Genomic DNA, 56,752 nt, shown 5'->3' with positions numbered 1-56,752 from the left:
TGAGTTGGTTAGAAAACTTCAACCCAATGCGGTGCTTTTTAGTGATGCCGGTCCTGATATTCGATGGGTTGGAAATGAGCATGGCTTTGCTTACGAAACTACTTGGTCAAATCTCTACCGTGATTCGGTATATGCAGGGATGCCGGAGTATTCCGAAAAATGGGCAGCTGGACAAGAAAATGGAACGCAATGGGTTCCTGCAGAATCAGATGTCAGCATTCGGCCGGGTTGGTACTATCATGCCTATGAGGATCATAAGGTCAAAACCTTGCCGGAACTGATGGAGATTTATTACAAAAGCATTGGCCGAAACTCTTCTCTATTAATCAATTTTCCTGTGGATAGAAGGGGTTTGATACACGAAAATGACGAGGAGGCTATTTTGCGATTTGCTGAAAAAATCCGGGAAGATTTTAAAAGAAATTTGGCTTTAGGGGCTAGCGTCACTGGAAGTGCAGAACGGGGAGATGGCTTCGAAGCTAGTTTGGCTGCTGATGGAGATTATTCCACCTATTGGACTGTTCCAGATGGGCAGATTCAGGCAGATTTAGAGCTGGAATTTAATGATGAAACTACATTCAACCGTCTCCTGATTCAGGAATATACGCCATTGGGACAGCGCGTAAAATCTTTTGTGTTAGAAAAGGAAGTGAATGGAGTTTGGGAAATTATAGCGGATGGAACTACAGTGGGCTATAAGCGCATACTTCGTTTTGAAGACCAAACAGCCGAGAAAATCCGAGTGCGATTTACTGATGGAAAAGATATCCCGGTGATATCCGAAGTTAAGATTTATCATGCTCCCAAATTGTTGGAAGCTCCCAAAATCCAACGAGAAAAGTCAGGAATGGTCACCCTGATTTCACCAGATCAAGGGCTCGATTTATTGTATTCTGTGGATGGTTCGGAACCGAGTACTACCTATAATCAACCTTTTCTGGTAGAAAATGCAATTACGCTAACAGTTCGGTCTTATGATCCGACAACAGAAGAATCAAGCGAAGTGTTAACAGAAAATCTGGGCCCCTCAAAGGCTTTGTGGAAGGCGGATCAGGAAGAAGGAATTGATGAAAAGGCTTCAACATTTGTGACCTTGGATCAAAATGTATTCAGCGTGGATTTGGGAGAGGTAAAAGCAATTAAAGGCTTCAGTTATTTGCCAATGCAGGCCAGATATCCCAGCGGTCATATTACCAACTTTTCTTTTTCAATCAGTGCTGATGGGAAAAATTGGAAAGAAGTCAGCTCCGGAGAATTTTCCAATGTCGTCAATAGTCCAGTTGAACAGCTCAAAAGGTTCAATCCAGTTAACGCCAGGTATATTCAACTAAAAGCCTTGAAAACGGCAGATGGTAAGGCTGCGACTCTTGCGGAGTTGGGCATTTTAACCCGCTGATCAAAAAGGAATTCCAGTATCCTATCTTATCTGGGATATTGGATGAAAATTCCCTACTTTCTGCTTCGATTAGCATAAAACCCAAAATTTAAACCTATGAATAGACGTCATGCTTTGCGGCATATTGCGCTGATTTCAGGCGGGCTGGCTTTGATCCCTTCCTGTGATTTCAGTAGTGACGATATCTTGGCCGCCTATCAAAAACTGAAAGTGAAGAGTTCTGAAAAAGAACTTCTAGGTGCCATTTCCAATACTATAATTCCGGCAGGTGAAATCAAAGGAGCACTTGAATTGGCTGTTCCCGATTTCATTTTAGTCATGGTCAATGATTGTATGGAGGAAGAGTCTCAGTCCAGATTTATGAAAGGATTAAGAGCGTTTCCTGAATTTACAGGAAAGGAATTTGATCAACTTTCTCCCAAAGAAAAAGAAGCCAAGGTCAAAGAAGGCTTGATGCTAGAGGGCGACGACACCGAGGAAGGAAAAGTGAAACAAGATATTCAGTATTTTCTCAATACAACCAAGCGCCTGACCATACAAGGGTACATGGCATCCGAATACATTCAAACAGAAATCATCCCTTATTCTCTGATTCCCGGAGAGTACAATGGAGCCGTGCTAATTTCTGATTTTCAAAAACCAAGAATCAATGGCTAATCTGAATATTAAAAGCAAGCAGGAAAGAACCTATCAAGCCATTGTAATCGGCTCGGGTATCAGTGGAGGCTGGGCTGCTAAGGAACTATGTGATTTAGGCGTGAAGACTTTGATGCTGGAGCGTGGTAGAAATGTGGAGCATATCAAGGATTACCCCACTACCAACATGCTTCCATATGAATTTGAGCATAGGGGGCAGGTTCCTGAGGATATCAAAAAAGAAAATCCCGTGGTCAGCAGATGTTATGCATTCCGGGAAGACGCCATGCATTTTTTCGTAAAGGACACGGAGCACCCTTATGTACAGGAAAAGCCTTTTGATTGGATTCGTGGCTATCAGGTGGGAGGGAAATCATTGCTTTGGGCTAGGCAAGTGCAGCGCTGGTCAGATTTTGATTTTGAAGGTCCTGCAAGGGATGGTTTTGCGGTGGACTGGCCAATTCGCTATAAGGATCTAGCGCCATGGTATAGCCATGTGGAAAAGTTTGCCGGGGTTTCTGGAAATAGAGATGGACTGGATACCTTGCCTGATGGGGAATTTTTGCCAGGCTATGAGTTGAATGTGATGGAGAAATATTTTCAGGAGCAACTCAAAAAGCATTATGGAGGAGATCGACATATGATTTCCGCCCGTTGTGCGCATATTCATGGAAATGCAGATTTCTTTGCGCAGCAGGGAAGAGCTCTGTGTCAAAACAGGAATCTCTGTCAACGTGGCTGCCCATTTGGAGGGTATTTCAGCTCCAATTCATCCACGATTCCTTGGGCTTTGAAAACAGGAAACCTGACTTTAAGACCAGACGCTGTGGTTCATTCTATCATTTATGATGAAGAAAAGGGGAAAGCAAGTGGGGTTCGAATTATTGACCGACTGACCAAAGAAATGGAAGAATTCTACGCGGATGTGATTTTCCTAAATGCCGCAGCACTGAATTCCAATTTGATCCTGATGAATTCCACTTCCAGCCGATTCCCAAATGGTTTGGGTAATGACAATGGACTCTTGGGCAAATATGTAGCTTTCCACAACTATAGAGCAGGAGTGTCTGGGGAATTCGAAGGCTTGGAGGAGTATACTACCACAGGAGGAAGACCTACTAGTGGCTATTTTCCAAGGTTTAGGAATGTCTATAAGCAGGAAACAGACTTTTTGCGGGGATATGCAGCAGGCTTTTCTGCCGGACGTGGAGTACGCCCCAATACAGAAGGTTTGGGAATGGATTTGAAAAACAGTCTTCTCAATCCAGACCAATATGGCCCATGGTATGTAGGATCCCATATGATGGGTGAGACCATTCCTAAAGAAAGCAACTATGTGGCTTTGGACCCGAATCTGAAGGATGAGTGGGGCATGCCCCAGTTGAAAATCTCAGTGGAATACGATGATAACGATGAAAAAATGGTCAAAGATTATCTGGAGCAAATGACGGAGATGTTTGAGAAAGCCGGGGTAACTAATATCCGCACTAGGGATGACCATAGGGCTCCAGGCTTGGACATCCATGAAATGGGTGGTGTAAGAATGGGTAAAGACCCCAAAACCTCCCTTCTCAATGCCCATCATCAGCTGCATGCAGTTCCCAATGTCTATGTGACAGATGGAGCCTCTATGACTTCAACATCCACACAAAATCCATCATTGACTTACATGGCCTTTGCGGCGAGAGCAGCGCATCATGCTGTGGCTGAAAGTAAGAAATAAGTCAGAAAGCTAAAGTGAGAAATCTGAAAATCCCAAGTCGTTAGGCTTGGGATTTTTGTTTCAAAATAGAAGGTTGAACCCAAGCCTTATGTTATCTGCGAAAGCAAAATTCCATGATTTGGACTTGGGGTCCATCCCATAATTATAACCATTGAGAACACTAGAAAAGGATAATATTGGAATATTAAGCTCTACTCCTAGCTTAGGAAATATTTGATAGTTAACTCCAAGGCCAGTCTGAGCAGTATAAGTATGGGGTAAAATGTTAGCTTCTTGCGAACTACTATTATTAATTTTTTGCCTGGTAGAACCCCAATTATGTTTTGCACTTAATTCGGCAAACAAGGAAAATTTATCAGTCCAAACCCAGTATTTTCTCATGAAGACTCCGAGACTAGCTGTATTTGTTTTCCCAACTGATTCTTCGACTACTGAAGACGGAGAGTATTTGATCAATCCCTTGCCAAAACCTATTCCTCCAGAAAGTCCAATGGCCCAAAGATCCGACACAAAATACCCTAGCGTTGGATTTATTTCAAATGAAGTTTCTCTTACGAAAATTGGATAAATTATAGTCGAGTTTGAACCTGCAATCTGATTGTTATCATACCTCAATTTTTCATTTGTCAAATCAAGAGATCCAATTACCAAAAATTTACCTTTATCAAATTGAGCAAAGCTTAAAGTTTGAAAGGTAAATAAGCTAATAATGAAAAGAAAAAGAACTTTTTTCATAATGAGTTGATTGGTATCCAAGATTGATTTAGAGCTGGATTAAAGCCTTAATTCTTCTTTATTTTTTATTTAAAAAAAAGTTAATTCCCAAGAAAATAGAACTTGTATTTAAATCGAAGCTAAAGATATTAGAGTTAGTAGAGGAATTATTCTGTACGCTCTCTTCTATTTGATAGACATAGGATAAGGGTTGAGCAGATAATTCAATTCCCAACCATTTTTTTGGAAAATAAGTAAGACCAACATCGATATGAGTAAAGAAATTTCTGCCTTTAGAAAATAACTCTAAGACACCTGCTGTATTTTGATCTCTCTTTGACCTTGAGTTTCCATAAGCTGCATTCAGCCCTCCGAAGAATGCCAATTTTTCTTCAATTGGAAAATATCTTCTGACAAATGGTCCGATCAGAACTCGATTAGATTGGCTTTGTATTTCTCTACCTGAGTTAAAAGAATCCTTGATCCTGGAGGAACTCAGGTTTGTTTGAACTCCTAGTAGCCAGTTATCGGAAATAAAGAGACCTGTAGAAGGTCTAAAAGAGAAATTATTTGATTTTAATGTAGCATTGTTATTTTCTATTGTCTGACTAGAGATATTGAGTTGCCCGCTTAAAAAAACAGAACCTTTTTCTGTTTGGGCAATTGTATTGAAGTAGCTGAAAAATAAGGAAAAGAATAGAAATAGTTTTTTCATGATAGGATAGAGTTAAATTCTTGGGTGAAAAAACGTATTATGAAAAACTCTGGTTGTATTTCAACTAAAAAACTACTATGGACCTAGGTAGCCATATGAAAACCAGTTGTAAAAAGTAAATATTCCAATTTGATGCTTTCAGTTGTCGATTGAAATTTTTACGGCAAGCTTCAAACTTTGTAATTGGCTTGGAGTTTGCCCAAGGTTCAGTATATACCAACATTTATTTACTATGAAAAAAATAACAGTACTATGCCTATTCTTTTTTGGCATGATATCCATGGCTAAAGCACAGGTAAGTGTCGGGATAAATATCCAAAACTCACGAAATTTTATCACAGTTGGCACGGACACAGACAAGGAGTTATTTGGGGAAGCTCGCCTCGGTTTGGGGAGAAGAACCGGTTTGGAATTGATGGGAGGGTATAATTTTGTCAGAAAATCAGATGTCAATGTGTACGTTGGCGCCGCTTTGGGGCTTTTTGACCACTACCACCCCAGAAGAGACAGATATTATGATGACACTTATCTAGCTATTCCTTTTGGGGTGTTTTTGAAACCATTCAATGATAAAAAGTTTGGTTTCGTGATTGAAGCCGCCCCTGTTTTCTACGGAGAGTACGGAAGCTACCTTCGTGGCGGAGTAGGGTTCAAGTATACCATCAGGTAGAATTTGAAAAAGAAAATTAGGCTATAATCTCAGAGGTTATAGCCTTTTTTGGTTAAGATGGATTTGTTTATTCTAGAAATTAAAAACACGCCTTAATTGTAGCATGAAGGATTGAAATCCGGAGGCTTCGCTTGCCAGCCGAGGCTGGGTCTTCGGTCTCCCATCTTCAATTCTTTTACTTAAAACTAAACTACCGAAGTATTCTCTTCTAACCTGAAAGAGATCACGGTTCTTCATGCTGAAAGAGATTCATATTACTCATTTAATAGCTGAAATTAATTTGTTTCCTTAATTTTGCGCCCTATGGCAAAGACAGCGACACCGGCGGAAAACGCCCAATTGAAAGATATTATTTCCCATGCTAAAGAGTATGGTTTTGTATACCCTAGTTCTGAAATCTACGATGGCTTGCAAGCTGTCTATGATTACGGGGCTTACGGAGTGGAATTGAAGAATAATCTCAAGCGCCTCTGGTGGGAAACTATGACGCGAGTGCATGAGAATATAGTGGGTATTGATGCGGCCATTTTTATGCATCCTACCACTTGGAAAGCCTCCGGTCACGTGGATTCCTTCAATGATCCCATGATTGATAATAAGGACAGCAAAAAAAGATACCGTGCGGATGTCTTGGTAGAGGAGCATGCTGCTAAAATGGAGAATGAGGGAAAAGTTGAAGAAGCGAGGCAACTCACAGCTGCTCTAGCTCGCTTGCTGGAAGCAGAGGACTTGGCCGGTGTGCGTGACTTGATCGTGAATACGGGTATAACTTGTCCTATTAGTGGTACTACCAACTGGACGGATGTACGTCAGTTCAACTTAATGTTTTCTACGCAAGTGGGTTCTGTGGCTGAAGATGCTTCTACCATTTACCTGCGTCCGGAAACAGCTCAGGGGATTTTCGTGAATTTCTTGAATGTTCAGAAGACTGCAAGGATGAAGGTTCCTTTCGGGATTGCACAGATAGGAAAGGCTTTCCGAAATGAGATTGTAGCACGTCAGTTTATTTTCCGAATGCGTGAGTTTGAGCAGATGGAAATGCAATTTTTCGTTCGCCCTGGTACCGAATTGGATTGGTATAAGCAGTGGTCAGAAACTCGAATGAACTGGCACCTGGCCTTGGGTACTCCTGCGGAAAAGCTCAGAAAGCATGACCATGAGAAATTGGCGCATTATGCTAATGCGGCCATGGATATAGAATATGAATTCCCTTTTGGGTTCAAAGAAGTGGAAGGGATACATTCCAGAACTGATTTTGATTTGAAATCCCATCAAGAATTCTCCAAGAAGAAGCAGCAATATTTTGATCCTGAAGTCAATCAAAATTACATTCCTTATGTCATAGAAACTTCGATTGGGGCAGATCGCTTATTCTTGTTGACTTTGTGCAATGCGTATACAGAAGAGAAGTCTGAGGAGAAAAGCAGAACCTATTTGAAGTTCCATCCTGCCATTGCTCCTGTGAAAGCAGCGATTTTACCTTTGACCAAAAAGGATGGCTTGCCTGAAAAAGCACAAGAAATCGTGGATTTATTGAAATACGATTTCAATATTATCTATGAAGACGCTGCTTCCATCGGGAAACGTTATGCAAGGCAGGACTTAATTGGTACACCTTTCTGTATTGCAGTTGATCATCAGACTTTAGAGGATAATACAGTTACTATCCGTCATCGAGATACCACTGAACAGGAGCGTGTAACGATCTCAGAACTTCATGGTAGAATCGCCGAAGCTACGAGTTTTAGAAGAATATTTGAGAAGATATAATGTTGAGTGCTTGATGCCCGATGATTGATGAAAAAAGCCTTGAGATTAAATTTTTCAAGGCTTTTATGTTTAGTCAAATTTTATACTAACAATCTGACTAGATTTTTAAGAGGATAAAACCTATAAAATTGAAGCTAAACCTGTAACTAGATATTATTGATAGAATGAATTTTTTCAAATAATTAAATTGTTATAAGAAGTGTCTTCTATCGATCTTTAATTCTCATCAAAACAATGATGGGGTTATCCTCAATTTTTATTTTTCCCAAGCTTTTTGTTTTGATTTCTTTTTCATCGTCCAATGAAAATGCAGGAAGAATAATGTCGACTAAATGGTCTTTGTATACCACTTCATGTCTAATCCCAGAGTAGTATGAACTGATAAAAATTTCTTTTGGAAAATCAGTTAAATCATTTATGATTTTCCTAGTGTGGATTGTAGTTTTCTCCTTCTTAAAATCAAGGTATTGAATAGTGTGGTTGAAATTTTTCTCTTTAAAATAATATGAGAAAGCGAGTAAATTAGGAGTGCTAGCATTCAAAACTGGAAATGTTACTTTCCCTTCTGATTCATTTTGAAGAATTTGCAATTGTTCTTGAATACTTAAATTTCTGATATTAGGATCTAATTTAAAATCTCCAAAATCCAATCTCAAATAAGGAAAAGCCTCTTTATTTTGCAATCGATAAATGGTATCCTGATACATCAATGAAATCAACAAAGTATCATTTCCTGTGTATGCAAAACTTTCTGTAAAGGGAGAAAAGCCTGAATTTCCAGGAGGTATATTTTTATCAAACAAAACTTTCTTCGTTCCTTTTTTGTCCACTGCAATAATATCCCCGTTAGTTGGGGAGTCATTTACAGTATTTTCTATTTGCTGTGTGGCGAAGTAATATATTCCGTTCTTCCTTCTGACTGAATTAGCCAATGCTATTTTGATAGGTTCCGATTTTATGAACTCAAGGTCAGGGAGAGAGTAAGAAATAATTCTTGTATTATCGGAAGCAAAATCAATTATCTCAAGACTTTTTTCTGATTCATCAACGAAAAAAGGACCTAATTGTCTATACCTGTCTGGCCCATCTCCCTGATTGGATAACTTTTTAAAGAATTCACCTTTTAAATTGAAAATAAAAATAGACTGTTGTGAACGGTCTGCAACATAAATAAAGTTGTCTTTAATTTTTATTTCAGTGATTTGCCCAAGAAATGACTTCTCATTTGTTTCTAGCTTAACATATGAAATGGAATCTACAAACTGCGAAAGATTGATTTCGTTTTTAGCCTCAGTAGGGCTTACTTGAATAGTTTTTAATTTTTCTACCTCAACTTGTTTTTCACTTTGAGTGCAAGATGACAAACCTAAACAAACTAAGATAAAAAGAAAATGGCTTAAAAATTTCATAGTTCTTCATTTAATTTGAATAACATCCGCAACCTCCTAAACCATTACATCTTGCTGTTTTCCATTTGGGGCAGCATGCCTCGCAAACCATAGATATGTTATTGCCATAAGTATATTCATAATACGAACAATAATTTCCATCGCATGATGCTTCACCTGCAAATCCTTGACTTGAAGCTTTTCCTATTGGAAGAATGCTTAAAATAATTGCAGTTATAACTAGGCTTAAAATTTTTAGTTGATTTTTTAGTTTGTTCATATTCTTTTTAATCTGAGTTGCAAACACATCCGAATGAGGAACAGTTTGGAGATTTACCTGCAGGACAACAAGCTTCACATGAATTGTAGGGTTTACCTTGAGCATAATAAGTGTAGTTACATGATCCTCCAGGACATGCCTCAACACCACCTAACGTCTGGGCGCCAATTTGAAATGATGATGAACCTAAAAGTCCTACCAAACATGCAGAAAATAAAATCATCAAAATAGTGAAGCCTCTCTTGAAAACAACTGAGTGAAAGTTTGAATTTCTCATAACTATTTATTTTTAAACAAGAAAAAAAAAAAAAATAGTCTAAGTCCAAATATTAGTTTTTAGCAATACTTCATTTTACATAGGCGGTTTGAATAAATTGCGAGTGGCGTGACAAGTTAAAGGAAACCAACACGTTTTAAGTTTTTTTATAATGTGGCCATCTGGATATAATTCTAAACGAGCGTTTAACGATCTCAGAACTTCATGGAAGAATCGCCGAGGCAACTAGCTTCAGGAGGATATTTGAGAAGATATAATATTGGGTGCTTGATGCCCGATGATTGATGAAAAAAGCCTTGAGATTAAATTTTTCAAGGCTTTTTTATGCTTAATAAATAAGTACTAAGCCTAACGCAGTTTTATCTTTTCTGCTGCCTTTTTTCTAAAACCCATTTAAAGTATTCTCAATCCAGAATACCTTGTGATTCATTTTTGGTGTATATTTACATCAAATGAAATTAAAATGACCAGACAAAGTATTACACTAACCAAACCAAATGATGAATGGCTCAAGTCCCAAGTGGATAAAGAGGAGTATTCTAGCAAAAGTGAATTGGTGAATGATTTGATAAGACAGGCGAGAAAGAAGCAAATAGAAGTCGACTGGATCCGAGAAAAACTTGAAAAAGCTGAATCCAGCGGATTTACTTCTGAAAGCAAGGAAGAAATTTTAGCTCAATCAAAGAATTTGTTAAATGGCTGAATATCGCTTGAGTCAAGCAGCTAAGATGGACTTGATTCGAATACACCATTTCGGAGTTCAGCGATTTGGAATGGCTCAGGCAGACAAGTATTTTAATTCGTTTTTTCAGTATTTCGAAATTATTGCCAAAGGCCTTATTCGTTAGAACCTGTAGATTTTATTAAAGAAGGATACCGACGTTGTGTTTGTGGGTCCGATAGCATTTATTTTCGAATTGAAAACGGGACAGTAGAAATTATGGCAAGTGTTGGGAGGCAGGATTTGAATTCCGTTTTGTAGAAACTTTACTGCTTTCTAATTTTTTTAATTCTTCAGTGAGAATACCCACGCACAGGTAAGTTCCGTCAAGACTTGACTCGAAAAAGAGATTTTTGCCAGCTTGTGATATAAAATCTTTTATTTCCTAGAAAATAGCTTCTGGATGATCAAAGTAAGGCGAATTGGATGGTTACCTGAAAAAGCACAAGAAATCGTGGATTTATTGAAATACGATTTCAATATTATCTATGAAGATGCAGCTTCTATTGGGAAACGTTTTAAAGCTTTTCATAACAGGAAGGAGTATGAATAAAAATACATAAAAAATGAATTGATTGTATTTTAAATCATTAAAAAAGTTTATGATTATCAGTTATTTGTAGTTTATATTTTTCTGAAATCATACTCAATTTTTAAGCTCATGAAAGTGCTTTTTTGAAAGAGTTTTTGAAATGATTATAACTCCAAGTTGATTTTTGTAGTTTGCTTTTTGATTAAGGTTATGTCTAAAAAAGCAATCATCATAGGTTCTGGAATAGCGGGACTGGCTTCATCTGTGCGTTTGGCAGCGAAAGGCTTCGAAGTGGAAGTCTTTGAGGCGAACTCATACCCTGGAGGAAAACTTTCAGAAATTCAATTAGGCGCTTACCGTTTTGATGCAGGGCCATCTCTTTTTACTCTTCCTGAGCAAGTTGAAGAACTGTTTAGGCTTGCGGGAAAGGACCCCAAGGACCACTTTGAATACCAAAAGCTGGATATAGCCTGCCATTATTTCTGGGAAGATGGCAAGCAAATCAAAGCATTCGCGGATATCAATCAATTTGCGGAGGAAGTGGAGACGAAATTAGGAGAACCTGCTTCTCATGTGAGAAAGGCTTTAAAAAACTCAGCCTTCATCTATGAGAATTTGTCTCCTCTTTTTATGCATAGGTCTTTGCATCAATTCAGTACCTGGACCAATGCTCAAGCGCTCAAATCTTATTTAAAAATGGGTCAGCTGGGTATTTTTTCAACTATGAATCAGGCCAATGAGGCCTTATTCGAAAACCCAAAAATGGTTCAGCTTTTCAATCGATACGCTACTTACAATGGTTCAGATCCTTATCAGACTCCTGCGACCTTAAATATTATTCCACACTTAGAATTCAATCGGGGAGCATATTTTCCAAAAAAAGGGATGCACGACATCACCCAGAGTATTTTCAAACTCGCGAAGTCTATGGGTGTACAATTTCACTTCAATTCAAAAGTGGATGAGATCCTGGTTGATAAAGGCAAGGCAGTGGGAATAATCGTTTCTGGGAAGGAAAAAAAGGCTGATCTAGTGATCAATAATATGGACATGGTAAATGCCTATAAGAGCCTTTTGAAAAAGCAAAAGCAACCCAAAAAGCTATTGAATCAGCCCAAGTCCAGCTCTGCCTTGATTTTTTATTGGGGAATCAAGAAGCAGTTTAAGCAACTAGGGCTACACAATATCTTATTTTCTGAAAACTATAAAGCTGAGTTCGAGCATATTTTTGAAAAGGGCAGTATATACCAGGATCCGACTGTCTATATCAACATTACCTCAGTCTGTAAACCCGATGATGCCCCTGAAGGTAGTATGAACTGGTTTACCATGATCAATGTGCCGAATAATCAAGGGCAAGATTGGGATCAATTGATTCAAGTGGCCAAGAAAAATATCATTTCCAAAGTGAATAGGGTGCTTCAAACTGATATAGAATCATTGATTGAGGTAGAAGAGATTTTGGATCCAAGAACCATTGAATCCAAAACTTCCAGTGCCCAAGGAGCACTTTATGGAAACAGCTCCAATAATAAGTTTGCTGCTTTTCTCCGGCATGCAAATTATTCATCCTTTATCAAAAATTTGTATTTCTGTGGAGGCTCTGTTCATCCTGGAGGAGGAATTCCTTTATCCCTTCTTTCAGCGAAAATTATGATTGGTTTTATAAAATAGCCAATAATTTAAATTTATCGTAAATTGAAGTATGAACTGGAGAGAACACATCACATTTGATAATCGTGTTTTGTTAGGAAAACCTACCATCAAAGGAACCAGGATTTCTATTGAGCATATTTTAGATCTTTTGGCTTCTGGATGGTCTGAGAAGGACTTATTGGAGAATTACCCAAGATTAACGCCCAATTCAATTCGTGCAGTTTTTGCCTACATTCAGGAAATGATGAAGGATGGGTTTCTTTTCTCAGAAGCTGCTGAAAGTGGTAAATGAAGTTTTTAGCTAATGAAATTATTCCTCAAGCCAGTGTGAAATACCTTCTAAGTAAGGGCTGGGATATAATTTCTGTTGGCTTGGATTTTTCAGGGATAAGTGATGAAGAAGTAATAAAAATCTCAAATGAACAATACCGGACAATTCTTACCCATGATAGTGATTATGGAGAATTGATCTTTAAATATGGCTTTAGGCCTAAGGTTGGTGTGATCTTTATACGTCAGAAACCAGAAAATCCTGAATTTACTGGAAGGCTATTGGAAAAAGTGGTGAACTCTAAAAATATTTCATTTGAAGTTGCTTTGACTGTGATTGATCAAAATTCAATTAGGCAGAAAAGATTTTGAACTGATTGAGATTTCTCACTTAAGACTTTCCAAGGCTTCTTGAATCAGATCTTGCTCAAATCCTTTTTGCATCAGATAACCAATGACCTTGTACCGCTTTTTATATGGATCGGACTCATTCGTTTTGGCCCATTTTTTTTCTGTTTCTGTCAATAAAGTATCGTAATATTCTTCCGGGTCAATTTCCAAAAGGCCTTTTCTGATTAATTCTTCAGGAATCTGACGCATTTTCAATTCCATTTTGATCCTGTTCTTTCCCCATCGCTTCAATCTGAACTTCCCTCTGCAAAAGGCTCTAGCAAAACGCTCCTCGTCTAAAAAATTTTCCTTGACCAAATAGCTAATAAGCTCTTCTGCCCTTTCGTCTGTGATTCCTTTCTCAAACAATTTCCTTCGAACTTCCCAAGAACAGCGCTCCTGATATGCACAGTAGGTGGAAAGCTTTTCCTGGGCTTCAGTAAAAGTCCAGGACTTTTTTCCAGACTGATTCAGGTTATTTTTTCCCCAACCGGACATTTTCCTTAATTTTATTCGAGATTATGACGATTTGAATATCCCAAACCTAATAAAATTTTAATTCTATCATGCGCAAAAAGATAATAGCCGGTAACTGGAAAATGAATATGACTTTTGATGAAGGCCAAAAATTGACCTCTGAGATCATAAACATGTTCAAGGACGAAAATATCCAGGATGTACACATAGTGCTGAATCCACCCTTTCCTCACCTTTTTCCAGTAAAAAAACTGATTGGGGATACCCCGGGAGTTTATTTGGGAGCACAAAACTGTTCGGACAAAGAATCAGGTGCATTTACTGGTGAAGTTTCTGCAAAAATTTTGGCTTCCTTCGGCGCGCAATATGTCATTATTGGACATTCGGAGCGAAGAGAATATTTTAAAGAAAACAATGAGCTGCTCTCTGTAAAAGTAAAACAGGCTTTAGAGCATGGACTGACTCCAATTTTCTGCTGTGGCGAATCTTTAGAAATCAGAGAAGCCGGTACTCACGAGCCTAATGTTAAGTTTCAGCTGACAGACTCTCTTTTTGATTTGAGCGCAGATGAGATCAAAAAAGTAGTAATTGCTTATGAGCCAATTTGGGCGATCGGAACAGGTAAAACCGCAACCTCTGACCAAGCTCAGGAAATGCATTTTGCTTTGAGAAGACATTTAGGTTCCAAATATGGCAAAGATGTAGCTGCAGAAATCTCAATCCTTTATGGAGGTAGTATGAATGCCGGAAATGCCGCTGATTTACTTTCCAAGCCAGATGTGGACGGAGGCTTGATTGGCGGGGCTTCATTGAAGTCAAGAGACTTTATCGAAATCGTAAAATCTTATTGATTCTATGGATTACCTGGAGTTTAAAATCAGTTGCCGGGAAGAATTCCGGGAAATCCTCATAGCTGAATTATCCGAAATAGGTTTTGATTCCTTCCTCGAGACAGAGGAAGGAATTGATGTATATGCCCCATCGGATTCTTTTGACAGGGAAAGTTTTGAAGGTGTATTGTCCCAATACCAAGATGCGGCGAGCATTTCGGTGAAAGAAGGGAAAGTTGCAAAAGTCAACTGGAACGAAGAATGGGAAAAAAACTATGATCCCATATCGGTAGGAGACCTAGTTTATGTCAGGGCCTCTTTTCACCCATCCCAAGCAGGATTTCAACATGAGATAGTGATCAATCCCAAAATGTCTTTTGGTACAGGTCATCATGCCACTACTTACCAAATGCTGAAACTTCAGGGCGAGGTAGATCATCAGGGGAAAAGAGTCTTGGACGTGGGTTCCGGAACAGGCATATTAGCCATCATGGCGCATTTGTTGGGAGCAAAGGAAGTTCAGGCATTTGATATCGATGATTGGTGTTTGGACAATGGCAATGAGAATTTCGCCCTGAACGGGATGGATATTCAAATGGGTTTGGGAACTATCAGAGATGTAAATCCTTCAGGTCTATTTGATATCGTATTGGCCAATATCAATAAGAACGTGTTGCTGAATGAGATTCCTATATATGCCGGCTTATTAAAGCCCGATGGCTTTTTGTTTTTGAGTGGATTTTACACTCCGGATGTGGATGACCTGATGGAGATAGCAAGTCCCTTGGGGTTAAAACTGGAAAAGCAGTCCGAGCGAAATCAATGGGCAGCTTTAGTATTGAGGAATAGTTGATATGCAAGAATTACTCATTTATGCGTTGATTTTTTTGGCACTGATTGGTCATTGTCTGCTTGCAGGAAAAATGTACCGAACTGTGCATTCAGATAAAAGTCTGACGATTACTGAGAAGAATGAATGGAAACTGAAATCCCTGATCTTTCCCGCGTATTTTTGGTTTGAGTACAAAAAACTAAAAAAAGCTCAGGACTGAACTATTTCGGTTTTCAAGGGCTTGAAATGCTACGATCTATTCAATTTGAAGAGATTTTCATCTTAAATACTTTTGTAATTTAGTCACATGGAGTACGTCTGGAAACAAAAACCCAAAGCCTCACAAAGCACAATTGAAAAACTGGGGAAAGAGATTAATGTCAATCCCATTTTATCAAATATGCTGATCAATAGAGGGGTGGAGTCTTTTGATCAGGCAAAAGATTACTTCCGCCCCAGCTTGAGCCAGCTGCATGATCCATTTTTGATGCAGGATATGCATCAGGCAGTTACCCGAATTGAAAAAGCGATTGCCAATCAGGAAAAGATTCTGGTGTATGGGGATTACGATGTGGACGGGACTACGGCAGTGGCTTTGGTTTACAGCTTTTTGAAAGGCTTTTATCCTTTGGTGGATTTTTACATTCCGGATAGATACAAAGAGGGCTATGGTATCAGTGAAAGAGGAGTCCGCTATGCCGCCGAGAATGACTTTGCTTTGGTAATTGCCTTGGATTGCGGGATCAAGGCCATAGACAAGGTCAATTTAGCTTCCCAGCTCGATGTGGACTTTATCATTTGCGATCATCATACTCCGGGCGAGGAGCTACCTAAAGCTATTGCTGTTCTTGATGCAAAAAGAGAGGACTGCAATTATCCATATAAAGAGCTCAGTGGCTGTGGCGTTGGCTTTAAACTGATTCAAGCCATTGCAAAAAGCAGGGGAATGGATGAGTCTAACCTGTATGCTTACTTGGATCTTTTGGTAGTAAGTATAGCAGCGGACATTGTGCCTATTACGGGAGAAAATAGAATTCTTGCCTATTACGGCCTAGATAGAATTAATAATACCCCAAGGGCTGGACTGAAAGCTTTGATTTTGCGAAGCAAAATCGAAAAGGAAATAGGGATCTCGGATATAGTCTTTAAAATCGGACCAAGAATCAATGCTTCTGGAAGATTAGAACATGCCAAAGCTTCAGTAGAATTGCTAATCTCTACTGATTTGGAGGAGGCAATTGAGCGAGCTAAAGTAGTGGATGAGGTCAATGCAACTAGAAGGAATTTTGATGAAAATATTACTCGGGAAGCCTTTGAAATGATCGCCGAAAGAGAAGAACAGGCGGAGTGGAATTCAACAGTTCTTTTCAAGGAAGATTGGCACAAAGGAGTTATCGGGATTGTAGCGAGTCGTTGCATTGAAAAATATTATCGGCCAACCATTATCCTGACCGAATCCAATGCCAAAGCTACAGGAAGCGCACGTTCGGTGGTGGATTTTGATATTTATGAAGCTATCGCTGAATGCTCGGATTTATTGGATCAATTTGGGGGACATAAATATGCGGCGGGATTGACCCTTTCTGTGGATAATGTACCAGCTTTTCAGGCGAAGTTCGAGCAGGTAGTCAAGAGCCGGATTGAAGAGGTTCATCGCAAGCCCGTAATTGAAGTAGACGATGAGCTTTTACTCGATCAGATCAATTATAAATTTCATAATATTCTAAAGCAAATGGCTCCTTTTGGCCCCGGAAACACCGAGCCAGTATTTAGAATATCCAATGTATATGCAGAAGATGTGGCGGTTCTAAAAGACAAACACCTTCGCTTTAAAATTGTCCAAGATGGCCAACTCACGACTCCCGTTTGTTTGGGTTTTGGAATGGCTGACCGAGCAAAAGATCCGGATTTAACCACAGTAAATATGCTTAGGGGAAGAATGCGGTTTGATATAGTTGCCGAGTTGAGAGAGAATTTTTTCAGAGATAAGAGTAGCTTGCAGCTTTATGTGAAGGATATCAAATTTGATTGAGAACTCAGCTAGCTTAAATTTGATACAATATCCTAAATAAAAAGAGCAGTGTGAATTAAGAGATTCCTCAAAAAATAAATTGTAATCTTATAAAACCGAGCATGATCAAAACCTCAAAAATTAGAGTGATAAGTACATCATCTGAAGGTTCCATTTGATTATTATAGACAATTATTAAGAGATGAAACTAAGGGCTGAACATTTGGTGAAAATCTACAAGGGAAGAAGAGTCGTGAATGACATTTCCGTAGAAGTAGAACAGGGAGAAATTGTTGGGCTTTTAGGTCCAAACGGAGCTGGAAAGACGACCTCTTTTTACATGATTGTTGGTTTGATTCAGCCCAACGAGGGAAAGATATTTTTAGAAAATGACAATATCACCAGCCTTCCCATGTATAAGCGAGCCCAATTGGGGATTGGTTATCTGGCTCAGGAGGCTTCAGTTTTCAGAAAACTATCTGTAGAGGAAAATATCATGGCGGTTTTGGAAATGACCAAAATGCCCAAGCAGCAGCAAAGGGAAAAAGTTGAAAGTTTATTGGAAGAATTTAGCTTGACCCATGTCAGAAAAAACTTGGGAATGGTCCTCTCAGGTGGTGAGCGAAGAAGAACTGAAATAGCCAGAGCTCTGGCAGTGGATCCGAAGTTTGTTTTGTTGGATGAGCCCTTCGCCGGAGTGGACCCTATTGCAGTTGAAGAAATTCAAACCATAGTAGCTAAGCTGAAAACCAAAAATATTGGTATTTTGATCACGGATCACAATGTTAATGAAACGCTATCTATCACAGATCGAGCTTATTTGATGTTTGAAGGGAGGCTTTTGAAAGCCGGAACAGCTGAGGAATTGGCTGCCGATGAGCAGGTTAGAAAGGTATATTTGGGAAGTCAATTTGAATTAAAACGGAAAATTTTTAACCAATAATGGAAGTACTGAATAGCTTCATGACCTGGATTTTCAAAAATCGATTAGGTCAAATTGAAAATTTTAAAGAAAATCCACTTGAAGTTCAGCACGAGATTTTTTTAGATCTGATAGAAGCAGGTAAGCGAACCAAATTCGGGAAAGAGTTTAATTTTTTAAGCATTCGAACTTATCAGGATTTTGCGAAAAATGTACCTGTACTCGATTATGATGGGATCAAACCCTATATCGATAAAATCATGAAAGGGGAGCAGTATGTGCTCTGGAATTCAGAAATAGAATGGTTTTCCAAGTCCTCCGGCACTACCTCTAGTAGAAGCAAATATATCCCTGTTTCGGAAGAGAGTTTAGAGGAATGTCATTATAAGGGGGGAAAAGACATGGTTTCTATCTATGTCAACAATTTTCCTGACTCCAAACTCTTTTCAGGCAAAAGTTTATCTATTGGAGGAACGCTCGAGAAAAATCCACTTAATCCTAATGGAACCGCTAAAGCTGGAGATATTTCGGCTGTCATTATGCAAAACCTTCCTATTTGGGCTCAGTTTGTCAGGACACCATCCCTTGAAACAGCACTCATGAGTGAGTGGGAGGAAAAAATCGAGAAAATGGCCAGAGAAACCATGGATGAAAATGTGGTTTCAATAGCAGGAGTTCCTACTTGGACTATTGTTCTTCTGAAGCGGATTATGGAGCTAAAGAAGGCTAAAAATATTTTAGAAGTTTGGCCAAACTTAGAAGTTTTTTTCCACGGTGCGGTGGCATTCGGCCCATATCGATCTCTTTTTAAAGAATTGATTCCTTCAGAGAAAATGAGGTACATGGAAACCTACAATGCTTCGGAGGGATTTTTTGGATTACAGGATAGGCCTGATTCAGACGAGTTATTGTTGCTTTTGGATTATGGGATTTTCTATGAGTTTATTCCGATGGAAGAATGGAGTAGCGAAAATCCAACCTTAATTCCATTAGGCGATGTGGAGGTTGGTAAAAACTACGCAGTTGTCATCACAACCAATGGCGGATTATGGAGATATAAAATCGGTGATACCATTCGATTTACCTCTACCTATCCTTATCGATTCAAAATATCCGGTCGAACCAAGCATTTTATCAATGCTTTTGGGGAAGAAGTGATTGTGGAAAATGCAGAAAATGCCATAGCCTTTGCAGCAGAAAAAACTCAGGCAACAATTTTAAATTTTACTGCAGCACCTGTTTATTTTGAAAGTAGCGGGTCTAAAGGTGCACATGAGTGGATCATTGAATTTAAAACTCCACCCAAAGACGGGGAGGAGTTTAAAAAGCTTTTAGATCAACATTTGAGAGAGATTAACTCTGATTATGATGCCAAAAGGTATAAAGACTTGGCATTAACCCAGCCATTGATCCATTTTGCCCAAGAAGGCCTTTTTGAAAGCTGGCTGGGAAAAAAAGGGAAATTAGGAGGCCAAAACAAAGTGCCTAGATTAGCAAATAATCGAGAATATCTAGAAGAGCTCCTTCCCTTATTGAAGGAGCAAGAGTAGAGGTTAAGGAATCAGCTTTTCCAAAAAAGCTCTGATATCCCTTGCGAGGGCATCAAAATCTTCTTGACGATTATACATCATGTGTCCAGCCTCGTAATACTTCATTTGAATTCTCTCCTGGGGGAAATTATGTCTAGCAAAAGTATATTCTGCATCAAAGAATGGAGTAATTAAATCATAATATCCATTTGCGACCATTACCTTGAGAGCAGTATTTCTGTGCATCACCTCGCTCAGTGATCTGGCAGTACTGACATAGCTTGGCTCCCAGTAAGCTCCGTCAGGTACTGGCCTCCATCTCCATGATGAGCCAATCGTACTATTTGAACTCAGATAAGGCTGATCTAGCTTTACTTGCAAATCGTCTAATAGATACTGGTTGAAAACTGCAGAATAGGCTGCTTCGGTCATGTAATCGCTGGGATCCCCTAACACCGGGCCTTCCGCAACTTGATCAGTCTCTACTGCCGCAAATCTTCCATCTAAAGTTCCGATGGCTTTTCCTTCCCGTCTCAATAATTCTTTTTTGAATCGGTGCATCAAGATTTGATTATCCGAGCGAAGGATATAATCTTTTTCCAGACCAGTGAAATAGGATAGCCTCTCTGCTATTTCCTCCTTTTCCGATGCAGATTGAAGCTCACCTTTAAATAAGGAGGGTAAATATTGCTCATAAGCAAATGTTCTAGCTTCCTGTGCAAATTCCTCAATAGATTTACCCTTTCCTGCTTTTCCATGGTAGCGAGCAGTGAGTGCCATCGAAGGGAGGTATGTAAAATTTGAAACCAGATTATCCTGCCAAGAAGAGGAGCCTTGATAATCTAAGGCCTGAGAAATCAGAATAATGCCATTAAGGGCTACATGTTGACCTCCTTCTTCCAGCACCTCCGCAACCTTAGCAGCCCGGGTTGTGCCAAAGCTTTCACCTGCTATGAACTTAGGGGCTTGCCATCTTTTATGTTCTTTAAGCCAAAGTCTGATGAATTGGGATATTGATTCGGCATCTTCTACTAAGCCCCAATAATCTTCATTTTTTCCCTTACCCATCACTTTACTGAATCCTGTACCGATTGGATCTATAAATACCAAATCTGTGATATCAAGCAATGCTTGTTTATTGTCGACAAATTTAAAAGGAGCAGCTCCATCATCTTGATTCGCTTCCGAGTCTACCTTGACTACTTTGGGGCCAAAAAATCCCATGTGTAACCAAATAGAGGCAGATCCAGGGCCGCCATTGAAAATAAAGGTGACAGGTCTTTTTTTATGATCCGAGTTCTCTTTTAAATAAGAGGTGCTCCACATCGATGCGGTGACCTCCCCTTTTTTGTTGGTTAAAAATGTTTCTTTGACCAAGGCTTTGTAAGAAATCTGCTTCCCGTTAAAAGTACCGCTGTGAATTGTTGCAAAAGCCTGAGGGCTTCGATTTACAGAAAGACTGTCTTGGGAAAACCCATTAATTAAAGTGCTTTGAAGCAAAAGTAGGATAAGGCTGAGTTTTTTGATCATGGCTGATTTATTAATGAAGTTTTGATCCATTGGGAACAGGTCTTTCCACCGAGGTTAAGACAATTGCGTTATCTGAATTTGAAAATCCGGTGATCAAGACTTCTGACATGAAGTCTGCAATTTGGCGAGGCTTGAAATTTACTACACAAACTACTTGTCTTCCCATCAAATCTTCATGAGAATACAGGTGAGTTACCTGAGCAGATGACTTTTTTATTCCAATATCTTCTCCAAAGTCAATCCAAATTTTATAGGAAGGGTTGCGGGCTTTTTCAAAATTTTCGACTTGGATAATTGTCCCAACCCGAAAATCTATTTTTTCGAAATCTTTGTAATCAATCGTTTGCATAAAAAAATTTTTATTATTTTTAGAAACCTTTTACAAACCTAAGAGTTAAACACTGGTAATCCAATTCTACAAATGTTCAATTATTCACCATTTCCTTTTAAAAAAATCGGATTCTTCACGGGGGCTGTTTTGGGAATGTGCCTGATGGCAGAAGAATCTTTCGCTCAGAATGATCGTGATAAAATTGAACCAGAATCGGCTAAAATCTTGGAAAAACCACTTTTTGACGAACAAAATGTTCAAGAAGTGATAATTCCGAAAGTGCTTAGTCCATCTAAGTCCAATTCAAACCCTCTTCCAATTCCTTCAACTCCTATCAGAAGAGAAGTTGTTTTGAATCCAGAGGGTAAAAAAGTTGAGCCACTACCGTCAACATTATCGTTCAACATTTTTCTTTATGTAGTGGACAAATTCAAAGCAGATTAATTTGTGTTTTCTTAATAGCAAAGAAAGAGGCTTTTTGGCCTCTTTTTTTATGCTTCTTGTATAAAGTTTTCCAGGTCTTTTAAGGTGATTTTACCTTCATAGTAGGCTCTTCCAAAAACAGCGGACCTGACTCCGATATCTCTCATTTTTTTAAAATCATCGATTCCTCTAATACCACCACTAGCTGCAAGGTGAATTGTAGGGAATCGATCAATAATTCTTTGGTATAGTTCCAAGTTTGGCCCTTCCATCACTCCATCCCTGGAAACGTCAGAGCATTTAAGATACTTCAGTCCTCTATCATAGAAAAACTCAATATGATCAAATAAATCAATACTGGTCTTTTTCAACCAACCACGGATTTTAATTTTATTATCTACTGGATTAGTATCAGCAGCAAGATTGATTTTTTCCCTGCCATAGGAAAGGATAAATTGTGCAAACCGCTCTGGGTAATTCGCGGCTGCTGAGGAAATAGTAACTGATTTTGCTCCAAATTCGAAACATTTAATCACGTCTCCATCAGTGGTAACCCCTCCTGTAAAGTCAACTTTCAGGTCCGTATAGCCTGTGATTGCTTCCAGAATGTGATAGTTTTTAGGCTCGCCTCTTCTGGCTCCATCCAAGTCTACGAGATGAAGTCTTTTAAGTCCGATAGACTCAAACTCCTGCGCTATAGCAAGAGGGTTATTGGAAATTACCTCTTCAGTAGCGAAATCGCCTCTTTTTAGACGAACGCACTTGCCATTGATAAGCCATATTGAAGGAATAATTTCAAACATATTGATTCTATTTACTGGGATTAGTTGGATAAGATAAAAATTTTCAATCAAAGATAATACAGAGTCTGTCTTTACTCATAAATATCCTTTAATTCTTTACTAATATTTAATAGGATACGTGCATTTTCTCCAAATAGGTTAAAAAATTCACCTGTTTGTTTTCAAAATGTCAATTTTCCTACTTTTCCTTGTGCACCAGATGCCCATAGGGTACCTTCTGACTGACTCATTTTCACAGCGTGAAAGCCCTCATTTTCTGAGCTAATTTTCTCCCAATTTAAACCTCCATCTTTGGAAAAATCAGTACCATTAGGACCTACAGCCACTACCCACTGAAATCTCGGGAAAAAAGAAATTCCCGATCTATATCCAAAAACACTAGTTTCCGAATTGATCCATTTTTTATCTTCTGGTAGAAAAATCCCTAAGTTACCTTCATTTTGATTTTCATGAAGATAATCACCACCTGTGACAATAATTTCTCCTTTACCTGTCGAGGTCAAAGCAAAAATACCTTGAGAAGATTCACCTTGTTGTAATGGGCTTTTAAATTTTTCCCATGAATTTCCCCGATCTTTTGAGACGTAAAGGTTGGCCTCTTTTCCGCCACTGCCTAAGTATAGGTGATCACCTTCAGCGATCAAAGAAGATGCACTGGCAGCAAATCCTGCCTCTCCCTCAGCTGCTTGGGGTAGGGAATCTATCAATCTCCAGCTTTCTCCCTGATCTACGGTTTCCAAAATTGTCCATCGCCCGTCTTCTGGATCTCCGAAGACATAGCCTCGCTCTTCAGTAGCAAATGTTATCCCGTCTAAAAAGGCCTTCTCAGAGGCTTGATGCTTTAACACCCAAGTTTTTCCTCCATCCAGGGTTTTATAAATGACAGCAGGCTGACCAGCTGATACTGCTACTGCTTTTTCTGCATCAAAACCATAAATAGATCTAAAATCTACGGTATCTAATCCGGCTATGGTACCTGAATCCCAGGTTTTGCCACCATCTAATGTGCGCATCCAAGTTCCCCGGCTTCCACTAACCCATACAATATCACCTGTAACGGGTGAAAGACCTCTCAATGAGCTCTCCTTGGGTGTGGAATAGATCTCCCAACCTTGAGGTTTTTCTGGTACTACTTCGTGACTTACTTTTTGACAGGAAAAAAGCGCTAGCCCTAAGGCAAGCGCCAACAATTTTTTTTGAATCATTTTTATTTATTGAACATCTACTTTTCGATAAGCATCAATCAATGCCAACTCTCCATCCTTTCCTGGCATGGCATTGCCGTGCTCCATTCCTAGAATTCCGTCGAATCCTTTTTCATGAATGAATTTAAAAACATTACCATAATGTATTTCGCCTGTTCCTGGTTCCTTTCTGCCTGGATTATCTCCGATTTGAATATAGGCAATCTCATCCCAGGTATTTTGCATGGTGGCAATAAGGTTTCCCTCGTTTCGCTGCATGTGATAGATATCATAAAGTATCTTACAGGAAGGACTGCCCACCGCTTTACATATCATATAAGTTTGATCTGCATTTCTTAAGAAAAGCTCTGGGGTGTCACTTAGGGGCTCCAAAACCATAGTCAAACCATGGAGTTCGAATATTTCCGCTCCTCGCTTTAAAGCTTCTATCACGTTGGCTGTTTGGATTCCGATTGGCATTCGTCTTTCATAAAAGCCTGGCACAACAGTCATCCACTTGGCATTGACTCTTTTTGCAACCTCAACGGATTTTTTGCAAGTATTCAGAAAGTTGTCCAGAAACTCTTGCTTGCCAGTCGTCAGGGATGTTTTCCAATTATCTCCACCATCCACAACAAATACTCCCATTCTCATATTTAATTGTTCCATGGTCTTGGCAATTAGGTTCTGATCATCGATGGATCGACCTAGCATCCCGTTGTCTTCCAAGGAGCGAAATCCCTGATCCGCCATAAACTTCAGTTCATCGGCTAAACCTCCAGGGGCTGAATTCTTAAACATCCCAAAATGCGGGGCAAAATCCATTTTGAAAGGCTCTTCTTCAAGTCTCTCGGAGTAAGCTGGAAAGCTTAATGCCCCTGAAACACTCATGACTGTTCCTCCTAAACCCAGCTTTTTTATAAATCCTCGTCTTTTCATCTGTTTATAATTTGTTTTTCAAAGGTCAGATGGAATGCCCAGGGTAATCATCCCCCTCCCGATCCGCCGCGGCGGACGGGACAAGTTGTGTGAGATTTTTCCTCATGGACATTTCATGTGTAGATCAATTTTTTATGTCAAGTATGAAATTGTTTTTCCAATCAAGGGCTTTTACTACCTGATAATTTTTTTTCATTAAATCACCTGGGTCTTTCCTGGAATCGCATGAGGATAGTAGCCATCTTCATTTGGCAATACTTTAGGCGAAGTATCCCAAGCTAATTTTTCAGGGAAAAGGTCCACTTTGCCATTTAAGGCTTCTTCCCAAGTCAATACTTTTCCTGAATAAGTAGCGTACCTACCCATAATAGAGGTCATGGTACTTTTGGCAGCATTCTCGGCATCGGCAAATTTGTATTCACCTTTGAAAAGTGCATCCCAAAGTTCATTATGTTCTTGCTGATAGGGATTGACATTGTTTTCCCTATTATGAGAATAGATAGCATTTCCTTTCCAATCGGATAGGTTACCATGATTTCCAGCGCTTAAATAGGCTTTTCCTTTGGTTCCCTGAAAAGATTCATCTACTCTGTTTGCTGCGCCTGGGAAATGCCTGCATTCACTGTGAATTACCGAACCATCAGCATAGGTAAAAGTGACTACATGATGATCGAAAATTTCCCCATGCTCTTTTCCTGTTCTGACAAGCCTGCCTCCTGTGCCTTCAGCCTTCACGGGATACCCTTGTTTTACCCAATTTGCCACATCGATATTATGGACGTGCTGTTCAGTAATGTGGTCTCCACAGAGCCAGTTGAAATAATACCAGTTCCTCATTTGATATTCCATTTCAGTTTGTCCGGGCTGCCGCTCTCTTACCCAGACTCCTCCATCATTCCAGTAAACCTGACCCCCGGTAATATCCCCTATCGCACCGTCGTGAATTCGTTGAATGGTTTCTCTATAATTACTTTGATAGTGTCTTTGAAGTCCAACCACCACATTTAATTTCTTAGCCTTTGCTATTTCAGCCGCAGCCAAAACTCTTCTGATTCCTGCAGCATCTGTTGCTACCGGCTTTTCCATGAAAATCTGCTTTCCTTGATTTACTGCTTCTTCAAAATGCGGTGGCCTAAAACCTGGAGGTGTGGCTAAAATCACTACATCTGCTTCAGCAATGGCTTGTTTGTATGCATCGAAGCCCACGAACTTCCTTTCCTCCGGCACAACTACTTTTTCTGCTCCATATTTATCCAAAATTGGTTTCAAGCTTCCGTCTAGCCTATCCCGGAAGGCATCAGCCATAGCAACCAGTTTGATGGGATGACCGGTTTCGAATGCCTGAAATACAGCCCCGGTGCCTCTACCGCCGCATCCTATCAGGGCTAGTTTGAGGTGATTGTCAGGCGCAGCATAGGCCTTGGGCAAAACGAAGGGGGATGTTAATATTCCTCCTGTAATGATTGCCGAAGTTTTCATGAAATTCCGGCGTGAATGTTCAGGTTTCATAAGCAGGTTATTTTTAGGTTTAATAATCATCTATTGGAGCCTTGGTATAATAGGCTTTGATTTCTTCCGGACTAGGTGGGTTGAGAGGTCTGACAAGTCTCATTCCCAGGAATGGTGCTTCAGGGAACCACCATTGACTTTTTGGTATTTGCGGATCCAATTGCTTCCACTTTGGCTCACTTTGGAATCGTCTGGCGCTACTGATTTCTTCCGCCTTGTGCTTATAGCTTCCGCCTCTGACTACTCTGGGATAGAGTTTTATCGAGGGGTTTTGTGGATTCTTTTCCGGCGATCTCTCATAAAAGTCCGCTTCATATTGGTCGGAAGTCCATTCCATGACATTTCCATAGATATCAAAAAGCCCCCAAGGATTGGCTTTTTTTAAGCCAACTTTTTGAGTGCTTTCATTGGAATTTTCTGCTATCCAGGCGTATTCGGAGAGCTTCTTTGCATCCTCTCCAAAAAAATAGGATGACTTAGTTCCTGCTTTTGCAGCGTATTCCCACTCTGCTTCTGTTGGGAGCCGGTAAAAAATGCCTGTTTTCAAATATAGCCAATGACAATATTGAATGGCCCCGTATTGAGTCATTCCAATGGCCGGCTTTCCTTCTTTTCCCATTCCGAATGTCATATCCAGATAAGGAAGGCTTGGACGGCTAAGGCCGTCTACAACTTGCCCGATCGGGCCCTCTGAAATCGCTGTTTCATAATTTTTGTCTAAAAAAAGCTCAAAAGCATCCCAGGTGACCTCATGTGTGCACATCCAAAAAGGTTCTATCTCGACCCGGTGAGCGGGGGTTTCATCCGAATATTTTTCATTAGCCGAACCCATCAAAAAGCTTCCCCCCGGAATTGGAACCATGGTAAACTTTACCTGAGTTCCAGGAATGACTTGAGTATAAGCTTCAAACAGTTCACGGTTTTTCAGGATCCATGCTGTAAAAAGGGCCGCAATAAAAAGCAAAAGAATTCGATACCGGAAAAGCATAAATTTTGACTGAATCATGAATGAGTCAATCAAATTAGGGGAAAGTCCCCAAATAAAAAATAAAATTTCTTGGATTGATTACATCCTTTTAACAACCTCCTTTTTGGGGATTTTAATGGACCACATTCCTCTCAGGTCACCGATCTGATGACCTTTTGCCTGATCTTGTGGATAAAGCTCATTTAGCTTCTTTAATGTTTCATCGTTTATGTCCTTACCGGGTTCGCCATGGCAATTGAGACAAAGTCCTCCTGGTATGATGATGGATTTACTGTAGAGATAGACCTCCCCATTTTCAATTTTTTGAATATTGGGGGATGGTTCAATTTTATTCTCCATATCATACTCATAGGTTTCTAAAATCCTTTTTTCCATCTCATCCGGCTGATCTTTGGGGTTACGGTACTGATTGGATACTCGCTTTATTTTAACATCGTATTTTTTCGCTACCTCTTGTAAAATTGGGAGGGCATTTACATTGCAAAACTCGATAGCACCTGCCACCCCTTTTTCAGAGATTGCGTTTTGGAGATTTGAAATAAGTTGGTTTTGTGCCTCTTGACTAATTGAGTCTCCCCAAATCATGGCTGCTTCAATAATTTCAGCTTCATTCAGCTTTTTCACCTCCATGGCTTGGTTTACTTCTTCAAAAACTTCTTTAGAAACTCTTTCACCTGATCCACATGCTACCAGTACCGGGAAAAGAGAGAATATGACTTGCTTTTTCATCTTATGCGAATTTGTATTATTAAAAATACCCAACCTTGATCAAACACAGGCCAGTAAAATTGGTTTTTTTTGGTTTGGATTTAAGGCTTTCTACTAAACTGCTTTGACATGAGCGTAAATGACTTATTTTTGTTTTAGTACATTTTCAGCTTCATGAAAAAAATCTCTTTCTTACTCCTTACTTTTTTCTTTTCGTACCACTGTGCACAGGCCCAGACCTGGACTAGATTGCAAAGTTGGGGTTTGGACTTGGAAGCTGTTTTTTGGGTGAATGATAGCATTGCCTATGCAGGAGGGGAAAGGTTATTGATCAAAACAAGCAATGCCGGCCAAACTTGGGAAGAATTAACCTATCAATTCGATGGCAGAGTTGTAGATCTGGTTTTTAAAAATTCAAATTTGGGTCTTGCTGTAGGTAATTCGGGCTTGATTTTAAAAACTGTAGATGGAGGTAATTCTTGGTCCAAAATAAACATTGGGCAATCCTCCGATTTCCATGATATCAGCTATAATGGGGAAAACAATTGGATTATATCGGGCTCATCAGGAAAAATATTCGAGTCCACGAATGACGGGACTTCTTGGCAAGAAAATTCCACAGGCCAAACGAAAGCTATTTTTGGAGTGGAGTTTATTAATAGAGACACTGTTTATGCTGTTGGACAGGAGGGTTTGATATTAAGGAGCTTTAATAAAGGAGCTTCCTGGACAAGCCTAAATTCCGGCCTAACGGAATCTCTGTATGCTGTCAGGTTCTCCTCTCCATTAATTGGATATGCAGCTGGAGACAATGGAAGAATGATCAAAACCATTGATGGGGGTAATACCTGGCAACTATTGAATACTGGTACAAATGTCAAATTGAATGATTTGAAAATTGCTCCAAGGGATGTTAGAATTATTGTTGCTGTCGGTGAAAATGCTACTTCGGTCAGGTCTGCGAATTCGGGGTCGAGTTTTGCGCGAGCTAATTTGGGTGCAACCAACACCAGAAATATTTTAGGATTATCATTTATCCCTGGTTCCAATACGGTTTTTGCGTCCGGTCAAGATGGGTACTTGATTTCTTCCGCCAATGCCGGAAGCACATATACCCAAAGGTTGGCAGGATATAGAAATAACTTCACCTCCGTAGATTTCAAAACTGACAGGGTTGGATTTGTGGCTGGTGAAAGAGGAGAGTTTTTGGTTAGCTCTACTTCAGGCAGAACTTTTGTTTCAAGACCTATACCAGAACAATTTACCATCAGTGCAATTGATTTTTGGAATACTGCCTTTGGCTATATATCAGGTCCTGGGGGTAAGATTTATCGAACTAGTAACTCAGGCTCAGCGTGGGGAGAATTTAGTATTAACACTACCCAACGAGTAGATGGCTTTTATCTTTTTGCACCTTCGGTTCTTTACCTGGCAGGGACTAATGGCTTTATTACTAGATCTTCCGATTCTGGAGGTACTTGGGATTTAAGTGTTACTTCTAATTCCACGACCAATTTGAAAGATTTGATGTTTTTTGATTTTGCTATTGGAATTGCAATTGGCGAAAACGGCTTAATTCTATATTCTTTTGGTGGAAGTCAATGGGAGCCGGTCAATTCGGGTACAAGCAGGAATCTCAATGGGTTAGCAAAACTTGGGGAATTTCAAGCCATAGCCGTCGGGGATGGAGGTACTATTATCAAAACTGAGGACAAGTCTGAGACTTGGAGAAGTATTGACAGTGGAACTACCGAAGATTTACTTTCAGTTGATTTTTTCGATAGCCAATTTGGTTTTATTTCCGGCAAGAATGGATTGGCGCTAGTAACCAAGGATGGAGGAGAATCCTGGACAAAAATCGAGACAGGGACCAGTAGAAACCTGAATGCCGTCAGCGCGGGAACCCCTTTCATAGCTTATGCAGCCGGGGACGACGGAAGTATTCTCATCTATAATTGTGTCCCCCCCACTGGAGCATTAAGTGAGATTTCTGGTGCTTCAGAGACTTGCCTTGAAAGCCAGATATACCGAATTACAGATAACCAAATAGCCGGAACTCAATTGGTATGGAGAGTTGATGGAGGGCAAATCATCAACGGGCAAGGAACCAATACGGTTGAAGTCGAATGGACAGACCCGGGAAGAAAAGCCATCTTTGTAAGTAGAAGCAATTTTTGCGGAGCAGGTGAAACCTCTTTTCTGGAGGTCAATGTATCTCAATTACCTCCAGCTAATCTGAAAATTGATGGAAATGGGACTGTTTGTGAGACGAATGAGGAGTCTTACCAGCTTCCAAATCTGCAGGGTATCAGCTACACTTGGGAAGCCAATGGCGGAGAAATACTCAGCGGACAGGGTACCTCGACTGTTCTAGTTAAATGGATAAACCCTGGACTTGGAAGTTTGAAAGCTACCCCAGAAAATGCTTGTGGTCAAAGGGAAACAATCACTCTTCCCATCCAAATCAATGCATTACCTACTGCTCCGGACCAAATTTCAGGAGAGAACCTAGTGCCTCCAGGAGAACAAACCTATTCAGTAGCAGTCAATGAGGGCCATAATTATCAGTGGTCATTAAGCGCGGGTGGTAGAATCCTTGAGGGTCAAGGAACTGGGAAAGTTCGAGTTAGATGGGAAAGTGAAGGTAATTTTGAAGTTCAGGTAAGAGCGCAGAATTCCTGTAATTTTAGCGAGGAAATTAAATTGGGCGTTCAAGTAAGTTTGATCACAGCCTTGGAACCAAACAGCGGAGACAGTACTTTAAAAATCTTTCCCAATCCAAGTGAAGGGGATGTATTTATAGAATCTGATTTCTTGGATACATGGAACTGGGTGGAAGTTTCCAATCAGCGAGGTCAGGTAGTTTTTTCCACACCTGTTTCCCCGGGTTTAAAAAGTATAAGATTAACAGACTTGCCAAAAGGCTTATTGATTTTTAGACTTTCGAATAAGGATAGATTGATCAGTAAGAAAATCTGGATTCGTTAAAATTATCCAATTCCTAATTAGTTAAAGGAGAAGCGCTTCATTGATTAAGAATTCCAAATAATATTCTGTCAATAAAGAACAATATCTAATTTATTTCAAAAAATTCAGAATATAGGACTGAATGAACTTTTGATACAAAATAAAATAAGGAATTAGGAATTGAAAAAGTAAAAACTTTTATGGTGATTTGAGTAAAATATAAACCCAAATACCCATGCACCCAGAAAGTTTAATGATGTCCTATGGATACAAGCCGGAATGGTCTGAGGGAGCAGTCAAATGCCCAATTTTTCAGACGTCCACTTTCGTATTCAAAAGCGCCCAAGAGGGAAAAGAGTTTTTTGAGCTTGCTTATGGCAAGCGGGAAAGAAACGTAGGCGAGCAACCTGGTTTGATTTACTCTCGCCTTAATAATCCGGATTTACAGATTTTGGAAGAAAGACTATCTCTCTGGGATCAGGCGGAAGAGTGTTGCGTTTTTGAGAGCGGCATGTCTGCTATATCTACTGTTTTTCTTGAATTCCTGAGGCCGGGAGATGCCCTGCTTTACAGTATGCCTGTTTATGGCGGAACAGATCACTTTATCAACAAAGTTTTACCAGAATATGGGATCAAAGGAATCGGATTTACGGAGAATGAGACAGAAGATGAACTTTTGGCGAAAGCAAAAGGGCATCAAGTCAAAATGGTATATGTAGAATCTCCAGCCAATCCTACCAACTCTCTCTTTGACTTGGAGCTATGCAGCAAAGTAGCAAAGCAATTAGGAGACAAAGAATCTCCCGCCCAGCTTGTAGTGGATAATACTTATATGGGACCATTGTGGCAACACCCACTACAGCATGGAGCGGATTTGGTTGTTTATTCCGCTACCAAATATATCGGTGGGCACTCTGACCTGATAGCCGGAGCGGTATTGGGAAATGCCAAGCTGATGAAAAGAGTCAGAACCCTTCGGACATTTTTGGGAAATATGGCCGGACCTTGGACAGGTTGGTTATTGATGAGAAGTTTGGAAACTCTAAAGGTTCGAATGACTCAGCAGGCTGAAAATGCCCGAAATGTGGCAGATTTTTTGAAAGCTCATCCAAAAGTAGAAAAAGTATATTTCCTTGGGCATTTACAAGAAGGAGACCCGCAATACGATATTTATAAGAAACAGCTTAGCTGTGCCGGGGCGATGGTTTCTTTCGATATTAAAGGAGGAGAAAAAGAGGCCTTTGGTTTTCTGGATAATCTCAAATTATTCAAACTGGCCGTTTCCCTAGGGAGTACGGAGTCCTTAGCACAGCATCCGGCTACTATGACTCATTCGGATGTAAGTGATGCAGACCGAAAAATGTTGGGAATATCAGAAAAGTTGGTTCGCCTTTCCATAGGAGTGGAGCATTATGAAGACTTGATTGCCGACGTCAGCCAGGCTCTAGAGCAGGTTTAAGAAAAAAGGCGAGGATTATTCCTCGCCTCTTATTTTTACATATTGAAATAAGTCGCCGACTACTCCTCGTTTAATAAATGCTTTTTTCAAAATTGCCTCAGGAATATAGCCTGCTTTTTCAAGCACATTCATAGATTCCCCGTTGAAATCATATACTTGAGCATAAACTCGCTGAATGTCGAATTTGTCAAACAGGTGCTTGGTAAATAAACGCACAGCCTCCGTAGCAATTCCTTTTCGCCAAAAAGGTTCACCAACCCAGAAACCTAATTCCATATTGGTTCTCAATTCATCCTTCCCTCTTTCACAGCCGATTGCTCCTGCTAGTTTTCCTTGAAACTCTATAGCAAAATTCTGAGGGGGATTAAACTTTTGATTGTGTTCGATCCAATGCCGGGCATCGTGAATGGTATAAGGCTGAGGAAAACTATCCCTCAGATTCATGGCTATTTTTGGGTTGTTGGCAAGAGGATATAGCTGATGGAAATGGGCCTCATTCCATGTCACTAGGTTGATATCTCTTTCTCCGGCAATGATCATAAGAACTTTTCAGTTATTTCTTCAAGATACTAGTCAAAAATCACATTCTGCAATATTCATTCAACAATTATGCAAAAGGAAAAATTATTCCTCCAAACCCGAGCTCTGCATCTTCTCCAAGTTTTCTGCAAAGCGTAAAGCGGAGATAAATTCCTCAATGTGACCGTCCATTACCTCGGGTAGATTGTATACGGTTTTGTTGATTCTGTGATCCGTCACTCGTGATTGTGGATAATTATAGGTTCTGATTTTATCCGATCTGTCACCACTGCCAACCATAGATTTTCTTTGAGCTCCAACAGACTCATTGTGTTTTGCCAGCTCAATCTCATACAATCTCGAACGAAGTACCTTCAATGCTTTCTCGAAGTTCTTGATTTGAGACTTTTCGTCCTGACATGTCACAACCAATCCTGTAGGATTGTGAGTTAGTCTTACGGCAGAATAAGTGGTGTTGACAGATTGTCCTCCAGGCCCGGATGAGCAATAAGTATCTTTTCTGATATCATTCATGTCCAAGTGTACCTCCACTTCGTCCATTTCAGGTAGAACTGCCACTGAAGCTGCTGAAGTATGAACTCTCCCTTGAGATTCGGTAGCTGGAACTCGCTGAACTCTATGAACTCCCGATTCATATTTCATCATTCCATATACATCTGCACCGGAAATGGTAGCGATAATTTCCTTGTATCCACCTGCTGATCCAAAAGTTAAATCCAAAACAGTAAGCTTCCAATTCTGCATTTCGCAGAAACGCTCATACATTCTAAATAAATCTCCAGCAAAAATTGCGGCTTCATCCCCACCGGTTCCTCCTCTAATTTCAAGAATACAGTCTTTGGAATCATTGGGATCCTTGGGGATGAGTAATTGCTTCAATTCATTTTCAAGCTCTTCTTTTCTTTCCTTTAACTCCTCCAACTCAGCCTTAGCCATATCTCGAAAGTCAGGATCTTTTTCTTTATCCAGAATTTCCTTGGAACTCGAAATATTTTGCAGGACTAGATTATACTCATCGTATACAGCTACAATTTTTTCAAGGTCTTTATATTCCTTGGTTAGCTTGGCATACTTACTCATGTCCGCCATGGATTCAGGCAACACGATCAGTTGACCCACTTCTTCAAACCGTTCTTTTATTGATTGTAATTTGTCCAGCATACTATTTTATTCGCAAGGCAAAATTAAGGATTTATCTTTAGTTGCTGATTCCTTTCCTTATAATTGTCCTTGTATCATTTAGATTTGATTTTTCGTCTCCTACATTGATATTATTATTGAAATTATGAAATGCCCATGAGGAAAAATCTCACACAACTTGTCCCGTCCGCCGCGGCGGATAGGGAGGGGGATGCCCCGATAAATCGGGGTAGGGCATTCCATCTGACCACTGAAAAAACAAATTATAAACAGATGAAACGATTATCCTTTATATCAGCGATTTGCGTTCTCCTCTTTTCAGCATTTCAATGCGATGAAGAGCTTCCACCTGATTGTTATGATTCAAGGTTAGTCAAGGATACTGCAGCTTGCTACCAAATCTATGCACCTGTATGTGGGTGTAATGGGATTACCTATGGCAATGATTGTGAGGCTAGGTCCAGAGGGATTACTTCCTTTACCCAAGGTACTTGTGGGGATTAAAAAAGTAAAGGCCTTCATTTCTGAAGGCCTTGGATATTATTCAACTGTCACTGATTTTGCGAGGTTTCTAGGTTGGTCTACATTACAACCTCTCATCACTGCGATGTGATAGGATAGCAATTGAAGAGGAATTACTGAAACCAATGGAGCAAAAGCTTCGTGAGTTTCCGGTATCTCTATGACGTGATCAGCCATACTTTTCACCTGAGTATCTCCTTCAGTCACTACTGAAATTACTTTTCCTTTTCTTGCTTTCACTTCCTGAATGTTACTTACCACTTTCTCATAAGAACTATCCTGAGTAGCGATAAAGATTACTGGCATTTCTTCATCAATCAAGGCAATAGGACCATGCTTCATTTCCGCTGCAGGATAACCTTCCGCATGGATATAAGAGATTTCCTTCAGTTTCAAAGCGCCCTCCAAGGCTACAGGGAAATTGTAACCTCTTCCCAGATAAAGTGCATTTCTCACGTCCTTGTATTCGGAAGCGATATATTCGATTTGCTTATTTGTCTGCAAAGCTTTCTCCACTTTGGATGGAATAGCCGCAAGCTCATGCAGCAACTGGATGTAACGACTTTCCGGAAGCGTTCCTCTTTGGTAACCTAACTTCAAAGCCATCATAGCCAAAACTGAGATTTGGGCCGTAAATGCTTTTGTTGAAGCTACTCCAATTTCTGGTCCCGCGTGAGTATAGGATCCGGCATGGGTTGTTCTTGGGATAGAAGAACCCACCACATTACATACTCCAAATATGGTTGCCCCTTTTGATTTTGCCAGTTCAATAGCAGCTAAGGTATCAGCAGTTTCTCCTGATTGAGAAATTGCGATTACAAAATCTCTATCATTGATGACTGGGTTTCTGTATCTGAATTCAGATGCATATTCTACTTCTACAGGAACTCTGGCAAATTCTTCGAACAGATATTCAGCAACTAAGCCGGCATGCCAAGATGTACCGCAAGCCGTGATGATAATCCGTTCAGCATTTTGGAATTTGTTCATGTAATCACGTAGACCACCTAAAACCAATCTTCCGGATTTTGCATCCAATCTTCCTCTCAAACAGTCAGCGATGGACTTGGGCTGCTCATAGATCTCCTTCAACATGAAATGATCATAACCACCCTTTTCAATCGCTTCCAATTCCATCTCCAATTGATTGATGTATGGATTGGTCTCTACGTTTTCTATGGTTTTTACCTGAAGCCTATTATTACGGATTACAGCTATTTCGTAATCATCCAAATAAACCACCTTGTTGGTATACTCAATAATAGGGGTTGCGTCCGATGCCAAGAAATATTCATCTTCTCCAACACCGATAACCAAAGGAGAGCCTTTTCTAGCTGCAATTAGGGTGTCAGGTTCCTCTTTGTTGATCAGAACGATCGCATAAGCACCTACCACCTTGTGCAGTGCCAGACGCAATGCTTCTTCTAAAGAGCATTTATTATGAAGCTGAATGTCCTCAATGAATTTGATGAATACCTCAGTATCAGTTTCTGAATGAAACTTATATCCTTTCTGAATCAAGTCTTTCTTTAGGACCTCATAATTCTCAATAATCCCATTGTGGATCATTGCCAGTTTTTCGGAGGAGGAATAATGCGGATGCGCATTTACATCATTAGGTTCACCGTGAGTAGCCCATCTTGTATGACCGATTCCAATATTGGATTTGATATCACCATTGGACTCCAAATGTTTTTCTAACTCAGAGACCTTTCCTTTCTTTTTATAAATACTAAGGCCATTATGATCCAGCAAAGCTACGCCTGCACTATCGTACCCTCTATACTCTAATCTTCTTAGACCTTTGATAATAATGGGAAGAGCTTCTTGCTGCCCCACATATGCTACAATTCCACACATATTGAAAAATTCTTTTTGTTTTCTAGAACTTGCACAAAGAAACAGCTTTCATGCCAAAAAAAAGAATCCACTTTCTTAAAATTTGAAAGTGGACTCTTTTAGCTTCTTGAAAAGCAGTTTTTTATTTGATTTTTGAATAGATGGCTTTGACCTTGATTCGGTCTTTTCTTACTACCATTTGCCTCAATGATTTTTTGAAATTATCATCCTCGGAACCTACAGAAACTATTCCCCCATAAAAGAGCCAATCCTTATTGGTCAATGTTCCTCGGAAAAGCGCATTAATATGGGAGGTTATATCCGCACTATAAGTTTTGGAGGTTTGATTAAATAAAACCTGAGCTGGAGCTCTTACCATTGGAATTTGGTTTCCATTCTCATCGGTTTCTACCTGAGGTTGATTTGTTGATTGAACCGTGATAGGATTTCTATCGATGCTCCTTCGAATGAAATTATTGGTATCGTCTGTTAAATATAAATATCCAGAAAATAAAGGATTTTGAGTTTCAGGAAATGATTCAATTTCTCCCATTTCAAACGAAACTTCATTGAAGACAATCCCGGAAATTGAGTCTAAAAATTCATCAATTGGATGAGTGTTTATTTTAATGACCATCCCAAGATTAGCTTTTGCACCTACTTTATTCCCGACGTCATAAGCTGTTCTGTATTCTTGAACACTAGCAGTTGGAGTACCACTTCTATCGCTTTCAACATTTACAAAGCCTCTTGAGGTACTAGTAGTTATTCTGAAAGATGAGGCAACTGTATCAGCAAGGTTGTGATAATAAAATATAAACCCAGTGTTCTCACCTTGCTGAAGTCCAATTGTAGTGTTGTCTCCTTCTTTAGCTTTAATTGCAATACCTGGTAAGTATTGTCTGAAATTAAATATGTTGCTAAACTCTCTACTTCCTTTGTATAGCTCAAAAACTTCCGAAGCAAATTGTTGGTTTACTTGGAGTCTAACAGTGGTGTCTTTGGTTTCATTAAATGTTATTTCACTGGAAGCCAGCGCAGATTCCTGAAATGGAATTTTATCGGTGTTGAAATAAACCGTATCCAGAATCTGCTCATTTAATTTATGGACCGAATATGATTTTGGCTGATCTAGGTCAGTTCCATTGACACTTATTACTCTAAGAGTAAAGAACACACTATCAAGAATTGCATCAGCTTCAGGCCTTTTTTGACTAGAAGAGTATGAAAGTCTAGAATAGGAAGTTGCTTGGGTTACTCCAAAAAAGTCATCTTGTTCGTGCCCTACTGCCAAAATCCCTCTCCGAGCTGCATTGGTAGTCGTTTCAAAAGAGTCTAATAACACAACTTCCGCAGGTAGATCGAATTCAGCAAAGAAAACACCTACTTGGTTGTTTCCCGGAGCTAATTCGAGTCCTACGGAAGCTGGATCGGAACAAGAACTAATTAGAATTGTAAATAGTAATCCCAAGCAGGCTAATTTAGCCCGCAAGATTTGTGTATATGCCGTAAAGCTCTTCGTGAGCTTGTTCTTCTTCGTCAATGCTGATTTCAAACTTCTTATCTTTTGAGAAATCTTCTATTAATTGAGTTAATTCGTCAGAAACTTCTCCGCCCTTCACTACTAAATCGGCATATTCCATACCCATACGAATAAAGCCTTCGAAGTCTTTGCTTTCCAAAGGTGCTAAAATAGTGTCATCTATGTCCACCATCTTAACCTTGTTTAACAAATCATCGCCAAAGGTATGAGAAAATCCGTTGTTGTAGATAGCAAAAACTGATTTAGTGTCTTTGAATAATGGCTCATTCTTGTAAGTCGTCTTCAAATACATTGGAATCAAGGAAGTCATCCAGTCATTGCAATGTACAATATCTGGTGCCCATCCCAATTTCTTGACAGTTTCGATTACTCCCTTGCAGAAGAAAATGGCTCTCTCGTCATTGTCTTCGTAGAATTTTTGCTGCTTGTCATGGAATACGCTCTTTCGCTGGAAGTAGTCCTCATTGTCGATGAAGTAAACCTGAAGTTTAGCATTCGGAATGGAGGCTACCTTGATCACCAACGGCTTTTCTTCTTCACCAACAGCAATGTTAATTCCAGAAAGTCTTACAACTTCATGAAGTCTGTTTTTTCGCTCATTGATCAATCCAAACCGCGGTACCAAAATACGGATTTCCATACCACGCTCTTGCATGGCTTGAGGAAGTGTTCGTAGGAAATTGGCTACTTCTGAAGTCTGGAGAAAAGGGTTGATTTCACTGGCAACGTAGAGGATACGTAATTTAGACATGCTATATATTTTTTATGTAAAGTGATAAACAACGGCACAAATATAATAAAAAAAGCCTGAAATGCCTTGTTTTTCTGGATATTAATCTAGTTTTGCCTCTATTTACCCAAAAGTATCCCCTATCCCGTGCAGGTATTCCGTACAGGGGCCGATTGGAACAAAATCAGGCTCCAATTCATTCAATCAAATAAATCCATAGGTCTCGTGCCGACAATGGGTGCCCTGCATCAAGGGCATTTGGATTTAGTAAAAAAATGTGGAGCTCAGGCAGATTGTACAGTAGTTTCCATTTTCGTCAATCCTACTCAATTCAATAATCAGGAAGACTTCGAAAAATACCCTTCCAGTGTAAAGGAGGACCTCGACCTTTTGGAATCAGCGGGAGTTGATTATGTGTTTTTACCAGAAGTTGACACAATGTACCCCAGTTCTCCGGTGCTCAAATTAAATTTTGGCCACCTTGAAAGGATTTTAGAGGGGGCCTTTCGCCCAGGACATTTTAATGGAGTTGGAGTGATTGTGTCCAAGCTGTTTCACATCATTCGTCCCGATCTTGCCTTTTTTGGTCAAAAAGATTTACAGCAAGTGGCAATCATTCAAACCTTGGTGAGAGACCTTTCTTTTCCTATTGAAATAATTGTAGTGCCTACCAGAAGAGAAGAGGATGGACTTGCCATGTCTTCAAGAAATAGACGCTTATCTGATCTGGAGAGAAAAACAGCCTTAATCATTTTTGAAAGTTTATCGGTAGCGGCGAAGGAACTGAAAGAAGGCCGGGAGTGGTTAGTTGTCCAAGAACAAATCATCCGACAGTTTCAAGAACAAGAATCCGTGAAACTCGAGTATTTCGAATTGGTAGAAAGAGAGGCTTTTGAAATAAAAAAGCAGTTTGACCCACATCAAGAAATGGCAATTTGTGCTGCCGCTTATGTGGGAGAAATTCGATTGATCGATAACCTCATAATTAATTCTTAATTTTGCGGCCGGAAAAACTAAGCCAATGCAAATTCAAATCATGAAGTCAAAAATCCACCGGGTGAAAATCACTCAGGCGGAATTGCACTATGTGGGTTCAATTACCATCGACGAAGACTTGATGGATGCGGCCAATCTCATTGAAAACGAAAAAGTCCAAATCGTCAATGTAAATAATGGAGAAAGGCTGGAAACTTATGTGATCAAAGGGGAAAGAGGAAGTGGACAGATCTGCCTCAATGGTCCTGCAGCAAGAAAAGCTGCTGTTGGAGATATAGTCATCATTATCAGCTATGCAGGAATGGACTTTGAAGAAGCGAAGAAATTTAAACCAGTGGTGATTTTTCCAGATGATCAAAACCGATTGATCTGATGTTACACCCTAGAATCAAACAAACAATCCAGATTTTGATCTCTTTGGCGATCGCAGTCTGGATTTTTTGGTTTTTGTATAAGGACATTGAGTTCAATAACCTGGTGGAACAGGTTTTCTCCAGCAATTGGGCATGGATAGGTTTATCATTAGCCATTGCTTTGGGAGGTTATGCCTTGAGAGGCTGGAGGTGGACACTGCTCATTCAAGAAAATGAAGGAAAAAAAGTAACTCTTTCCGACGCCTATCATGCCGTAATGGTCGGCTATCTGGCCAATATGATTGTTCCGAGAGCCGGAGAAGTAGCACGATGCGGGGTCCTATCCCGAACCAATGGGATTTCCATTGGTCATCTTTTAGGGACGGTCATCTTAGAGCGATCTATAGACCTATTATTTTTGATTGCTACTATTCTATTGGCTTTTTTGGTGGAAAATGAGCTTTTCTTGAATCTGGCTGGTCAATTGGTAGACCTGGATAATTTAGGAGAAAAACTGGTTCAAAACCTTCCTTTGGTGCTGGGGGGAATTTTGGTTTTCTGTTTAGTCATTTATTTCATTCTAAGACGTTTTCGAGACAACGGATTTATACAAAAGATCCAGCACTTTCTTCGAGAATTGTATTCAGGGATCAAGGGAATCTCGACTCTAAAAAATCCCATGGGTTTTTGGTTGAGCTCTGTAGTCATTTGGTTGATTTATTTTTTAACCATGTATACAGTTGCATTAGGGATTCAAAGTACTGCCAATTTGTCCAGCGGCGAAGTGCTCCTAGTCATGGTAATGGGAAGTATTGGCATGGTTGCACCGGTTCAAGGGGGTATAGGAACCTTTCATGCATTGGTGGCCTTTATTTTGATACAGTTGGGAATATCAGAAGTAGACGGGAAAATCTTTGCAGCCATTATTCATGGCACACAGGTAATTTTGGTTTTGGTGGCAGGCTTAATTAGCTGGGTCATCATGATTCAAAAACCAGCTTGGATAAAACCTGACAAAAGCTAACTTCGTATTCATTTCTGCAAACAAAAAAATTATGTTACTGATATTAATTGTAGTCGTATTTGCAATCGCTGGCTTTGTAGTCAGCAGCAAGCTGAAAAGCAAGTTTAAAAAGTATTCTCAGACTGCTCTGGAGGCCAACCTTTCGGGTGCTGAGATCGCCAAACTTATGTTGGCAGATCATAATATTCATGATGTTCAGGTGGTTTCTGTTGAGGGGCAATTGACAGACCACTATAACCCTATGAATAGAACAGTAAACTTGAGTCCTGATGTATATTATGGAAGAAATGCCGCCGCAGCTGCTGTTTCAGCTCACGAATGTGGACACGCAGTACAGCATGCTACCTCTTACACCTGGCTCACACTTAGATCCAAGCTTGTTCCTTTGCAGAATATTTCCGGAAAGATTCTTAACGTAGTCTTAATTGCCTCTTTGTTCGGTGGATTTGCCTTAGGCCTGCCCTATCAATTCATCGGATATATTGTAGTAGGTGCTTATGGTGTCATGACCTTATTCACCTTGGTTACCCTTCCTGTTGAATTTGACGCATCTAACCGAGCTCTGGCATGGGTTCAAAACCGAAACATCGTCACCCGAACTGAATATGCCATGTCTAAAGACGCATTGAAATGGGCTGCCATGACTTATGTAGTTGCTGCTCTTGCATCATTAGCTACTTTAGCTTACTACATATTTATTTTCTTTGGCAATCGGGATTGATTCAAATCAAAATAAAATTCGGAAAGGGGCAACATTTTGCCCCTTTTCTTTTTTTACTATAAATTCCGCAAACGAAAATAAACCCGATAAATAAAAATGAATTTTCAACTGACAGAAGAGCACCTAGCAGTGCAGGAGGCGGCAAGAGAATTTGCAAATACTGAACTTTTGCCTGGGGTAATAGAAAGAGATACTGAAGCTAAGTTTCCAACTGAGCAAATCAAAAAAATGAGCGAGCTTGGATTTATGGGAATGATGGTGGACCCAAAATATAACGGTGGGGGAATGGATACCATTTCTTATGTCCTAGCTATGGAAGAGTTGTCAAAAATCGATGCCTCTGCTTCAGTCTCTATGTCAGTAAACAATTCTTTGGTGTGCTGGGGTTTGGAAAAGTACGGGACAGAAGAACAAAAAGAAAAATACCTGAAGAAACTAGCTACGGGCGAAGTTTTAGGTGCATTCTGCCTTTCCGAACCGGAAGCAGGTTCAGATGCTACTTCTCAAAGAACAGAAGCCACTAAAGAGGGTGATTATTATATTCTAAACGGAACCAAAAACTGGATTACAAACGGTTCTTCTGCAAGTGTTTATTTGGTTATTGCCCAAACAGACGCCAGCAAGGGACATAAAGGGATCTCCGTATTCATCGTGGAAAAAGGATGGGAAGGATTTGTAATTGGGAAGAAAGAGGACAAACTCGGAATCAGAGGAAGTGATACCCACTCATTGATGTTTACGGATGTGAAAGTTCCTGCTTCCAATAGAATTGGGGAGGAAGGATTTGGGTTCAATTTTGCCATGGAAACCTTAAATGGAGGTAGAATTGGAATCGCTGCTCAGGCATTAGGAATCGCTGCCGGAGCCTATGAGATGTCTGTAGCATATTCCAAGGAAAGAAAAGCTTTTGGGAAGCCAATTAGTCAGCATCAAGCCATACAGTTCAAATTGGCTGATATGGCTACTCAGATTGAGGCTGCCCGAATGCTCGTATACAAAGCGGCTTGGTTAAAAGATCAGGGCGAAGATTATGCACATGCATCCGCTATGGCCAAACTATATGCATCTGAGGTTGCCATGAATGTAACAGTGGAAGCTGTACAAGTTCATGGAGGGTACGGTTATGTGAAAGAATATCACGTAGAAAGGCTGATGAGAGATGCTAAAATCACTCAGATATATGAGGGGACCTCAGAAATTCAAAAAATAGTCATATCTCGAGGACTGCTTAAATAGTCGTATTTTTACTTTTTGAAGGGCGCAATTGAATAAAATTGCGCCTTTTTTAATTTATTTTAACTGATCTTGTAAAAATATTCGTTTTTTTAAATGGAAAAATTATATTTTTGTATCTCAATTTTTCTGCAATAAAATCATGGAATATTACAACAAGGTCATCGAATCGGTAAATGTAAGGTTTTTAAGGGGAAACAATTTTCAGATTGAAAAGCCCATTTCTATAGCCGACCACAAGGAATTTGACAATATGCTCGTCTTGCTTCATCACGGAAGCTTGAAGTTTGGAGAGGATCAGGAAATACTCAATGAAGGCGAAGTTCTTTTTCTTCCAGGAGAAAAAAAGACCTCGCTGACTTTTGGTGGAGGATCCAAAAAGGCTGAGGTATCAATGGACAATTTCCTGGAAAACAAAAAGAAGTATCTTCAGAGTATCAGTTTTAAGGATATTCGCAATGTTCAGGAAGACTGTGTTTCGATTGTTAGCTTTGAATCCAAGGTTTTCGATGTTGTAAACTTTTTCAATTCCTTAGATATTCCTGCTTTCATAATTCGATTCAATGATAGAATAGGAATGTTGATCGAAGATATCATGAAGGAGCTGGAGCAAAGCAGTGTAGGAAAAGAGAGAACTTTAAGAGCCTTAACAGAGGTGTTGGTGATTGAGCTGTTGAGACATATTCTGAAAAATCGTTTGTTCCTGGAAGAGCTTTCTACCAATGTTACCTATTTCAAAGACCCGAGGTTGATTGAGTTGTTCAAATTCATCAAATCAAACCTAGGTGGAGATTTATCCAATAAAGTATTGGCTCAGGTGGCCAATGTCTCAGAAGACTATGTGGGCCAATATTTCAAAATGCTGACAGGAATCAATCCTCAGGATTACATAGAATACCAAAGAATGGAAGCAGCAGTTGACTTATTGAGAACAACCAAAAAATCCATTCGGGACATTGGAAAGGAAGTTGGGTACAAAGACACAGCTTACTTCTGTAGAAGATTTAAAATGATGTATGGAGTACCTGCAGGAAAAATGAGACGCAGAGAATCTTTAATTAACGTGTAAACTTTGATTATACCAATCTTTAAAAGAAAGGACCTCTGTTAGAAAATGGGGGTCCTTTTCTATTTGGTTTCCGATGACAATGACATCTGCTCCGGCTTCAAAGCCCAAATGGATTTTCTGAAGGTTATCAATTCCACCACCAACAATGAGAGGCCCATCCAAATATTTTTTGACTTCCTGAATAACTTCCGTAGCTACAGAGGAGGTCGAGCCACTTCCGGCATCCATAAAGCATAAATCCATTCCCAAAAACTTACCTGCCAAGGCAGTCTTCACTACTTCTTTGATTGATTTATTCAAAATCGGAAGTGTATTCGATTCCCTGTGAACACTTTTGAGCTCTCCATCATTGACTAAGAGATAAGCTGTTGGAAGTACTTCTAAATCGGAATGGTAAATGGATTCTGCAGCAGCAATTTGTTGGGAGATCAGAAATTCCGGATTTCTTCCGGATAGTAGGCTTAAAAATAAAATGCCATCAGCATGATTGGAGACCTGCACCTTGGAACCAGGAAAAATCAGGACAGGAATATTGCCTGCAGAATTTTTTATTTCAAAGACAATTTCATCGAAGTTTTTTTCCCGGTATTTACTTCCTCCAATAAAAATAAAATCAAGCTGAGAGTCTCTGATTGATTTTATATGCGGGATAAGATTTTTGTCAAATTTGGCAGGATCAATCAGCCAGGCAATTCCTTTCTGTTTTTTTTCAAAAAGTCTGTGGAAACTCTTATAAAGAGCCTTCTTCTTCCTTCCCATCAGCCTTTTCCTTTGTAAATAAGTCTTTGAAATATTTTTCCTTAGCCAAAGCCAGACCTAGTATCAACAATCTTTGACTCATGCTAGGCCAGAAACTGGATTTTTTTGGTTTGGTCAATTTTTCTTCCAAATCTTTATCCAACAGGCCTTCCCGCTCCAATACCTCAAGGGCTTTTTGGGTCTTTTTATTCTTTTTCTTTCTAGTGGCTTTTACAATAGCGTAAGCAAGTAGGCCCCCAGCCAGTACGGCTCCCCCTACTTTCAACCAATCCTCGGAATCTCGTTTGAGAAGGTCTAGCTGTTTTTGAAGCGTTTGCTCCAATTCTTCAGCTTGTTTTTCCAATTCATTACTCATCTTTCTTTTTGAGTTTGATTTTGCTAAAAATAAAATTCCTTAAACCTCCCTGCACTTTGGATTGAATGCCTATGGAGTAGCGTCCCAAATACAATGCAACCAAGAGAATCAGATAAAACAGACCAACTAATAAGAAACCAATAAAAGGAGACTCAAATTTTGTGCTGAGATAAAAAGCCAATGACAAACTGAAAAACAAAAGTACTAATAGCGTCAGGCCACCAAGTACCACCAAAAGAATGGTCCGGGATATGATTCCAAGAAATTCTTCTTGAACTTCCTGCTTCACCATATTGACCCTGGTTTCGATCAAACTTTTGACAGTTTGTACTATTTCAGATACTTTGAGCATGCCTATTATTAAAAATGTAACTTTTATTAAGAACACTAATATAATTTAATTGCGACGAGCAAAAAAATCATACTTCCTCAGCTCTCTCCCCTTCTTCGTAAAATTTAAATCTCAAAACAAGTTCTAAGGCTCTTCGAATCGCCTCATTGACAGGATAATGGTCACAAAGAGATTCGTCGATATCCCGTAGCTGAGTGTAGTAGGCAGTTGCCATGGGAATATGAAGATTCTCGTTGATCAATAAATTAACTTCCTGGAATCGATCAACTTGGGATTCTTTGATGGGTTTACAGATAATCAATTCCTTTTGTCCTGTTTTAGTTCTTCTCGCAGAGCTGGCAAATACTCTACAAATCATCCCTCTGTTCTGATAATTGCCACAAAAACCCTTACTTCCATCATCGTTTTGTGGACGGTAGAGAATGCAGTTTCCACCATTTTCCTGAGTTTCCAGAAGGCGAAGGCTTGCTTCAGCAACGCCCTTTTCGTGAAGGTCTAAGGCTAGGGGTAAAAATTCTAAAATGGAGGCTGGGATCTTTGGGTTTGCACAGCAAAAGCCACAACCCGAAATACAAGAAAGTCCACTCTCTGTGGCAAATTGTTTGGACTCTGTCTCAAGCTCAGCAAATAATTGCTGTACCAAGAGGGATTTTTCTGCTAAATTCAAGCGTTATTTAATTTCACGCAAAAGTACGTGTAAACAAACCGGTATGATTCTCTTGACGTAATATTTTTTATTACTGAAAATCAAACCCTTAGAATCTCCGGTCTTTTTTTTACGAAGATTTTGGTTTACTATTTCGGTGTGTCATCGTTTTCTTACTAAAAGTAAATATGTTATGAGCAATTTAGAGGATAAGCAGCAAGAAGATAAAATCAGAAAAGCTTTCAAGGAGCGCGATTGGAGTGAAATCAAAAGCGCTGATTCCTGGGCAATTTTTAAAGTAATGTCTGAATTTGTGGAGGGCTTTGAAAAGCTTGCCAAAATAGGACCTTGCGTGTCAATTTTTGGTTCGGCGAGGACTCCAAGAGATCATAGCCATTACAAAATGGCAGAGGACATTGCTGCTAAATTGGTTCGCCATGGATACGGGGTGATCACAGGAGGTGGCCCGGGTATCATGGAAGCGGGTAATAAAGGAGCCCATTCTGAAGGAGGTAAATCAGTGGGTTTGAACATTGTTTTGCCTTTCGAACAGTTTAACAACATTTACATTGACCGAGATAAGCTGATCACCTTTGACTACTTTTTTGTGAGAAAAGTAATGTTTATTCGGTATTCACAGGGATTTGTGGTTCTACCGGGAGGATTTGGAACCATGGATGAGCTTTTCGAAGCCCTTACCTTAATTCAAACAAATAAAATTGGACGCTTCCCTATCGTCCTTGTCGGAAAAGATTATTGGGAAGGCCTAGTAGATTGGATCAAAAAAACTCTTTTGAGTCATAAGTACATCAATGAAGAGGATCTGGACCTTTTTTCAGTAGTGGAAGATGCTACTGAAGCAGTCCGCGTAATTGATGATTTCTACAGCAAGTATTTATTGAGCCCCAACTTTTAATGAAAAGCTACCACCTTTTTATTATCTATGGGTTATTGTTTACCTGTCTTATTGGGTTGGCAGTTATCTGGAAAAGTTCAGATGGCTCGGTTCCACAAGAAACAGAAGAAACATTGATTCCGATGAGTCTGCCAACCTTACCGGCAGACTCTGTGCGAATCTTTGAGATACCCAAGGAATTGAGTTTTGCAGGGGAGAAAGTTCCTTTAGAAATCCAGGATGTGTATGAAAGGTTGGAGAGGGAAATCTATGTCAACGCCTATTGGCAATCCAATATGGTACTGCTAATGAAGAGATCCGGTAAATATCTGGATGAAATCAGTCAAATTTTGCAAGAAAATGGGATTCCTGATGATTTCAAATATTTGGCAATTGCCGAATCAGCTTTGATGAATGCCACCTCTTCTGCAGGAGCCAAAGGGTTCTGGCAATTCATGGAAGATACAGCTAAAGAATATGACTTAGAGATAAGCAGAGACGTGGATGAGCGCTATCATTGGCAAAAGTCAACTGTAGCAGCAGCGAAGTATTTGAATAAAGCTCATCAAAAATTCGGGAACTGGACTGCTGTAGCAGCAAGCTACAACATGGGACAAAGTGGTCTTTCCCGGCGTCAAACAGAGCAATTACAGGAAGATTATTACGACCTATTGCTCAATGATGAAACGAGTAGATACATTTTCAGAATTCTTGCCTTCAAAGTCATCTTTGAAAATCCCAAGAAATATGGATTTGGGTTGAGGAAGGAAGATTACTATACCAATCCTGCTCTGAAGTCAATCACTGTATCTGATGATATTAAAAATCTCGCAGAGTGGGCAAAACAACGTGGCTCTTCCTACAAAGAATTAAAGCTTTACAATCCATGGCTTAGAGATCGAGATCTAAATGTGAAGAGAGGAAGGTCTTATGAAATTTTGCTGCCGGAATAAATTTCCTTATTTGTGATTTAAACTAATAATATTTGGGAAGTCCTGATATGGAAGAAGACCTTCCAAAAATCCTATTGAAGCCTGTTTTCTTCAAGAAAATTTTAAAAAAGACTTAAGAAACCTGAGATTTCAAAAGATTTTTTTCTCAAGGTTATCCAGACAAAAGTTTTGTTTGTATCTTTGACGGGCAAATAGGGTTACCTACAACCGATATTTGCTATGAATCGAAACTCCGATAAATTTCTCTTCGAAGCACTCACATACGATGACGTGCTCTTAGTTCCAGGGTATTCAGAAGTTCTTCCTCGCGAGACCAACACTTCTACCCAACTCACCAAAAAAATCAGATTAAACATTCCTCTTGTCTCTGCCGCTATGGATACAGTGACTGAGGCTGAGCTCGCCATTGCTATCGCTTTGGAAGGAGGTTTAGGCTTCATTCATAAAAACATGTCTATAGAGAAGCAAGCCGCTCAAGTAAGAAAGGTGAAGCGCTCTCAGGCAGGTATGATCTTAGATCCTATCACGCTTCATATCGATGCAAAAGTGAGGGACGCTGAAAATATCATGCGTGAATTTCACATTGGAGGTATTCCTGTAGTCGATGAAGATCGTGTATTGAAAGGTATTATTACCAATCGCGATTTAAGATTTATCAAAGATCCGAATAGACCGATCCGGGAAATCATGACCATTGATAATCTGATCACAGCCAAAGCAGGCGTCTCTTTGGAGCAGGCAGAGGAAATCCTTCAAGAATATAAAATCGAAAAGCTTCCAATCGTAGATGAGGAAGACAAACTTACCGGCCTTATCACTTACAAGGATATTCTGAAAAGAAAGGATAAGCCAAATGCTTGTAAAGACGAGTATGGACGCTTGAGAGTTGGTGCTGCTGTAGGTGTCACCGCAGACATTGTTGAAAGAGTAGAGGCATTGAAAGCTGCCGGTGTAGACGTAGTATCCATTGATACTGCTCATGGACATTCCAAGGGTGTGATTGAAACCTGCAAAAAGATTAAAACAGCATTCCCTGATTTAGAAGTGATTGTTGGAAATATTGCAACTCCTGAGGCGGCTCTTGCACTTGCAGATGCTGGTGCAGATGCAGTGAAAGTTGGGGTTGGTCCAGGTTCGATTTGTACCACCCGGGTGATTGCAGGAGTTGGAGTTCCACAACTCTCGGCCGTTTATGAATGTGCGCAAGCTTTGAAAGACAAAGGCGTTCCTGTAATTGCTGATGGTGGAATCAGATATTCCGGGGACTTGGTTAAAGCGGTGGCAGCTGGAGGCAGCTCTATCATGATCGGTTCATTGTTAGCCGGGACAGAAGAGGCACCAGGGGAAATGATCATTTTTGAAGGAAGAAAGTTCAAGTCTTATCGTGGAATGGGTTCATTGGAAGCTATGGAGTCAGGCTCCAAGGACAGATATTTCCAAGATGCAGAAGATAATATTAAAAAGCTGGTTCCAGAAGGAATCGTAGGTCGCGTACCTTACAAAGGCTTGGTTTCTGAAGTACTATATCAATTGGTAGGAGGCTTACAAGCAGGAATGGGATATTGTGGTACAAAAACCATTGAAGACCTTCAGCGAGACGGTAAGTTTGTGAAGATCACCGCAGCTGGAGTAAAAGAGTCCCACCCACATGATGTGAGTGTGACAAGAGAAGCTCCTAATTATAGCTTTAAATCATAAAAAAAGGCCGGGTTTGATCCCGGCCTTTTTTATGGCAATAACTTTTCGATTTCGTAATCCTGTAAATGAGCATTGAGCCAACCAGCTTCCAGGTAAGCACCATATTTTTTGTAAAAATTAATTGCGGGTTCATTCCAGTCTAATACCTGCCACATCATTCCTGTACAATTTGCCTCCAGGCATTTTTTCATCACCCGATCAAAAAGCAATTTTCCAGCTCCATTTCCTCTTTCAGACTCAGTTACCACAATATCTTCCAGGTAAAGACGCTTACCTTTCCAAGTGCTGTAGCGATAATAATAAATGGCAATTCCTATAATTTCACCAGACTCCTTTTTTTCACAGACAAAAAGGCCATAAACCGGATTGGCTCCAAAGCCATCCTTTTCCATCATTTCCAAAGTGTTGGTGACCTGTTCTGGAGCTTTTTCATAAAGCGCCAATTCTTTAATGAGTTCTAAAACTCTTGGAAGATCGGCTACTTTTCCTTCTCTTAGTGAGTACATATTTGTTTTCTGTTTTTGGATTTTCCTCAATTGAAAGCCTAAATTAGTCAAAACCTGAATAAAGCATGTTTCTAGCCATTGATGCCGGCAATTCCAATGTGGTTTTTGCGCTTTTTGATGAAAAAACAGGAAAATGGACCAATCATTTTAGGTTGGAAACCAAAACTTCCAAATTAATTTCCCAATTGGGGAAAAAAGTTCCTGTCTATTTTTTGGAGCACAACTTAACTCCTGACACAATTCAACAAATAGGAATGAGCTCTGTAGTTCCGGAAATCAATCAAATTCTCATTGATTTTTGTAAAAATTACTTCGGTCTAGAGCCTTATCTGATCTCTCCAAACAGCTATTCCAAGCTACCGATTAAGACCAAAAGACCTCAGGAAATGGGTACTGACTTGATGTGCAATGGACTTGCCGCTTGGTATAAATTTAAAAATGCCTGCATCGTAGTGGACTTTGGTACGGCTCTAACCTTTACAATTTTGGATGATTCCGGAGAAATAATGGGGGTAAATATTGTTCCAGGGCTACGTACAGCCATCAAGGCTTTATTTATGAATACCTCCAAATTACCCGATGTGGACTTGAAGCTTCCCGAATCAGCAATTGGAAAAAACACAGTTCATGCAATTCAGGCTGGAATCCTTTATGGATACACAGGTTTAGTCAAAGGAATGCTGGAAACCATTCGAAAAGAGGCCCAATTGGATTTCAAGGTAGTTGCAACCGGAGGTCTATCAGAAATTCTGACCTCACTAGAACAAGAGTTTGATACGATTGATAAAAATCTGACTTTGGAGGGTCTCAGATTAATGACTTTGTCAAATCTTTGAACTTACTCAAACCGTAATATGAAATTCGGATCGGGACAAATCTTTTGATAGTGTTCTAAATCTTTTTTTGAAGCTACCCCGGGAAAGTCACCCTGATTTCCCATCATATCCCACATCAGTTGAAAGTGTAAATGTGGAGGCCAATCCCCATTTTCAGGATAGGGACCTACATGACAAAATGCCTCTCCTTTTTGTATTTCTTGACCTATTTGTAGGCCTTTTAAATCTGTCATTGCTAAATGGCCATATAAACTGAAAAGCTGGGTGCCATCCAAGTCATGCTCTAAAATGATGGTAGGGCCATAATTCCCAAAACCTGCATTATCCTGGAAGCTGTGGATTTTTCCTGAATAAGGCGCGTAAACAGGCGTTCCTGCCTCAGTCCATACATCAATTCCCAAATGGATATTTCTGAAATCAGCTTCATCTGTGGCAAATACCTCTGACCTTCGATAAATGGCCCGCTGTTCCATATATCCACCTATTCCAAACTGCTTTCCTTTTGCTTTGAGTTGTTCAAACACAAATTGATCAAACTCCAAAGTGTCGCTTAGGTTCACATTTTCCAGAAAGGTATTAGCTGGACTAAAGTCCAGAGGAAGTGTATTATCTCTGTTTAGGGCTGTTCCCATTACAGGGAAAAAATCATTTGCTTTCCAATTCATATCCGAAGAAAGCAGATTTTGGATTCACCTAAAAATAATCCTCTCAAAATCCTGATTTTTGGTTGAAGGTTCCTAATTTTCAATTATGAAAGAGCAAGAGTTTCCTACCCTCAATGATATCCGCCATGCCTTGGTCAAAATCAAAAATTTTGTCCATCGCACGCCTATATTAACATCCACTGCCATCAATGAAATTGCAGGATGTGAGATTTATTTCAAATGTGAAAATTTCCAGAAAGTAGGGGCTTTCAAAGCAAGAGGAGCTGCCAATGCCGTATTGAAATTAAAACCAGAGCAAAAATCCAAGGGAGTTGCTACTCACAGTAGCGGAAATCATGCAGCAGCTTTGGCCCGTGCAGCAAAAGTGGCGGGTATTCCAGCCTATATAGTCATGCCATCCAATGCTCCCGAAATCAAAAAAAAGGCGGTCAAAGGCTATGGAGGTGAGATAATTGAGTGCGAGCCAAATCTTCAAGCAAGAGAAACAACTCTGGAAAAGGTGGTTCAAGAGACTGGAGCCACTTTCATTCCTCCTTATGACTTTATAGATGTTATTGAAGGACAGGCGACCTGTGCTTTGGAGTTTTTAGAGGACCAACCGGATTTAGAAATTATCATGGCTCCAGTTGGAGGAGGTGGGTTGCTGGGGGGCACGGCCCTTTTAACTCATTATTGGGATGAAGAAATTATTATTTATGGAGCTGAGCCCAGTGGAGCAGATGATGCTTACAGATCTTTAAAAGCAGGACATATCATCCCTCAAACCAAACCGAATACCATTGCCGATGGCCTTTTGACCTCAGTAGGGGTATTGAATTTTGAGTTGATCAAGAAATATGTAAAGGAGATTTTCCTAGCCACTGATCCACAGATTATCGAAGCAATGAGGATGATTTATGAGCGTATGAAAATTGTAATAGAACCTTCATGTGCAGTACCTCTCGCCGCATTATTGGCCAATAAGGAAAAATTTGCAGGCAAAAAAGTAGGTATTATTCTTTCCGGTGGGAATGTGGATTTAGGGAAATTACCTTTTTGATCTTCAGCTTGACAAAAAAAGAAGGGGTAATTCACTATTGAAAAAAGTGCAAGTGATATTACCAGAGTCCTTCTTCTCTATGAATAGGTCTGTTTTCTTTTGAACTTATAAAGGAAGCTTCGATCAGCTTTAGTACGCTGATGGTTTGAGGCACTTGAACTAATAGCTCTTTTTCTTTCAAAATTGCGTCAGCTACATTTTGATAAAAAATTCTATAGTCCCCATTCAGAGTTGAATAGGCTCTACTCTCATTTTCAAGATACAGGTTCCCCCAGCGTTCTTCTGGTTCCACCCCCCAGTCTTTTCCTTCAGGGCGAATATTTGCCTTGAATGCAGCTTCTTGGACATCCAATCCGAATTTTTGATAAGAGCCTTTTTCCCCCAAAAGAAGAAATTTGGGAGTGGGCGCATTGACTAAGACTCCTGCAGTAACTCGGGCTTTTTTATCTCCATAGTCTAGTGTGATATCAAAATAGTCATCTGCAACAGCGTGAGTTCTTTGTTTTCTGATATCTGCAAAAATACTTTTTGGCGCTCCAAAAGTGAGGACCACTTGGTCAATTAAATGCGAGCCTAAATCATAGGTGATTCCATTTCCAGGAACTTCTTTTTCCCTCCAGTTTTCAGAGACTTGGGGTCTGAATCGATCAAAATGAGACTCTAAATACACGATTCTACCCAGTAAATCTTGCTTCAATATTTCTTGAAGCGTCAGGAAATCTCCATCAAACCTACGGTTATGAAATACTGAGCAGATTAGATTATTATCTTTTGCAAGTTGCTGAAGTTCTTCCGCCTCATGGGAATAGATCGTTACAGGCTTATCAACCACTACATGTTTTCCGGCATTTAAGGCCATTTTGGCCATGGGAAAGTGAAACTCATTGGGAGTGGTGATAACAATTAGGTCTGCTCCATCCTGTTCCAGCAATGATTCCAGGCTCCTGTAAGTTTGAACTTTAGGATATTTTTGCTCACAGCGGTTGAAATTTCTCTCCACCACAGCTACTAAATCTAAATCTGGGCATACATCAATGAGTGGGGCATGCATTTTTTCAGCAACAGAGCCGAATCCTACAATTGCAGTACGTATTGGGGAGAATAATTTCATCACAGGTTCATTTCGTGGGCTTTATTGACCAGTTCTACTCTCGAGCTTACCCCGAGTTTATTGTGGATGTTTTTTCGATGCGTCTCTACCGTGCTTTGACTTAGGCCTAATTCTTCAGCAATATCCTTATTGGTCAGACCCTCTTTGATTAATTTAATTATTTCAATTTCCCTTCTGGACAAGCGGTATTTATCTCTAAAGGAGTCAAAAAATGCATTGGGGCGCGCCTGCTCGATTACTCGATCAAAATTTAATACATGCCGCCCTTCATGGACTTCTCGGATTGTAAAGACCAGTTCATCTGGGTCAGCATCTTTCAAAACAAATCCGTCAGCCCCTTTATCTATGGATTCTTTATAGATTTTCTCCTCATCGTACATGGAAAGTACAATTACCTTGGTTTGAGAATTACCTTCTTTTACTGATGATAACACCCCAAAACCATTCAAAATGGGCATGTTGAGATCGGTAAGTACTACGTCGACTTTGCTAGTTTCCAAAAAGTCCACCAGTTCTTTTCCATTGCTAAAAAGTCCAAGTACTTCTAGGTCTTCGTGTTCCTCAAGAAGGCCTTCAATTCCTTTGGCAAATAAGGTATGGTCGTCTGCAATAGCTATACGAATCATGGTAGTCAGGGTGAAATCGAAGTTAAACCTAAAATATTAAACTGGCAAAAGGAGTTTTATTTCGGTGCCTTTTCCTGGGATAGACTGAAGATGGAATTTTCCTCCTATAGTTTCCATTCGCTTTTTTAGATTGGTCATTCCACTGCCGGTGGAAGCAATACTTGAATCAAAGCCTTTCCCATCATCTTTGATCTGGATGAATTTTTCGGTTCCTGAAGAGTCAAGAGTTATGGTAATAGTTTCAGGTGAAGCGTGTTTGATAGCATTGTTGAGGCATTCCTGAATCACCCGGATCAAGATCATTTTTTGCTCTTTGCTAGGTTCCCAGTGGAGATGATTTGCAACAAATTCAGTCTTGCAATATCCCGATGCCTCAATTTTATCTAATTGCTCTTGAATAAACTCCTCCAAATTTAAATTTTCAACCCAGTCCAAATTCAAAGATTTAGAAAGGCTTCTGACCTCATTGATAGTTTTTGAAATCAATTCCTTCCCCTCAGCCTGTCTTTCGGGTTTTGATGAACCCAAATAAAGCTTAGAGAGTGAAAGCAATTGACCGATGTTGTCATGTAATTCCCTGCCGATATGGTTCAGGGTTTCTTGTTGAATCTCGTTTTCAATGTTCAACATCGTTTTTTCAAATTCAACCTGGAGCTGCTCTACCTTTTGCTTATTCTGAACTTGCCGCTGCCTGTGTAAAATTACCATCGCAACAACAAAAGTGGCCATCACAGCAGCCAGAAATACTCCTGAGAATAGTATAAATAAGATTTGACTGTCTTCTCCGCCCATCAGATTTCCGAGTTTTTTAGAAAATTGTTTCTACCTAAATAAAAGAGGGTATTGAAGACTATCGATAGTAAAAAGTACAAAATCATAGATGTGTAATTAAACAGAAAATAAATATCTACCCGATTAAAAGCTAAATATTCAAATGCCACGTCTGCCAATAATGTTAAAACTGATTGAAATAAGATCAAAGAGATGTACCAAAAAGGAAGGAACTGTACTGGATTAAGAGACAAAAAATAGTCTTCTGATATTAAATCCATGAAAAAGAATCCGCTGGCTATTATGAGAGTAATGTTACTGATAAAATAAAAGATCGGTTGAGGTTCGTGAATTTTTTCGATTCCTGAAATTGTTAAAACAATACCTCCCAGGATTAGGATTCCAATTAAGAAGTGCACTATTTTTCTTCTGGTTGGATTTTTAAGGTTTACCCGGATTAGTAGTAAAAATAAAATTTTTGAAAGCAGGTAATTGAAAATATTGAATACCCAAGAGTTCCACCCCTTATACGGATCAGATGTCAATAGATAGTGAATCCTTTCATTTAAAGGCTTATTGACTATCATATTGACAGCTAAGATTTCATAAAAAACCACTAAAACTAAAATAAGAAATGGCAGATAGAATTGTGGTTTCGCTTTTTTCTGTCTTGGAAGAAAGATAAAAAGGATGACTCCGGTCAGTCCAAGAATGACGGTAGATACCAGATAGTAATTGGAGAGAATTCTTTCCCAAAGTGCCTGTATCACATCCAGAATTATTCACAAGTGGGAGGGCAACTAGCCCCCTTATTATAGTATTCCTCTTCCACGCCAGCATGAGTCAGCATTGTGCCCTCAGCGTTTGCAGGAGAGATGACAAGGTTTAGCCTCCCGATATAATCATCCGGATTGTCGGGATAAAGTTGTTGGGCTGTTTCCTCAGTGTATTCTGTAAAATAAATTCTGATACCGCCTTTGTCAGGATCTGTTTTTTGTAAGAGCTCTTCAATCGTCTTTCTGTCAAAAAAGATCCAATTGGTTTGATTATCTACATTTCTACTTGGACCCTGACCTTTTCCGCCCTTTCGGATTTCATCGTCATATTTTTTCTTCATCTGGTCAAAGTCCTTCTTGCTGATTTTCATAGATGGCTTCCGTTAGCTAAATGGTTTTTAAAAAGGTTTATCGAGAAGATGAATATAGCTCATTTTATGCCTCTGATAAAATAAAAAAGAGGCTGTCTCATAA

At 39.8% G+C, this 56,752-nt stretch carries 60 protein-coding genes (1 of these 60 cut by a window edge); 31 read left to right on the top strand and 29 right to left on the bottom strand.

Annotation, left to right across the window (positions count from 1 at the left end; all coding sequences use genetic code 11):
- The 3 genes from B2906_RS09515 to B2906_RS09505 form a co-directional block, all read left to right on the top strand.
- Positions 1-1,396: the 3' portion of an alpha-L-fucosidase gene (locus tag B2906_RS09515; protein WP_219957417.1), read on the top strand. The gene continues 635 nt to the left of window position 1, outside the view; the window shows 1,396 of its 2,031 coding nt (coding positions 636-2,031); its start codon lies off the left edge, out of view; its stop codon occupies positions 1,394-1,396.
- A 96-nt stretch (positions 1,397-1,492) separates the two neighbouring features.
- Complete coding sequence (locus B2906_RS09510) at positions 1,493-2,053, top strand: gluconate 2-dehydrogenase subunit 3 family protein (RefSeq protein ID WP_219957418.1); 561 nt, start codon at positions 1,493-1,495, stop codon at positions 2,051-2,053.
- Positions 2,046-3,755 carry a GMC oxidoreductase gene (locus B2906_RS09505; protein ID WP_219957419.1) on the top strand — a complete coding sequence of 570 codons (1,710 nt, stop codon included), beginning with the start codon at positions 2,046-2,048 and terminating at the stop codon, positions 3,753-3,755. The genes B2906_RS09510 and B2906_RS09505 overlap by 8 nt, the downstream gene beginning before the upstream one ends.
- Before the next feature lie 60 nt (positions 3,756-3,815).
- Here the strand turns inward: B2906_RS09505 and B2906_RS09500 are convergent, their stop codons facing one another.
- Together B2906_RS09500 and B2906_RS09495 are read right to left on the bottom strand one after the other, a co-directional pair.
- Positions 3,816-4,490 (bottom strand): hypothetical protein, encoded by a 675-nt coding sequence (locus tag B2906_RS09500; protein ID WP_219957420.1) that lies wholly within the window; start codon positions 4,488-4,490, stop codon positions 3,816-3,818.
- 58 nt (positions 4,491-4,548) lie between these two features.
- Positions 4,549-5,184: a hypothetical protein gene (locus B2906_RS09495; RefSeq protein ID WP_219957421.1), complete on the bottom strand. Its 636-nt coding sequence runs from the start codon at positions 5,182-5,184 to the stop codon at positions 4,549-4,551.
- Positions 5,185-5,416: 232 nt separating this feature from the next.
- Between B2906_RS09495 and B2906_RS09490 the strand changes: the two genes are divergently transcribed.
- Both B2906_RS09490 and B2906_RS09485 read left to right on the top strand, forming a co-directional pair.
- Complete coding sequence (locus tag B2906_RS09490) at positions 5,417-5,854, top strand: outer membrane insertion C- signal (protein ID WP_219957422.1); 438 nt, start codon at positions 5,417-5,419, stop codon at positions 5,852-5,854.
- A gap of 303 nt (positions 5,855-6,157) precedes the next feature.
- The gene (locus tag B2906_RS09485) at positions 6,158-7,624 is read left to right on the top strand and encodes a glycine--tRNA ligase (RefSeq protein WP_219957423.1); all 1,467 of its coding nucleotides are present in this window, start codon (positions 6,158-6,160) and stop codon (positions 7,622-7,624) included.
- A gap of 206 nt (positions 7,625-7,830) precedes the next feature.
- Here the strand turns inward: B2906_RS09485 and B2906_RS09480 are convergent, their stop codons facing one another.
- Both B2906_RS09480 and B2906_RS09475 read right to left on the bottom strand, forming a co-directional pair.
- Positions 7,831-9,033, bottom strand: coding sequence for a 6-bladed beta-propeller (locus B2906_RS09480; protein WP_219957424.1), 1,203 nt, complete (start codon positions 9,031-9,033; stop codon positions 7,831-7,833).
- Positions 9,034-9,043: 10 nt separating this feature from the next.
- The gene (locus tag B2906_RS09475; protein ID WP_219957425.1) at positions 9,044-9,397 is read right to left on the bottom strand and encodes a hypothetical protein; all 354 of its coding nucleotides are present in this window, start codon (positions 9,395-9,397) and stop codon (positions 9,044-9,046) included.
- A gap of 635 nt (positions 9,398-10,032) precedes the next feature.
- On the opposite strand from B2906_RS09475, the gene B2906_RS09470 reads away from it, so the two are divergent.
- The 6 genes from B2906_RS09470 (at position 10,033) to B2906_RS09445 (ending at position 13,120) form a co-directional block, all read left to right on the top strand.
- Positions 10,033-10,272, top strand: a complete 240-nt coding sequence (locus B2906_RS09470; RefSeq protein WP_219957426.1) for a ribbon-helix-helix domain-containing protein — start codon at positions 10,033-10,035, stop codon at positions 10,270-10,272.
- Entirely contained in the window at positions 10,265-10,417 is a 153-nt protein-coding gene (locus B2906_RS09465; protein ID WP_219957427.1) for a type II toxin-antitoxin system RelE/ParE family toxin, read from the top strand. The genes B2906_RS09470 and B2906_RS09465 overlap by 8 nt, the downstream gene beginning before the upstream one ends.
- A gap of 276 nt (positions 10,418-10,693) precedes the next feature.
- On the top strand, positions 10,694-10,843 hold the full coding sequence (locus B2906_RS09460) for a hypothetical protein (protein ID WP_219957428.1): 150 nt from the start codon (positions 10,694-10,696) through the stop codon (positions 10,841-10,843).
- A gap of 189 nt (positions 10,844-11,032) precedes the next feature.
- Positions 11,033-12,496 (top strand): 1-hydroxycarotenoid 3,4-desaturase CrtD, encoded by a 1,464-nt coding sequence (gene crtD / locus B2906_RS09455; RefSeq protein WP_219957429.1) that lies wholly within the window; start codon positions 11,033-11,035, stop codon positions 12,494-12,496.
- A 31-nt stretch (positions 12,497-12,527) separates the two neighbouring features.
- Complete coding sequence (locus B2906_RS09450; RefSeq protein ID WP_144607535.1) at positions 12,528-12,770, top strand: DUF433 domain-containing protein; 243 nt, start codon at positions 12,528-12,530, stop codon at positions 12,768-12,770.
- The gene (locus B2906_RS09445; RefSeq protein ID WP_144607536.1) at positions 12,767-13,120 is read left to right on the top strand and encodes a DUF5615 family PIN-like protein; all 354 of its coding nucleotides are present in this window, start codon (positions 12,767-12,769) and stop codon (positions 13,118-13,120) included. Before B2906_RS09450 ends, B2906_RS09445 begins: the two co-directional genes overlap by 4 nt.
- Before the next feature lie 15 nt (positions 13,121-13,135).
- Here B2906_RS09445 and B2906_RS09440 read toward each other — a convergent pair whose 3' ends face one another.
- Positions 13,136-13,636 (bottom strand): regulatory protein RecX, encoded by a 501-nt coding sequence (locus B2906_RS09440; RefSeq protein WP_144607537.1) that lies wholly within the window; start codon positions 13,634-13,636, stop codon positions 13,136-13,138.
- A 68-nt stretch (positions 13,637-13,704) separates the two neighbouring features.
- Between B2906_RS09440 and tpiA the strand changes: the two genes are divergently transcribed.
- The 5 genes from tpiA (at position 13,705) to B2906_RS09415 (ending at position 19,760) form a co-directional block, all read left to right on the top strand.
- Positions 13,705-14,466, top strand: a complete 762-nt coding sequence (tpiA, locus tag B2906_RS09435) for a triose-phosphate isomerase (RefSeq protein WP_144607538.1) — start codon at positions 13,705-13,707, stop codon at positions 14,464-14,466.
- A 4-nt stretch (positions 14,467-14,470) separates the two neighbouring features.
- Entirely contained in the window at positions 14,471-15,298 is an 828-nt protein-coding gene (gene prmA / locus B2906_RS09430; protein WP_144607539.1) for a 50S ribosomal protein L11 methyltransferase, read from the top strand.
- A 286-nt stretch (positions 15,299-15,584) separates the two neighbouring features.
- Entirely contained in the window at positions 15,585-17,309 is a 1,725-nt protein-coding gene (gene recJ / locus B2906_RS09425; RefSeq protein WP_091653257.1) for a single-stranded-DNA-specific exonuclease RecJ, read from the top strand.
- A gap of 181 nt (positions 17,310-17,490) precedes the next feature.
- Positions 17,491-18,231, top strand: a complete 741-nt coding sequence (lptB, locus tag B2906_RS09420; RefSeq protein WP_144607541.1) for an LPS export ABC transporter ATP-binding protein — start codon at positions 17,491-17,493, stop codon at positions 18,229-18,231.
- The gene (locus B2906_RS09415) at positions 18,231-19,760 is read left to right on the top strand and encodes a GH3 auxin-responsive promoter family protein (RefSeq protein ID WP_144607542.1); all 1,530 of its coding nucleotides are present in this window, start codon (positions 18,231-18,233) and stop codon (positions 19,758-19,760) included. Before lptB ends, B2906_RS09415 begins: the two co-directional genes overlap by 1 nt.
- Before the next feature lie 3 nt (positions 19,761-19,763).
- Here B2906_RS09415 and B2906_RS09410 read toward each other — a convergent pair whose 3' ends face one another.
- The gene (locus B2906_RS09410) at positions 19,764-21,299 is read right to left on the bottom strand and encodes a S10 family peptidase (protein WP_286938627.1); all 1,536 of its coding nucleotides are present in this window, start codon (positions 21,297-21,299) and stop codon (positions 19,764-19,766) included.
- Complete coding sequence (locus B2906_RS09405; protein ID WP_091653249.1) at positions 21,280-21,618, bottom strand: tRNA-binding protein; 339 nt, start codon at positions 21,616-21,618, stop codon at positions 21,280-21,282. Before B2906_RS09405 ends, B2906_RS09410 begins: the two co-directional genes overlap by 20 nt.
- 72 nt (positions 21,619-21,690) lie before the next feature.
- Here B2906_RS09405 and B2906_RS09400 point away from each other — a divergent pair, with 72 nt between their 5' ends.
- Positions 21,691-22,044, top strand: coding sequence for a hypothetical protein (locus tag B2906_RS09400; RefSeq protein ID WP_144607544.1), 354 nt, complete (start codon positions 21,691-21,693; stop codon positions 22,042-22,044).
- Between the two features lie 47 nt (positions 22,045-22,091).
- Here B2906_RS09400 and B2906_RS09395 read toward each other — a convergent pair whose 3' ends face one another.
- From B2906_RS09395 to B2906_RS09370, 6 genes are all read right to left on the bottom strand, one after another.
- A complete protein-coding gene (locus B2906_RS09395) occupies positions 22,092-22,826 on the bottom strand; it encodes a HisA/HisF-related TIM barrel protein (RefSeq protein ID WP_144607545.1) in 735 nt (244 codons plus the stop codon).
- A gap of 161 nt (positions 22,827-22,987) precedes the next feature.
- A complete protein-coding gene (locus B2906_RS09390; RefSeq protein ID WP_219957430.1) occupies positions 22,988-24,031 on the bottom strand; it encodes a YCF48-related protein in 1,044 nt (347 codons plus the stop codon).
- Between the two features lie 6 nt (positions 24,032-24,037).
- A complete protein-coding gene (locus B2906_RS09385) occupies positions 24,038-24,949 on the bottom strand; it encodes a hydroxypyruvate isomerase family protein (RefSeq protein WP_286938618.1) in 912 nt (303 codons plus the stop codon).
- 195 nt (positions 24,950-25,144) lie between these two features.
- On the bottom strand, positions 25,145-26,428 hold the full coding sequence (locus B2906_RS09380; RefSeq protein ID WP_370627642.1) for a Gfo/Idh/MocA family protein: 1,284 nt from the start codon (positions 26,426-26,428) through the stop codon (positions 25,145-25,147).
- Between the two features lie 49 nt (positions 26,429-26,477).
- Positions 26,478-27,464, bottom strand: coding sequence for a formylglycine-generating enzyme family protein (locus B2906_RS09375; protein WP_255590427.1), 987 nt, complete (start codon positions 27,462-27,464; stop codon positions 26,478-26,480).
- 60 nt (positions 27,465-27,524) lie between these two features.
- Complete coding sequence (locus B2906_RS09370; protein WP_144607548.1) at positions 27,525-28,175, bottom strand: Tll0287-like domain-containing protein; 651 nt, start codon at positions 28,173-28,175, stop codon at positions 27,525-27,527.
- Between the two features lie 153 nt (positions 28,176-28,328).
- On the opposite strand from B2906_RS09370, the gene B2906_RS09365 reads away from it, so the two are divergent.
- Both B2906_RS09365 and B2906_RS09360 read left to right on the top strand, forming a co-directional pair.
- Complete coding sequence (locus B2906_RS09365) at positions 28,329-31,142, top strand: YCF48-related protein (RefSeq protein WP_219957433.1); 2,814 nt, start codon at positions 28,329-28,331, stop codon at positions 31,140-31,142.
- A gap of 214 nt (positions 31,143-31,356) precedes the next feature.
- Positions 31,357-32,580: a cystathionine gamma-synthase family protein gene (locus B2906_RS09360; RefSeq protein WP_219957434.1), complete on the top strand. Its 1,224-nt coding sequence runs from the start codon at positions 31,357-31,359 to the stop codon at positions 32,578-32,580.
- Between the two features lie 15 nt (positions 32,581-32,595).
- On the opposite strand, the gene B2906_RS09355 is transcribed toward B2906_RS09360, so the two are convergent.
- Together B2906_RS09355 and prfA are read right to left on the bottom strand one after the other, a co-directional pair.
- A complete protein-coding gene (locus tag B2906_RS09355) occupies positions 32,596-33,120 on the bottom strand; it encodes a GNAT family N-acetyltransferase (RefSeq protein ID WP_144607551.1) in 525 nt (174 codons plus the stop codon).
- Positions 33,121-33,204: 84 nt separating this feature from the next.
- Positions 33,205-34,281, bottom strand: a complete 1,077-nt coding sequence (gene prfA / locus B2906_RS09350; RefSeq protein ID WP_144607552.1) for a peptide chain release factor 1 — start codon at positions 34,279-34,281, stop codon at positions 33,205-33,207.
- 252 nt (positions 34,282-34,533) lie between these two features.
- Here prfA and B2906_RS09345 point away from each other — a divergent pair, with 252 nt between their 5' ends.
- Positions 34,534-34,764: a Kazal-type serine protease inhibitor family protein gene (locus B2906_RS09345; protein ID WP_144607553.1), complete on the top strand. Its 231-nt coding sequence runs from the start codon at positions 34,534-34,536 to the stop codon at positions 34,762-34,764.
- A gap of 36 nt (positions 34,765-34,800) precedes the next feature.
- Here B2906_RS09345 and glmS read toward each other — a convergent pair whose 3' ends face one another.
- The 3 genes from glmS to B2906_RS09330 form a co-directional block, all read right to left on the bottom strand.
- Positions 34,801-36,642, bottom strand: a complete 1,842-nt coding sequence (gene glmS / locus B2906_RS09340; protein WP_219957435.1) for a glutamine--fructose-6-phosphate transaminase (isomerizing) — start codon at positions 36,640-36,642, stop codon at positions 34,801-34,803.
- A 121-nt stretch (positions 36,643-36,763) separates the two neighbouring features.
- Entirely contained in the window at positions 36,764-38,092 is a 1,329-nt protein-coding gene (locus B2906_RS09335; protein WP_219957436.1) for a DUF4270 family protein, read from the bottom strand.
- Between the two features lie 10 nt (positions 38,093-38,102).
- Positions 38,103-38,915 (bottom strand): glycogen/starch synthase, encoded by an 813-nt coding sequence (locus B2906_RS09330; RefSeq protein ID WP_091653215.1) that lies wholly within the window; start codon positions 38,913-38,915, stop codon positions 38,103-38,105.
- Positions 38,916-39,041: 126 nt separating this feature from the next.
- Between B2906_RS09330 and panC the strand changes: the two genes are divergently transcribed.
- From panC to B2906_RS09300, 6 genes are all read left to right on the top strand, one after another.
- The gene (gene panC / locus B2906_RS09325) at positions 39,042-39,890 is read left to right on the top strand and encodes a pantoate--beta-alanine ligase (RefSeq protein WP_219957437.1); all 849 of its coding nucleotides are present in this window, start codon (positions 39,042-39,044) and stop codon (positions 39,888-39,890) included.
- 25 nt (positions 39,891-39,915) lie between these two features.
- Entirely contained in the window at positions 39,916-40,263 is a 348-nt protein-coding gene (gene panD, locus B2906_RS09320) for an aspartate 1-decarboxylase (protein ID WP_091653210.1), read from the top strand.
- Positions 40,263-41,267: a lysylphosphatidylglycerol synthase transmembrane domain-containing protein gene (locus tag B2906_RS09315; RefSeq protein ID WP_219957438.1), complete on the top strand. Its 1,005-nt coding sequence runs from the start codon at positions 40,263-40,265 to the stop codon at positions 41,265-41,267. Before panD ends, B2906_RS09315 begins: the two co-directional genes overlap by 1 nt.
- Positions 41,268-41,298: 31 nt before the next feature.
- Complete coding sequence (locus tag B2906_RS09310; RefSeq protein WP_144607557.1) at positions 41,299-41,988, top strand: zinc metallopeptidase; 690 nt, start codon at positions 41,299-41,301, stop codon at positions 41,986-41,988.
- Between the two features lie 96 nt (positions 41,989-42,084).
- Positions 42,085-43,224: an acyl-CoA dehydrogenase gene (locus tag B2906_RS09305; protein ID WP_219957439.1), complete on the top strand. Its 1,140-nt coding sequence runs from the start codon at positions 42,085-42,087 to the stop codon at positions 43,222-43,224.
- A 139-nt stretch (positions 43,225-43,363) separates the two neighbouring features.
- Positions 43,364-44,290, top strand: coding sequence for a helix-turn-helix domain-containing protein (locus B2906_RS09300; protein WP_219957440.1), 927 nt, complete (start codon positions 43,364-43,366; stop codon positions 44,288-44,290).
- On the opposite strand, the gene B2906_RS09295 is transcribed toward B2906_RS09300, so the two are convergent.
- The 4 genes from B2906_RS09295 to B2906_RS09280 all read right to left on the bottom strand — a co-directional run bounded on the left by B2906_RS09295 (position 44,276) and on the right by B2906_RS09280 (position 46,423).
- The gene (locus B2906_RS09295) at positions 44,276-45,049 is read right to left on the bottom strand and encodes a geranylgeranylglyceryl/heptaprenylglyceryl phosphate synthase (protein ID WP_286938566.1); all 774 of its coding nucleotides are present in this window, start codon (positions 45,047-45,049) and stop codon (positions 44,276-44,278) included. The two genes, B2906_RS09300 and B2906_RS09295, sit on opposite strands and share 15 nt — an antisense overlap.
- On the bottom strand, positions 45,021-45,404 hold the full coding sequence (locus tag B2906_RS09290) for a hypothetical protein (RefSeq protein ID WP_286938557.1): 384 nt from the start codon (positions 45,402-45,404) through the stop codon (positions 45,021-45,023). Before B2906_RS09290 ends, B2906_RS09295 begins: the two co-directional genes overlap by 29 nt.
- Positions 45,397-45,756 (bottom strand): phage holin family protein, encoded by a 360-nt coding sequence (locus B2906_RS09285; protein ID WP_144607561.1) that lies wholly within the window; start codon positions 45,754-45,756, stop codon positions 45,397-45,399. Before B2906_RS09285 ends, B2906_RS09290 begins: the two co-directional genes overlap by 8 nt.
- Before the next feature lie 67 nt (positions 45,757-45,823).
- Positions 45,824-46,423, bottom strand: a complete 600-nt coding sequence (locus B2906_RS09280) for a YkgJ family cysteine cluster protein (RefSeq protein WP_286938553.1) — start codon at positions 46,421-46,423, stop codon at positions 45,824-45,826.
- Positions 46,424-46,595: 172 nt separating this feature from the next.
- Here B2906_RS09280 and B2906_RS09275 point away from each other — a divergent pair, with 172 nt between their 5' ends.
- The 3 genes from B2906_RS09275 to guaB all read left to right on the top strand — a co-directional run bounded on the left by B2906_RS09275 (position 46,596) and on the right by guaB (position 49,948).
- Complete coding sequence (locus B2906_RS09275) at positions 46,596-47,318, top strand: TIGR00730 family Rossman fold protein (protein WP_091653188.1); 723 nt, start codon at positions 46,596-46,598, stop codon at positions 47,316-47,318.
- Positions 47,318-48,250 carry a lytic transglycosylase domain-containing protein gene (locus B2906_RS09270; protein ID WP_286938547.1) on the top strand — a complete coding sequence of 311 codons (933 nt, stop codon included), beginning with the start codon at positions 47,318-47,320 and terminating at the stop codon, positions 48,248-48,250. The genes B2906_RS09275 and B2906_RS09270 overlap by 1 nt, the downstream gene beginning before the upstream one ends.
- A gap of 219 nt (positions 48,251-48,469) precedes the next feature.
- Entirely contained in the window at positions 48,470-49,948 is a 1,479-nt protein-coding gene (gene guaB / locus B2906_RS09265; RefSeq protein ID WP_091653184.1) for an IMP dehydrogenase, read from the top strand.
- A 29-nt stretch (positions 49,949-49,977) separates the two neighbouring features.
- Here guaB and B2906_RS09260 read toward each other — a convergent pair whose 3' ends face one another.
- The gene (locus B2906_RS09260) at positions 49,978-50,454 is read right to left on the bottom strand and encodes a GNAT family N-acetyltransferase (RefSeq protein ID WP_219957444.1); all 477 of its coding nucleotides are present in this window, start codon (positions 50,452-50,454) and stop codon (positions 49,978-49,980) included.
- Positions 50,455-50,519: 65 nt separating this feature from the next.
- Here B2906_RS09260 and B2906_RS09255 point away from each other — a divergent pair, with 65 nt between their 5' ends.
- Positions 50,520-51,290, top strand: a complete 771-nt coding sequence (locus B2906_RS09255; protein ID WP_219957445.1) for a type III pantothenate kinase — start codon at positions 50,520-50,522, stop codon at positions 51,288-51,290.
- 2 nt (positions 51,291-51,292) lie between these two features.
- Here the strand turns inward: B2906_RS09255 and B2906_RS09250 are convergent, their stop codons facing one another.
- Positions 51,293-51,955: a peptidoglycan DD-metalloendopeptidase family protein gene (locus B2906_RS09250; RefSeq protein WP_219957446.1), complete on the bottom strand. Its 663-nt coding sequence runs from the start codon at positions 51,953-51,955 to the stop codon at positions 51,293-51,295.
- A gap of 85 nt (positions 51,956-52,040) precedes the next feature.
- Here B2906_RS09250 and B2906_RS09245 point away from each other — a divergent pair, with 85 nt between their 5' ends.
- A complete protein-coding gene (locus tag B2906_RS09245) occupies positions 52,041-52,994 on the top strand; it encodes a pyridoxal-phosphate dependent enzyme (RefSeq protein ID WP_219957447.1) in 954 nt (317 codons plus the stop codon).
- A 58-nt stretch (positions 52,995-53,052) separates the two neighbouring features.
- On the opposite strand, the gene B2906_RS09240 is transcribed toward B2906_RS09245, so the two are convergent.
- From B2906_RS09240 to B2906_RS09220, 5 genes are read right to left on the bottom strand one after another with little or no spacing between them, the layout of a single operon-like run.
- Positions 53,053-54,105 carry an oxidoreductase gene (locus B2906_RS09240; protein ID WP_219957448.1) on the bottom strand — a complete coding sequence of 351 codons (1,053 nt, stop codon included), beginning with the start codon at positions 54,103-54,105 and terminating at the stop codon, positions 53,053-53,055.
- The gene (locus B2906_RS09235; RefSeq protein WP_091653168.1) at positions 54,105-54,731 is read right to left on the bottom strand and encodes a response regulator; all 627 of its coding nucleotides are present in this window, start codon (positions 54,729-54,731) and stop codon (positions 54,105-54,107) included. The genes B2906_RS09240 and B2906_RS09235 overlap by 1 nt, the downstream gene beginning before the upstream one ends.
- A 36-nt stretch (positions 54,732-54,767) precedes the next feature.
- Positions 54,768-55,523 (bottom strand): sensor histidine kinase, encoded by a 756-nt coding sequence (locus B2906_RS09230; RefSeq protein WP_219957449.1) that lies wholly within the window; start codon positions 55,521-55,523, stop codon positions 54,768-54,770.
- A complete protein-coding gene (locus tag B2906_RS09225; RefSeq protein WP_219957450.1) occupies positions 55,523-56,272 on the bottom strand; it encodes a hypothetical protein in 750 nt (249 codons plus the stop codon). Before B2906_RS09225 ends, B2906_RS09230 begins: the two co-directional genes overlap by 1 nt.
- Positions 56,273-56,280: 8 nt before the next feature.
- Positions 56,281-56,649 carry a hypothetical protein gene (locus B2906_RS09220; RefSeq protein ID WP_091653160.1) on the bottom strand — a complete coding sequence of 123 codons (369 nt, stop codon included), beginning with the start codon at positions 56,647-56,649 and terminating at the stop codon, positions 56,281-56,283.
- Positions 56,650-56,752: the final 103 nt, after the last annotated feature.

Origin of the sequence: Algoriphagus sp. UBA3586 (genome assembly GCF_002376385.1) — a bacterium.
In the GTDB taxonomy this organism is placed as follows: domain Bacteria; phylum Bacteroidota; class Bacteroidia; order Cytophagales; family Cyclobacteriaceae; genus Algoriphagus; species Algoriphagus ornithinivorans.
Note: the sequence above shows the minus strand (reverse complement) of the source record. Positions and strands in the feature narration are given on the sequence as shown.

Coding starts and splice junctions, on each gene's coding strand:
- B2906_RS09510 (WP_219957418.1), top strand. CDS start 1,493: ATGAATAGACGTCATGCTTTGCGGCATATTGCGCTGATTTCAGGCGGG.
- B2906_RS09505 (WP_219957419.1), top strand. CDS start 2,046: ATGGCTAATCTGAATATTAAAAGCAAGCAGGAAAGAACCTATCAAGCC.
- B2906_RS09500 (WP_219957420.1), bottom strand. CDS start 4,490: ATGAAAAAAGTTCTTTTTCTTTTCATTATTAGCTTATTTACCTTTCAA.
- B2906_RS09495 (WP_219957421.1), bottom strand. CDS start 5,184: ATGAAAAAACTATTTCTATTCTTTTCCTTATTTTTCAGCTACTTCAAT.
- B2906_RS09490 (WP_219957422.1), top strand. CDS start 5,417: ATGAAAAAAATAACAGTACTATGCCTATTCTTTTTTGGCATGATATCC.
- B2906_RS09485 (WP_219957423.1), top strand. CDS start 6,158: ATGGCAAAGACAGCGACACCGGCGGAAAACGCCCAATTGAAAGATATT.
- B2906_RS09480 (WP_219957424.1), bottom strand. CDS start 9,033: ATGAAATTTTTAAGCCATTTTCTTTTTATCTTAGTTTGTTTAGGTTTG.
- B2906_RS09475 (WP_219957425.1), bottom strand. CDS start 9,397: ATGCTCAAGGTAAACCCTACAATTCATGTGAAGCTTGTTGTCCTGCAG.
- B2906_RS09470 (WP_219957426.1), top strand. CDS start 10,033: ATGACCAGACAAAGTATTACACTAACCAAACCAAATGATGAATGGCTC.
- B2906_RS09465 (WP_219957427.1), top strand. CDS start 10,265: ATGGCTGAATATCGCTTGAGTCAAGCAGCTAAGATGGACTTGATTCGA.
- B2906_RS09460 (WP_219957428.1), top strand. CDS start 10,694: ATGATCAAAGTAAGGCGAATTGGATGGTTACCTGAAAAAGCACAAGAA.
- crtD (WP_219957429.1), top strand. CDS start 11,033: ATGTCTAAAAAAGCAATCATCATAGGTTCTGGAATAGCGGGACTGGCT.
- B2906_RS09450 (WP_144607535.1), top strand. CDS start 12,528: ATGAACTGGAGAGAACACATCACATTTGATAATCGTGTTTTGTTAGGA.
- B2906_RS09445 (WP_144607536.1), top strand. CDS start 12,767: ATGAAGTTTTTAGCTAATGAAATTATTCCTCAAGCCAGTGTGAAATAC.
- B2906_RS09440 (WP_144607537.1), bottom strand. CDS start 13,636: ATGTCCGGTTGGGGAAAAAATAACCTGAATCAGTCTGGAAAAAAGTCC.
- tpiA (WP_144607538.1), top strand. CDS start 13,705: ATGCGCAAAAAGATAATAGCCGGTAACTGGAAAATGAATATGACTTTT.
- prmA (WP_144607539.1), top strand. CDS start 14,471: ATGGATTACCTGGAGTTTAAAATCAGTTGCCGGGAAGAATTCCGGGAA.
- recJ (WP_091653257.1), top strand. CDS start 15,585: ATGGAGTACGTCTGGAAACAAAAACCCAAAGCCTCACAAAGCACAATT.
- lptB (WP_144607541.1), top strand. CDS start 17,491: ATGAAACTAAGGGCTGAACATTTGGTGAAAATCTACAAGGGAAGAAGA.
- B2906_RS09415 (WP_144607542.1), top strand. CDS start 18,231: ATGGAAGTACTGAATAGCTTCATGACCTGGATTTTCAAAAATCGATTA.
- B2906_RS09410 (WP_286938627.1), bottom strand. CDS start 21,299: ATGGATCAAAACTTCATTAATAAATCAGCCATGATCAAAAAACTCAGC.
- B2906_RS09405 (WP_091653249.1), bottom strand. CDS start 21,618: ATGCAAACGATTGATTACAAAGATTTCGAAAAAATAGATTTTCGGGTT.
- B2906_RS09400 (WP_144607544.1), top strand. CDS start 21,691: ATGTTCAATTATTCACCATTTCCTTTTAAAAAAATCGGATTCTTCACG.
- B2906_RS09395 (WP_144607545.1), bottom strand. CDS start 22,826: ATGTTTGAAATTATTCCTTCAATATGGCTTATCAATGGCAAGTGCGTT.
- B2906_RS09390 (WP_219957430.1), bottom strand. CDS start 24,031: ATGATTCAAAAAAAATTGTTGGCGCTTGCCTTAGGGCTAGCGCTTTTT.
- B2906_RS09385 (WP_286938618.1), bottom strand. CDS start 24,949: ATGAAAAGACGAGGATTTATAAAAAAGCTGGGTTTAGGAGGAACAGTC.
- B2906_RS09380 (WP_370627642.1), bottom strand. CDS start 26,428: ATGAAAACTTCGGCAATCATTACAGGAGGAATATTAACATCCCCCTTC.
- B2906_RS09375 (WP_255590427.1), bottom strand. CDS start 27,464: ATGATTCAGTCAAAATTTATGCTTTTCCGGTATCGAATTCTTTTGCTT.
- B2906_RS09370 (WP_144607548.1), bottom strand. CDS start 28,175: ATGAAAAAGCAAGTCATATTCTCTCTTTTCCCGGTACTGGTAGCATGT.
- B2906_RS09365 (WP_219957433.1), top strand. CDS start 28,329: ATGAAAAAAATCTCTTTCTTACTCCTTACTTTTTTCTTTTCGTACCAC.
- B2906_RS09360 (WP_219957434.1), top strand. CDS start 31,357: ATGCACCCAGAAAGTTTAATGATGTCCTATGGATACAAGCCGGAATGG.
- B2906_RS09355 (WP_144607551.1), bottom strand. CDS start 33,120: ATGATCATTGCCGGAGAAAGAGATATCAACCTAGTGACATGGAATGAG.
- prfA (WP_144607552.1), bottom strand. CDS start 34,281: ATGCTGGACAAATTACAATCAATAAAAGAACGGTTTGAAGAAGTGGGT.
- B2906_RS09345 (WP_144607553.1), top strand. CDS start 34,534: ATGAAACGATTATCCTTTATATCAGCGATTTGCGTTCTCCTCTTTTCA.
- glmS (WP_219957435.1), bottom strand. CDS start 36,642: ATGTGTGGAATTGTAGCATATGTGGGGCAGCAAGAAGCTCTTCCCATT.
- B2906_RS09330 (WP_091653215.1), bottom strand. CDS start 38,915: ATGTCTAAATTACGTATCCTCTACGTTGCCAGTGAAATCAACCCTTTT.
- panD (WP_091653210.1), top strand. CDS start 39,916: ATGCAAATTCAAATCATGAAGTCAAAAATCCACCGGGTGAAAATCACT.
- B2906_RS09315 (WP_219957438.1), top strand. CDS start 40,263: ATGTTACACCCTAGAATCAAACAAACAATCCAGATTTTGATCTCTTTG.
- B2906_RS09310 (WP_144607557.1), top strand. CDS start 41,299: ATGTTACTGATATTAATTGTAGTCGTATTTGCAATCGCTGGCTTTGTA.
- B2906_RS09305 (WP_219957439.1), top strand. CDS start 42,085: ATGAATTTTCAACTGACAGAAGAGCACCTAGCAGTGCAGGAGGCGGCA.
- B2906_RS09300 (WP_219957440.1), top strand. CDS start 43,364: ATGGAATATTACAACAAGGTCATCGAATCGGTAAATGTAAGGTTTTTA.
- B2906_RS09295 (WP_286938566.1), bottom strand. CDS start 45,049: ATGGGAAGGAAGAAGAAGGCTCTTTATAAGAGTTTCCACAGACTTTTT.
- B2906_RS09290 (WP_286938557.1), bottom strand. CDS start 45,404: ATGAGTAATGAATTGGAAAAACAAGCTGAAGAATTGGAGCAAACGCTT.
- B2906_RS09285 (WP_144607561.1), bottom strand. CDS start 45,756: ATGCTCAAAGTATCTGAAATAGTACAAACTGTCAAAAGTTTGATCGAA.
- B2906_RS09275 (WP_091653188.1), top strand. CDS start 46,596: ATGAGCAATTTAGAGGATAAGCAGCAAGAAGATAAAATCAGAAAAGCT.
- B2906_RS09270 (WP_286938547.1), top strand. CDS start 47,318: ATGAAAAGCTACCACCTTTTTATTATCTATGGGTTATTGTTTACCTGT.
- guaB (WP_091653184.1), top strand. CDS start 48,470: ATGAATCGAAACTCCGATAAATTTCTCTTCGAAGCACTCACATACGAT.
- B2906_RS09260 (WP_219957444.1), bottom strand. CDS start 50,454: ATGTACTCACTAAGAGAAGGAAAAGTAGCCGATCTTCCAAGAGTTTTA.
- B2906_RS09255 (WP_219957445.1), top strand. CDS start 50,520: ATGTTTCTAGCCATTGATGCCGGCAATTCCAATGTGGTTTTTGCGCTT.
- B2906_RS09250 (WP_219957446.1), bottom strand. CDS start 51,955: ATGAATTGGAAAGCAAATGATTTTTTCCCTGTAATGGGAACAGCCCTA.
- B2906_RS09245 (WP_219957447.1), top strand. CDS start 52,041: ATGAAAGAGCAAGAGTTTCCTACCCTCAATGATATCCGCCATGCCTTG.
- B2906_RS09240 (WP_219957448.1), bottom strand. CDS start 54,105: ATGAAATTATTCTCCCCAATACGTACTGCAATTGTAGGATTCGGCTCT.
- B2906_RS09235 (WP_091653168.1), bottom strand. CDS start 54,731: ATGATTCGTATAGCTATTGCAGACGACCATACCTTATTTGCCAAAGGA.
- B2906_RS09230 (WP_219957449.1), bottom strand. CDS start 55,523: ATGGGCGGAGAAGACAGTCAAATCTTATTTATACTATTCTCAGGAGTA.
- B2906_RS09220 (WP_091653160.1), bottom strand. CDS start 56,649: ATGAAAATCAGCAAGAAGGACTTTGACCAGATGAAGAAAAAATATGAC.